The sequence below is a fragment of the Iodobacter arcticus genome (assembly GCF_042664895.1).
In the GTDB taxonomy this organism is placed as follows: Bacteria; Pseudomonadota; Gammaproteobacteria; order Burkholderiales; family Chitinibacteraceae; genus Iodobacter; species Iodobacter arcticus.
On record NZ_JBHTBQ010000035.1, the window covers coordinates 23589 to 81259 of the forward strand.

At 48.1% G+C, this 57671-nt stretch carries 45 protein-coding genes and 1 pseudogene (1 of these 46 only partly in view); 16 read left to right on the forward strand and 30 right to left on the reverse strand.

All coding sequences use genetic code 11. The features are described from left to right. From ACFQNF_RS16250 to ppsA, 9 genes are all read right to left on the reverse strand, one after another. Window positions 1-718 (reverse strand): hypothetical protein (locus ACFQNF_RS16250; RefSeq protein ID WP_380188981.1); only part of this gene is annotated, 718 nt, incomplete at its 3' end. A gap of 312 nt (window positions 719-1030) precedes the next feature. Next, entirely contained in the window at window positions 1031-2332 is a 1302-nt protein-coding gene (locus ACFQNF_RS16255) for a hypothetical protein (RefSeq protein WP_380188982.1), read from the reverse strand. 12 nt (window positions 2333-2344) lie between these two features. Continuing rightward, window positions 2345-3388 carry a hypothetical protein gene (locus ACFQNF_RS16260; protein ID WP_380188983.1) on the reverse strand — a complete coding sequence of 348 codons (1044 nt, stop codon included), beginning with the start codon at window positions 3386-3388 and terminating at the stop codon, window positions 2345-2347. Window position 3389: 1 nt separating this feature from the next. Then, window positions 3390-6260, reverse strand: a complete 2871-nt coding sequence (locus ACFQNF_RS16265) for a type VI secretion system Vgr family protein (protein ID WP_380188984.1) — start codon at window positions 6258-6260, stop codon at window positions 3390-3392. Between the two features lie 314 nt (window positions 6261-6574). Next, window positions 6575-9256 carry a response regulator gene (locus tag ACFQNF_RS16270; protein WP_380188985.1) on the reverse strand — a complete coding sequence of 894 codons (2682 nt, stop codon included), beginning with the start codon at window positions 9254-9256 and terminating at the stop codon, window positions 6575-6577. 53 nt (window positions 9257-9309) lie between these two features. Beyond that, window positions 9310-9729: a hypothetical protein gene (locus tag ACFQNF_RS16275; protein WP_380188986.1), complete on the reverse strand. Its 420-nt coding sequence runs from the start codon at window positions 9727-9729 to the stop codon at window positions 9310-9312. A gap of 9 nt (window positions 9730-9738) precedes the next feature. Beyond that, window positions 9739-10986 (reverse strand): hypothetical protein, encoded by a 1248-nt coding sequence (locus tag ACFQNF_RS16280; RefSeq protein ID WP_380188987.1) that lies wholly within the window; start codon window positions 10984-10986, stop codon window positions 9739-9741. Between the two features lie 199 nt (window positions 10987-11185). Beyond that, window positions 11186-12391, reverse strand: a complete 1206-nt coding sequence (locus ACFQNF_RS16285) for an aspartate aminotransferase family protein (protein ID WP_380188988.1) — start codon at window positions 12389-12391, stop codon at window positions 11186-11188. Between the two features lie 175 nt (window positions 12392-12566). Continuing rightward, window positions 12567-14939: a phosphoenolpyruvate synthase gene (gene ppsA, locus ACFQNF_RS16290; RefSeq protein ID WP_380188989.1), complete on the reverse strand. Its 2373-nt coding sequence runs from the start codon at window positions 14937-14939 to the stop codon at window positions 12567-12569. A gap of 314 nt (window positions 14940-15253) precedes the next feature. Between ppsA and ppsR the strand changes: the two genes are divergently transcribed. From ppsR to ACFQNF_RS16320, 6 genes are all read left to right on the forward strand, one after another. After that, entirely contained in the window at window positions 15254-16072 is an 819-nt protein-coding gene (ppsR, locus tag ACFQNF_RS16295) for a posphoenolpyruvate synthetase regulatory kinase/phosphorylase PpsR (RefSeq protein WP_046352908.1), read from the forward strand. 310 nt (window positions 16073-16382) lie between these two features. Then, window positions 16383-17096, forward strand: coding sequence for a septum site-determining protein MinC (gene minC / locus ACFQNF_RS16300; protein WP_380188990.1), 714 nt, complete (start codon window positions 16383-16385; stop codon window positions 17094-17096). A 23-nt stretch (window positions 17097-17119) separates the two neighbouring features. Beyond that, complete coding sequence (gene minD / locus ACFQNF_RS16305) at window positions 17120-17929, forward strand: septum site-determining protein MinD (protein WP_046352906.1); 810 nt, start codon at window positions 17120-17122, stop codon at window positions 17927-17929. A gap of 3 nt (window positions 17930-17932) precedes the next feature. Next, window positions 17933-18193, forward strand: a complete 261-nt coding sequence (gene minE, locus ACFQNF_RS16310; RefSeq protein WP_046352905.1) for a cell division topological specificity factor MinE — start codon at window positions 17933-17935, stop codon at window positions 18191-18193. A gap of 86 nt (window positions 18194-18279) precedes the next feature. After that, complete coding sequence (map, locus tag ACFQNF_RS16315) at window positions 18280-19083, forward strand: type I methionyl aminopeptidase (protein ID WP_380188991.1); 804 nt, start codon at window positions 18280-18282, stop codon at window positions 19081-19083. Window positions 19084-19219: 136 nt separating this feature from the next. Further along, window positions 19220-19495, forward strand: a complete 276-nt coding sequence (locus ACFQNF_RS16320; RefSeq protein WP_380188992.1) for a hypothetical protein — start codon at window positions 19220-19222, stop codon at window positions 19493-19495. 24 nt (window positions 19496-19519) lie between these two features. Here the strand turns inward: ACFQNF_RS16320 and ACFQNF_RS16325 are convergent, their stop codons facing one another. Beyond that, entirely contained in the window at window positions 19520-20020 is a 501-nt protein-coding gene (locus ACFQNF_RS16325; RefSeq protein WP_380188993.1) for a hypothetical protein, read from the reverse strand. 308 nt (window positions 20021-20328) lie between these two features. On the opposite strand from ACFQNF_RS16325, the gene ACFQNF_RS16330 reads away from it, so the two are divergent. Next, window positions 20329-20820, forward strand: coding sequence for a GNAT family N-acetyltransferase (locus tag ACFQNF_RS16330; protein WP_380188994.1), 492 nt, complete (start codon window positions 20329-20331; stop codon window positions 20818-20820). Between the two features lie 27 nt (window positions 20821-20847). Continuing rightward, window positions 20848-21480 carry a glutathione transferase gene (gene yfcF / locus ACFQNF_RS16335; protein ID WP_380188995.1) on the forward strand — a complete coding sequence of 211 codons (633 nt, stop codon included), beginning with the start codon at window positions 20848-20850 and terminating at the stop codon, window positions 21478-21480. On the opposite strand, the gene ACFQNF_RS16340 is transcribed toward yfcF, so the two are convergent. Both ACFQNF_RS16340 and ACFQNF_RS16345 read right to left on the reverse strand, forming a co-directional pair. Further along, complete coding sequence (locus tag ACFQNF_RS16340; protein ID WP_380188996.1) at window positions 21481-23664, reverse strand: sensor histidine kinase; 2184 nt, start codon at window positions 23662-23664, stop codon at window positions 21481-21483. It abuts the gene before it with no gap. Window positions 23665-23675: 11 nt separating this feature from the next. Continuing rightward, window positions 23676-24476 carry a response regulator transcription factor gene (locus ACFQNF_RS16345; RefSeq protein ID WP_380188997.1) on the reverse strand — a complete coding sequence of 267 codons (801 nt, stop codon included), beginning with the start codon at window positions 24474-24476 and terminating at the stop codon, window positions 23676-23678. A 342-nt stretch (window positions 24477-24818) separates the two neighbouring features. On the opposite strand from ACFQNF_RS16345, the gene ACFQNF_RS16350 reads away from it, so the two are divergent. The 6 genes and pseudogenes from ACFQNF_RS16350 (at window position 24819) to ACFQNF_RS16375 (ending at window position 39916) form a co-directional block, all read left to right on the forward strand. Further along, entirely contained in the window at window positions 24819-33164 is an 8346-nt protein-coding gene (locus tag ACFQNF_RS16350) for an autotransporter-associated beta strand repeat-containing protein (RefSeq protein ID WP_380188998.1), read from the forward strand. Window positions 33165-33343: 179 nt separating this feature from the next. After that, window positions 33344-34067 (forward strand): annotated as a pseudogene (locus ACFQNF_RS16355) (IS3 family transposase). A gap of 51 nt (window positions 34068-34118) precedes the next feature. Then, a complete protein-coding gene (locus tag ACFQNF_RS16360) occupies window positions 34119-35009 on the forward strand; it encodes a DUF6999 family protein (RefSeq protein WP_380188999.1) in 891 nt (296 codons plus the stop codon). A gap of 359 nt (window positions 35010-35368) precedes the next feature. After that, on the forward strand, window positions 35369-36661 hold the full coding sequence (locus ACFQNF_RS16365) for a M23 family metallopeptidase (RefSeq protein WP_380189000.1): 1293 nt from the start codon (window positions 35369-35371) through the stop codon (window positions 36659-36661). 11 nt (window positions 36662-36672) lie between these two features. Beyond that, complete coding sequence (locus tag ACFQNF_RS16370) at window positions 36673-37803, forward strand: anhydro-N-acetylmuramic acid kinase (RefSeq protein ID WP_380189001.1); 1131 nt, start codon at window positions 36673-36675, stop codon at window positions 37801-37803. A 232-nt stretch (window positions 37804-38035) separates the two neighbouring features. Further along, window positions 38036-39916 (forward strand): MFS transporter, encoded by a 1881-nt coding sequence (locus tag ACFQNF_RS16375; RefSeq protein WP_380189002.1) that lies wholly within the window; start codon window positions 38036-38038, stop codon window positions 39914-39916. Window positions 39917-39971: 55 nt separating this feature from the next. On the opposite strand, the gene ACFQNF_RS16380 is transcribed toward ACFQNF_RS16375, so the two are convergent. The 14 genes from ACFQNF_RS16380 to rpoE all read right to left on the reverse strand — a co-directional run bounded on the left by ACFQNF_RS16380 (window position 39972) and on the right by rpoE (window position 52188). Further along, a complete protein-coding gene (locus tag ACFQNF_RS16380; RefSeq protein ID WP_380189003.1) occupies window positions 39972-41678 on the reverse strand; it encodes a hypothetical protein in 1707 nt (568 codons plus the stop codon). 18 nt (window positions 41679-41696) lie between these two features. Further along, window positions 41697-42065: a SpoIIAA family protein gene (locus ACFQNF_RS16385; RefSeq protein ID WP_046349937.1), complete on the reverse strand. Its 369-nt coding sequence runs from the start codon at window positions 42063-42065 to the stop codon at window positions 41697-41699. A gap of 283 nt (window positions 42066-42348) precedes the next feature. Then, entirely contained in the window at window positions 42349-43065 is a 717-nt protein-coding gene (recO, locus tag ACFQNF_RS16390) for a DNA repair protein RecO (RefSeq protein WP_380189004.1), read from the reverse strand. A 5-nt stretch (window positions 43066-43070) separates the two neighbouring features. Beyond that, window positions 43071-43997, reverse strand: a complete 927-nt coding sequence (gene era / locus ACFQNF_RS16395) for a GTPase Era (protein ID WP_046349935.1) — start codon at window positions 43995-43997, stop codon at window positions 43071-43073. Next, entirely contained in the window at window positions 43994-44731 is a 738-nt protein-coding gene (rnc, locus tag ACFQNF_RS16400) for a ribonuclease III (RefSeq protein ID WP_380189005.1), read from the reverse strand. Before rnc ends, era begins: the two co-directional genes overlap by 4 nt. 2 nt (window positions 44732-44733) lie before the next feature. Next, a complete protein-coding gene (locus ACFQNF_RS16405) occupies window positions 44734-45108 on the reverse strand; it encodes a DUF4845 domain-containing protein (RefSeq protein WP_380189006.1) in 375 nt (124 codons plus the stop codon). A gap of 12 nt (window positions 45109-45120) precedes the next feature. Further along, window positions 45121-46080: a signal peptidase I gene (gene lepB, locus ACFQNF_RS16410; protein ID WP_380189007.1), complete on the reverse strand. Its 960-nt coding sequence runs from the start codon at window positions 46078-46080 to the stop codon at window positions 45121-45123. 24 nt (window positions 46081-46104) lie between these two features. Then, complete coding sequence (lepA, locus tag ACFQNF_RS16415; RefSeq protein ID WP_380189008.1) at window positions 46105-47898, reverse strand: translation elongation factor 4; 1794 nt, start codon at window positions 47896-47898, stop codon at window positions 46105-46107. Window positions 47899-47965: 67 nt separating this feature from the next. Beyond that, the gene (locus ACFQNF_RS16420; protein WP_380189009.1) at window positions 47966-48211 is read right to left on the reverse strand and encodes a glutaredoxin family protein; all 246 of its coding nucleotides are present in this window, start codon (window positions 48209-48211) and stop codon (window positions 47966-47968) included. Further along, on the reverse strand, window positions 48208-49611 hold the full coding sequence (locus ACFQNF_RS16425; RefSeq protein ID WP_380189010.1) for a DegQ family serine endoprotease: 1404 nt from the start codon (window positions 49609-49611) through the stop codon (window positions 48208-48210). The genes ACFQNF_RS16420 and ACFQNF_RS16425 overlap by 4 nt, the downstream gene beginning before the upstream one ends. Beyond that, complete coding sequence (locus ACFQNF_RS16430) at window positions 49608-50087, reverse strand: SoxR reducing system RseC family protein (protein WP_380189011.1); 480 nt, start codon at window positions 50085-50087, stop codon at window positions 49608-49610. Before ACFQNF_RS16430 ends, ACFQNF_RS16425 begins: the two co-directional genes overlap by 4 nt. A 6-nt stretch (window positions 50088-50093) precedes the next feature. After that, window positions 50094-51026: a MucB/RseB C-terminal domain-containing protein gene (locus ACFQNF_RS16435; protein WP_380189012.1), complete on the reverse strand. Its 933-nt coding sequence runs from the start codon at window positions 51024-51026 to the stop codon at window positions 50094-50096. A 42-nt stretch (window positions 51027-51068) separates the two neighbouring features. Then, window positions 51069-51551: a sigma-E factor negative regulatory protein gene (locus ACFQNF_RS16440; protein WP_380189013.1), complete on the reverse strand. Its 483-nt coding sequence runs from the start codon at window positions 51549-51551 to the stop codon at window positions 51069-51071. Between the two features lie 28 nt (window positions 51552-51579). Next, complete coding sequence (gene rpoE / locus ACFQNF_RS16445; protein WP_046350178.1) at window positions 51580-52188, reverse strand: RNA polymerase sigma factor RpoE; 609 nt, start codon at window positions 52186-52188, stop codon at window positions 51580-51582. A gap of 5 nt (window positions 52189-52193) precedes the next feature. Here rpoE and ACFQNF_RS16450 point away from each other — a divergent pair, with 5 nt between their 5' ends. Together ACFQNF_RS16450 and nadB are read left to right on the forward strand one after the other, a co-directional pair. Continuing rightward, a complete protein-coding gene (locus ACFQNF_RS16450; protein WP_380189014.1) occupies window positions 52194-52358 on the forward strand; it encodes a hypothetical protein in 165 nt (54 codons plus the stop codon). Next, window positions 52345-53928: an L-aspartate oxidase gene (gene nadB, locus ACFQNF_RS16455; RefSeq protein WP_380189015.1), complete on the forward strand. Its 1584-nt coding sequence runs from the start codon at window positions 52345-52347 to the stop codon at window positions 53926-53928. The genes ACFQNF_RS16450 and nadB overlap by 14 nt, the downstream gene beginning before the upstream one ends. Before the next feature lie 801 nt (window positions 53929-54729). On the opposite strand, the gene ACFQNF_RS16460 is transcribed toward nadB, so the two are convergent. From ACFQNF_RS16460 to ACFQNF_RS16475, 4 genes are all read right to left on the reverse strand, one after another. Next, complete coding sequence (locus ACFQNF_RS16460) at window positions 54730-55008, reverse strand: hypothetical protein (RefSeq protein ID WP_380189016.1); 279 nt, start codon at window positions 55006-55008, stop codon at window positions 54730-54732. Next, window positions 55005-55541, reverse strand: coding sequence for a hypothetical protein (locus tag ACFQNF_RS16465; RefSeq protein ID WP_380189017.1), 537 nt, complete (start codon window positions 55539-55541; stop codon window positions 55005-55007). The genes ACFQNF_RS16460 and ACFQNF_RS16465 overlap by 4 nt, the downstream gene beginning before the upstream one ends. Window positions 55542-55677: 136 nt before the next feature. After that, on the reverse strand, window positions 55678-57114 hold the full coding sequence (locus tag ACFQNF_RS16470; RefSeq protein ID WP_380189018.1) for an HlyD family type I secretion periplasmic adaptor subunit: 1437 nt from the start codon (window positions 57112-57114) through the stop codon (window positions 55678-55680). Between the two features lie 221 nt (window positions 57115-57335). Next, window positions 57336-57671, reverse strand: the 3' portion of a protein-coding gene (locus tag ACFQNF_RS16475) for an HmuY family protein (protein ID WP_380189019.1). The gene runs 909 nt beyond the window's last position; the window shows 336 of its 1245 coding nt (coding positions 910-1245); its start codon lies off the right edge, out of view; its stop codon occupies window positions 57336-57338.

A 57671-nucleotide genomic window follows, 5' to 3' on the forward strand; every position in this document is an offset into this window, starting at 1 on the left:
GGCGTAGGCCCGCACCAAGATCATTAGGCATAACAAAGTCATGCCTGTCACTATTGCTATGAAACCCCATTGCATCAGGATGATCAATATCCATGCCATAAAAATAATCGGCACAAATTCGCTCTAATACATCGGCTTCATAAGCACCCATTAAATTAAAGCCTCCATTGCCCACTTCAAAACCACTGTAGCAATGCTCGGGTTGCAACACATTCAGGCAGTGCTCTACAAACGCGTACCAACGCTCTTTATTTTGATTAAACCACTTACGGCGGAAAGTAAGTTTTAGGGTACTGTAACTGCTATAGCCTTCATCAACCACCCCACTAATGGCCCAGCGTGGGCTGACCATAGGGCCACTTGCATCGGTTGCTCGCATAAAATGCACCCGCCCACGGCCTTGGCTGCGGATTGCCGCAGGCCGCCAATCGTCAGGCAGGCGTTTATCCCCTGCTTTTAACCAGACTTGGGTCAGTGATTTCCATATTTTTTGCCAAGGTTCATCGATTAACAAACTGAATTCATCAAACAAAGCATGCATTTTTTCAGCCACTTGCATATATTCATTGGGCTGGTTGTAAACGTAAAACGTGATATAGGAGCAGATGCCTAATTCCCGATCATCTTCTCCAATCACAAAAAGAGAATCATCGGCCATCGTTTCTTCTATAAATTCCTGAATTTCATCCGCTTGTAAAAAAAGCTCTGTAGTGCTCATTACAATTTCCTTCCTGATTATGCCTCTTGCTCAATGGACTCTGTGTAGATGGATTTCTTGAGTGCTAGGCTTAGTTTTTGAATTTGTAGGGAGGGTAAAATCCGCGAGCAATGCTGAATAAATACGCGGGTTTCACCCGCCCTACGATATTTATAATGAGATTGAGCAAGAGGCATAATCAGGATTTCCTTTATTTCGCTGCTGCTAATCGATTCATCATTTAAAATTTAAATATGAGCATCCTTGCACTATGCGCATAGCCTTTCTGCGCAGGGTCAGTTAATTTAGAATATTTTATGAATAGCAAATAAATTAATCCTGATTCCCATCCCAATACCAAATCGTTGCGCCATAACTAGAGCCGGGGAAATTTGGCATTAGCTCTCCTTGTTTAAACAGCGCACGACTGTTTTGTTTGGCAGGGGTATACCAATAGCCTGTTTCTAGGCATGGGCTATTCGCCGGGCAGCGGCCACTTTGTAGTGAGTTGTCTACTGAAGCCGTTAATAAAGGTTGGCGAATTTCTGGGCTAGGCCAATCGCTGTTTTCATCAAATCGCCTCATCCAGCGTAAGCTGCTTTCGTAATCAAAGCGTGGATTAGGATCGTCATCCCACGGATCTAAAGTTAGTAATTGCAATTCATCGCAGCGAATGGGCTTGATCAATTCATTGGCTTTGATTAAAAGATCGGGCAGACCTTGCGCTACCGGATATAAATCTAATTCACCTAGACGTATCCAAAGTGCATTTTCTGCATTTGGATTATGAGGCCCTACAGGGTAAGGTAACGCCGTAATTTGTATGCGTGGATCATTTAAAAATTCACGCACTTCAGCTTCTGTTTTACCTAAGCGGCTGCGCCATAAAGGGGAAAGTAAAAAGCTCCAGGTGGGGGTGCGCAGACCAGCCCCCAAACGCAGATGTGATACATAACCATTTTCATTGCCATGATATTGAAACCCCATTGCATCAGGGTGATCAATGTCCATACCATAAAAGTAATCAGCACAGATTCGCTCTAATACATCGGCTTCATAAGCGCCCATTAAATTAAAGCCCCCATTGCCTACTTCAAAACCGCTATAGCAATGCTCAGGCTGTAGCACATTCAGGCAGTGCTCCACAAACGCATACCAACGCTCTTTATTCTGATTAAACCACTTATGCCGGAAAGTAAGTTTTAGTGTGCTGTAACAACGGTAGCCTTCATCAACAACCCCACTAATGCCCCAACGTGGGCTAACCATGGGGCCACTTGCATCGGTTGCCCGCATAAAATGAACCCGTCCACGCGCTTGGCTGCGGATTGCAGCGGGCCGCCAATCGTCAGGCAGGCGTTTATCCCCTGCTTTTAACCAGACTTGGGTAATGTCCTTCCATTTTTTTTGCCAAGGTTCATCGATTAACAGGCTAAATTCATCAAACAGCGCATGCATTTTTTCAGCCACTTGCATATATTCATTGGGCTGGTTGTAAACGTAAAACGTGATATAGGGGCAAATGCCAAGATCCCGGTCATCCTCGCCAAATGTGGTTAATAAATCATTTTCAAGGGTGGCCGTTATAAACCAGTCAATATCATCCTGATCCATTAATAATTCAGCAGTGCTCATGTTATTTTCCTGTTAGTGGCCTGATCGGCGGCCAGTTCTTGGGCTTTGTTTTTTAGGTTGATCACTCTGATCTTTAGGATCCTTTTTATCTTTTGAGTCATCTTTCACCGCAACATCTTCTGGATAGCGGAATAAAGACAAACGCCCACCGCTATTCACATTTTTTTTATCGAACTTAATCGGGTGGCTGGCATTTTTTATTTCTGCAGCTTTATCCAGAAGATTTCGATAGTTCTTAAACTGTTCTTCATCAATCGTATCATTTTGAAACTTAATCTCCACAATCGCAAAGATATTGCTTTTATCGCAACGTTTCTTACGATATTCAGTAATCACCAGATCAGCACTGATGCTCCCCCTGCGGTAAGGCATAGGGTAAAACGGATTGATGTCGCCATCTCGGCGTAGACGAGTAGGGCTAACTCCTGAAAGGGGATGGTCTGCATAGGCAGGCGCAGGGCCAAAGCAAACTTCACACTTTAAGGGGCTGCTCCATGCTAAAACCTCATCAATAAATTCAAACATTAAATTGCTGGCGAGTTGTTTTAGGCGCACAACAATAAAGCTTTCTAAATCGACGCCTACCAGCTCTTCAGCACTCAGTGCTAAGAGTTTTTCAAAAGCGACTCGTTTTGCTTTGGGTAAGTCTTTTAACTCAACGCCTTTTTTCTTGCGTAATTGCAACACAGGAATTTTATCCGCCTGCGTGCAAACCATACTGATAACTTGTCGAAAAGGAATCTTTTGCTGAATAGCAGCATTGATTACGGGGCTACCTGCTGCCCGCCCTTTTGCCTGTTTGGTATTTTGTCCTTGAGGGTCTGCATTGGCAGCCGTCAATAAAATGGCAACCTCTTCTTTTTCTGATATTTTTTTATCTATCTCATTCTTTAGCGTTTCTATCTGCTTTTTTAATTCTTCTTTTGCCTGGTCGATTCCTTTATTGTAATTTTTTAATCCATCGTAAAATTCATCAATCAAATCATACACTTCATAAGCGGTGATTGCGGCTGAAACAATTTCTATTATTCCTAAAATAACTAATGGAATGGCCATGTTATTTTACATCCTTAGATTTTGCTATATTTACAGCGCTGTCTAGTTTTCTTTCCCATTTTTCTGTAATCCTTTCGCTTTCACGCATCACTGATTTAAATACTTTGATAGGCTTAGCTTCATCTGTGTTTGTAAATTGCGTGCGGCCGCTGGCATCGGTTAGGCCTGAATCTAATAACTCACCATCAGCCCCACGAACTTCATAGTTGTAATCCTCAAATGGTCTATTGTCCGTTTTAAAAAGCTGATATTTAGCCGTATAAGGGCCTTTTGCCGGAGTATACGCAGGCATAACAGGCAAAGAATGATCGAATCTTGTTGGCCCACCCCAATCATGGCTGCCGCCCTTAATGCTCACTTTCCCCGGTGCATGTAGTTCGATCTTGCCGTCTTTGATGCGGATATAAGCGCCACCAGCGGTGAGCAGGATTTCTTGCTTGGCGTTGAAGAGGCCCTTGCCTTTGATCGCCGTGAACTTGGCGTTTTTATCGGCGGTGATTTCGATGTCGTCGCTTTGGGCCTGCATTTGCAGCTGGCCTTTGGCGGCAATCAGTTTCATGGTGATTTTGTCTTTAATGCCGCCGGTAAACAGGCTGATGTGTTGGCCGACGTTGTGTATCCAGCGGCGGCCGGTGCTTTGGTTGCTGTCTCTTTGGGCGACTTGGTCTAGGTTTGTGCCTGCGCTGAGGGTCTGGCTTTGCGGGGTGGTGATGGCTACACCGTCGGTCGCGTGCAGCAGGATGATTTTTTGTTGGCCTGCCTGCTCTTTGGATTTGGTTTTGCTGTCTTTATCTGTATTGCTGCCTGCTTCAAAGCTTTTGCTGGCGTGTACGTGATGGTAAAGGTGGCCGTGGCTGGCTTTGTCCCCAGCGCTGTTGTCGGGTTTGATGGTTTGATCGTCATCGCCGGTTTCGATGGTGTCGGCTAGTTGTTTAGTCGCGTATTCACCGAGGTTTTTGGCAGTGTCTAAGGCGGATTCAAGCTGGCTTTGTGCGGGGCTGCGGTCGAGTTGCTTGCCGCTCGCACCACCTTTGGCTTCGGTGCTGATGAGTAAGCCGCTGGCACGAATGGCACCTTGTTTGTCGGTGCGTAATTCAAAGCCTTCGCCGCGTGGCTCACCTTTTCCGTCGGTGCGCGGGTGAATCAGATAGCCCAAATTAAGCTGAGTTTTACCGTGTTCGCTCGATAATTTGGTACGGACTTCGCCTTTTGTATCGTCAAACAACAGCTCGCCGTATTGGCCGCCTTCATGCTCTTTGGTTTTGATGCCGGAGAGCGTTTTATTGGCAGGCAAAGCGCCTGCGCCGCTGAATGTTGGCACAGGGTGGCTACCGTTGTGGACTACGGCGGTGACGATGGGGCGGTCGATATCGCCTTCGATAAAGTCGACCAAAACTTCTTGGCCGATACGCGGAATAAACTGGTGGCCAAAGCCTGCACCGGCGGATGGCATGGAAACGCGAACCCAGCAGGAGGATTTATCGTCGAGGTTTGCGCCAAACTCGGGGTGCTCGGCGGCACGTTGCCAATGTAGCTGAATTTTTATCCGGCCAAGCTCATCCGTATGCACCTCTGCACCGGCGGGGCCAACTACCGTGGCGGTTTGCACGCCTAGGCTAGTGGGCTTGGTAAATTCTTGTTCGCCTAGATGGCTAAGCACAGGCTGGCCGCGTCTTTGGACGGTGAAGTCGGTCTTATAAGGTGGATTATCGGCAGAAGCTGCGGCTGCAAGTAAGCTCGGCGCAACGAGGCCAAGCTGCTGAGTCAGATCGGCTGGAAAATTATTGTTGGCGGTGAACTTCAGCTCAGTGATGGCGAATTCTCGCTGCTCAGCCGAATCAAAATCATGGGCTGGGTGATCTTCTAAGCGAAACCATTGCCCCGCTTGCAAGCTGCGTAAAGTACCAGAACCAGAAAATGATTTCTTTTGCCCATCTAAAGCATCTTGGCGAAGCTTGGCATCGTGATTCAGTTGGTCTAAATCGCTGGCGTAGTAATGCGCTTGTGGGTCGTAATATTCCAAGCTTGACTGAATTTGCTGCCCGCCATGGCCTTGATCAATGGCGCTATCACTTAAGCCGTGGCTGGTAAGCGTGGCTTTGTAGTCAAAGCTGGCTAGGAAAACAGAGCTGCTGCCGATTTGCCGCTGACTATTCCATTGGGTAAGAGAATCACTTTCTTCTGTTGCTGACGAACGGTGAAAGCGAGCGATGGGGTCCGAAGCTTCGGGGATGGAGAAGACATCATCAAAGACCACCAGCTGCACTTGTGGGGAATCGCCCGCCAAATGTTCAAAACGCCATGATAGGCCACACTCTTTCATTAAACGGCACAGAAAGGCGTAATCGTCTTCGCGGTATTGCAGGCAATAAGAGCGCGGCGGATATTCGCCCGATAGCTTGAAATCCAGCGTTTGCACAGCGGCAAAGACGGGATTTTTGGCCTGATGCTCGGCCAGCACCTGTTTCACAATATCGACGATGGATAAATCTTGGAAGATCCGCGAAGTACGGCGATATCTGAGTAGCGCAAACGGCGGTTCCACCGTCAGCGTGTATTTAGCGAAGCCCCCATCGGCCCCCAATAATTGCGCCTTAGAAATCACCCCACAGCGCTCAATCGCATCGCCATTGGCGTCTGCTATCGCTAAAACCACCGGCAGCCCAAGCAGGGATTTAAGTTCTAAATCGCCATTGGGGGACAGGCAGTCAATCTGATAGCGAAAAACGCGACTAATCCCTTCGCTGCCCGTTACGCGCTGAGGCAATAACTGCTCGCCCCACGCCGCCCCGTCGCCAAGTTGCAGGCTGATAAGGCGTTGATCCTGATTAAAGGCCGCGGCAAAGGAGACAAGGAGCTGATCTGGACGCATAGGATCTTTCGCGCTAAATAGTCAAACCCACAGCCTACCTACCCCCTTATTTATTGTCAAAATAGTTACAAACCCTTGGCAATAACACCAATAAAACATACGAACCGAGTAAGCATAAATACCTACCATAAGCCTTTCTCTAATTTGCAGTGGAAATACCATAGCAAATAGCTTACAAAACTTAAGAACGCTTTCTTCTTATTCGATGAGAGGCTTAATTAAAAATTTACTTTTCTCCGTGAAACGCCCTGCTCTCTGTGACCTCCGTGTTTTAAGATTTGAGTTTTACTACATAACATCAGCTATTTAGCAGGCTAAACTTTATTTTTTTCAGGTAGCCATTTTTCTATTTCAACTTGTAAAGCATCAATACTAATTGGCTTAGATAAAAAGCCGTTCATTCCTGCATCTAAACAACGCCGCATATCTTCTTTAAATGCATTTGCAGTTAGCGCCAGAATTACAATATTGCATTTATCACTAGGCAGCGCCCTAATCGAGCGAGTGGCATCAAATCCATCCATATTGGGCATTTGGCAATCCATCAGCACAAGATCATAATTTTGCTGCTCAACCGCCTGCACCGCCGCTGCACCATCTTCTACCACATCAACACGGCAGCCAATTTTTTCCAGCATCAGTACCGCTATTTTTTGATTTAATAAATTATCTTCTGCTAGCAATAAATAAGGCTTGATCACCGCTCTTTGCTCTTCAATAGCCCCCAAGGTCAGCAAGGTGCGTTCTGGTTTTTTAGCTTCGGCCAAACTAAACACCACTTCTAAGCAGCCATATAATTGGGAAGTGCGGATCGGCTTACTTAAAAAAGCAGTAAACCCTGCCTCATGCGCCATGCCTGTTTGGCCTGCTCCACCCATCGAGCTTAATAACACCAAAGGCATTGCGGCATGGGCAGGCATGGCATTAATTGATTTAGCCAGAGCAAAGCCATTCATATACGGCATTTGCCCGTCTAAAAACGCCACACTAAAATCATTACTCTCATTTAATCTTAATAAAGCCGCCACAGCCGAGCCAAACACCTCGGTAACCAGTCCCATAGATTGCAATTGCAAAGCCAGCAACTCGCGATTAGCCGCTAAATCATCCACAATTAACACTCGCTTTCCTTTTAAGCTTAAAGGCAAGGTAGGCGCTAATACATTGACTTGGGCACGATTTAAAATAATTTCAAACCAGAAAGTAGCGCCTTTATTAGGCTCGCTAATCACATCTATTTTTCCTCCCATTGCTTCAGCCAAGCGCTTGCAAATAGAAAGGCCCAATCCCGTGCCACCAAAACGCCGTGTTGTAGATGCATCTGCCTGTGAAAAAGGCTGAAATAATAGCGCCCTGACTTCCGGATCTATCCCAATACCATGATCCTCCACCTCGATATGCAATTGATATTGCTCATGATACACAGCGTGTGCCCGTACCCTGATTAACACAGGGCCTGCTGTGCTAAATTTAATTGCATTATTAAGAAGATTTAAAACAATTTGTCTAAGGCGTACAGGATCGCCGTTTAAACGCCAAGGTACCGAGGGATCAACCAGCCCTACTAGCTCTAATTTTTTCTCTATCGCTTTGGCGGCAACCAATTCAAGAGATTCTTCAATCGAGCGGCGCAAGTCAAAATCAATATATTCCAGCTCTAATTTACCCGCTTCAATTTTAGAAAAATCAAGTAAATCATTAATTTGTGAAAGCAGTGCATCACCACCGGTATTAATCGATTCTAAAAAATCTCTTTGCTGAGGGTTGAGCTCGGTATCGAGTAATAAGGCAGAAAAACCTAAAATGGCATTCAAAGGAGTACGAATCTCATGACTCATATTGGCTAAAAAGTCACTTTTTGTTTGATTAGCCCGATCAGCAGCCAGCTTTGCCTCGCGTAAAGTAATGGCTAATTGCCGTGTTGATTCTTCTACAATTTTTCGATCAGAAATATCATCCAGCAAGCCTTGCAGCATATCTTCTTCAATCGGGTTAAGTACAATACTTAACCATTTGTTTTCTTTATCTTCAAAAAAAGACACAAAAATATCTTCGCTCACCCCCCTGTTTTCTCTAAGCGACAATTCAATTAATTCGCTACACTTTGCTGCCGCCTCCCCCATATATTCTTGCAGCATTTGATTAGATTTCTGTTTAACAGAACCACCTTCTATGCCTAATACTCTGGCAAAAGCACGGTTATAAGAATGCAAACGCCCAAAACGATCAACGACAAAAATACCTGTTTCTGCATTTTCAAAAATAGCTCTGAATTTTTTTTCATCAATGCCACGTTGGATCCGTAAATTGCGTTCATCATCCAGAATCATCACTAAACGATTTAATAACGCATTCACATCATCCACCAAGCGGCCGATTTCATCGTGCTGATGGCCGCTTGGCGTATGAAGCTTTGCTCCTAATTCAGCGGATAAATGATGCAATCGATCAGAGATATTTTTAATGGGCCGGGTAATTAATTTCAATACGATCATCACTACGGCACAGGCCACTACCATCGCCTGCATCAATAATAAATAGACCAGTAGTAAAGAGCGCTCAGCCACACTCTGTTGAATCACCTGAGGATTTAAATCCAGCATAATTTTACAAACGACTTCTTGTGGATTAAAAGGCGATGTGACCTGGCGAACAATTTGCCCATCCCCCATCATTTGCAGCTCTCCTTTTACTCCCCCCTCCTGAGCAAGAATATGAGTTTCATTTCTAATCAACACTTGGCTAATAAAGTGATTTTTTAATAAGCCACGCCCTACTTCAGCGGCTAAGTTTTTATCATTTAAATAGCAGGCTATTTTGATAGTGTCTTCAACGGTACTGAGTAATTCGTTGACACGAACCCGGTGCAACTCGCGCTCTTTTTGCGCCACGACAATGTAAGTAATCCCAGAAAAAACCGCCCCTGCAAGCAAGGCAATACAAAGCACTATCGCCGCGCTGCGAAAAACCAGACTGGTGCTAAATACTTTCAGCATAGAAATCGCTTTGCGAAATGAAATGCATTCATATCGTTAAAACAAAAGCTTAATCACCGATTAAAATCAAACACAACTTTCACTTTATCAGTTACTTTTGCTTTATCACAATAGGCTATATAATTAATATTACTGGCCACCATTTTAATAGCTTCATCACTACTCTCTACCACTAGGGGTGGCGAGACTTGCCCGGAAAACTTAAGCCTAGCCCAATACGAATCAACCTCAGCTAATTCTTTGTTTAATAAGTCCCGATAAAAATGTTCTCTGCCTGACACAGGGTAAATAACATCCAGCGGTATTGCACTTTGCCCGGAGGGGAATTTCCGATAACGCCCCATAAAGATATTAATCACTTCACCTTTGCTTAGCTGAGCAACACCACTATTAGGATGCACAATCACCACCCAATCGCCCCCCCAGGCACTATGCGCAAATAAAATAAGAATAGAAAGGATAAGGGTTTTCATTGGGCCGCCCTAGAAAACAAAATCCAAGGTCAGACTATAAATGGTTGCACGGCCATCCCAGGCAGGCTGCTTATTTGCCCACTGGAGTGAATCGCGACCATCAATCCGATTGACTTGAAATTTAAGATCTAAATTGCGCATCACATCGTAGCGCAAGCCCAGAGAATAGGTCGATTGATCCATTAATGGGTAAGGCTGAACCAGCCTTGCGATTGCATTTACTTCGGCAAACGGGGGAATGTCGGGCAAGCCCATATCATGCTTAAGCACTTTTGGTCTTACTTTGGAGTACGAGGCATAAGGCGTAAAGGCCCCAAGACGATAAGCCAGCATTAAATAGCCCGCGTCATTATTAGGATAAGAAATCGTCGTAGCAAGTAATCTGCGAAGCATTAATTGCACTTGCAAAGGGCCACTATCATAGATCATGCCCGCAGAAATAAATTCAACAGTTTTGCCTTTAATCATGGCATCATCTGCAAATTGAGCCGGGCCATTACTGATCGCTTGTAATTGAGGTGATCGCAATACATTTAGCAAAAGATCGAGATCTGCCAATTCATTTTCTAATTTCAATCTTGCATAACCCACCCTGAATTGCCAATTTTGTAATTGATAATCAAAATAGCCGCCCCATAAAAGGGAGCCATTCAAATCGAGATGACCCTCTGAGTTTTGAACAGGCAGCTTTTCCTTGGCATAGCCGATTGCAAACTTAGCTCGAGCAATTCCTTCACCAATCGGATATTTTAAAACTAAATCCCCGCCGTCTAAATAGGTAATCGGCAAGCCGCCATAATAATCAACCGGTGGACGTACAGGCAGGTAGGAGTAGCCCACACTTCTTGAATCGGCCTGCATATAAACATCAAAGCCTAAGCGCCCCGTGCGAAGCTGCAGGGTTTCGCTTGGCTCATATTTGATAAATGCCCAGTTTAATTCCGGCGTAAAACGATTATCGTAGCGCCGATGGCTAATAAGCTGAGCTGAGGCTGATAATGCCGGGTTAATTCGGGCATCCAGCTGCAAGCCCAGCAGTGAATCAACCCCAAAATCCAGCCTGCGTGTATAGCCAACACCTTCTCGCTGCGAAAGATCGCGCAAAAAATCACCCTGATCCGTGCTGTTATACACCGCACCCAAGGTGGCAAAACCACTTAAAGAAAACAAATCCTGCTCAGAATACGTCTCTGCCCGTGCCCCTCCGGGCAGCAGTATCAAACACAGCAGCAGATATCGCATCAAGACACTGAACATATTGCTTTCCTATCCTAACTTTATACTGACACCCCTTGAAGATAGCCAAGAAGAAAAGAACATCAAGCCTTTCCTGCTTTGTCTGATTTTTAATAAGCGAAACAGCAGAAAAAACCCACCTTATATTGCTTTTGATAAAAGCAGAATCACCGGCCAAAAAAAACGCCTCTTCACGAGGCGTTTTTAAAATCAATGTCTTTTATGCAGCAGTAAATGCAGCCACTGCGCGTTCAAAACGCGCCATACCTTCGCTGATATCTTCATCCGCAATCACTAAAGACGGCGCAAAGCGGATCACATTCGGGCCTGCCATCAAAATCATCAGGCCTTCTTTTACCGCCAGATTTAATAAATCTTTAGCCTTACCCGCAAATGCAGGTTTAAGCTCGGCACCAATCAATAAACCCATGCCGCGCACTTCATCAAAGATCGGATATTGCGCGTTGATTTTGGCGATGCCCGCTACAAATAGCGCGCGCTTGGCTTTTACGCCATCCAGCACGGCAGGCGTATTCACTACATCGAGCAAAGCATTGCCCACTGCGCAAGCTAGAGGATTGCCACCGTAAGTTGTGCCGTGCGTGCCTACAGCCAGATGCTTAGCAATATCTGTAGTGGTCAGCATGCAGCCCAGCGGGAAGCCGCCGCCAATGCCCTTGGCACTAGTCAAAATATCTGGCAAAACGCCGTACTCTTGATAGGCATAAAGACTACCTGTACGACCAGCACCACTTTGCACTTCATCAAAAATCAAAAAAGCATGATGCTTATCACAAAGGGCACGCACGCCAGCGATAAACTCAGGCGTGGCGGGCACTACACCGCCCTCGCCCTGAATCGGTTCGAGAATCACGCAAGCGGTTTCATCGTCGATCAGCGCGCTTAAGGAATCCAGATTATTGTATTCAAAGTATTCAATACCAGCAGGCTTTGGGCCAAAGCCATCGGAATACTTAGGCTGACCACCCACGCACACGGTAAAGAAGGTACGGCCGTGAAATGAATTCAGAGCCGACAATACCTTGTGTTTTTTATCGCCAAAACGCTCAATTGCGGCGCGGCGCGCTAATTTAAGCGCCGCCTCATTGGCTTCTGCACCCGAGTTACAAAAGAACACGCGATCAGCAAATGTGGTTTCAACCAGCTTTTGTGCCAGATCAAGCGCAGGCTCATTGGTAAACGCGTTGGAAAGATGCCAAAGCTTGCTGCCCTGCTCATTCAGCGCGGCCACAAGAGCTGGGTGACAGTGGCCCAATGCGTTCACGGCAATACCGCCGGTTAAATCCACATACTCACGACCCGCCTGATCCCATACTCGGCTGCCCGCACCGCGCACCGGTACAAAGGCTGCGGGGGCGTAATTGGGAACCATATATTGGTCAAAATCGGCACGGGCATGGGACATTCTCTATTTCCTTATTTTAAATATATAAACGGCGGGTACGATTTTATATCGTAACCCGCCGCTGATGTTTAATTCAAGACTAAGGCACATTAATTGCTACAAAGCCATCGTAGGGTGGGTGCAACCCGCGAGCGATGCTTAAAAATACGCTGTTTTCACCCGCCCTACGCGATATTTACTTTGCTGCTGCGCCCGATAAATACAACCATGTTTCCACTACGGTGTCTGGGTTCAGAGAAATCGTTTCGATTCCTTCTTCTACCAGCCACTGCGCGAAATCTGGGTGATCCGATGGGCCCTGGCCGCAAATACCCACGTATTTATTGGCTTTACGACACGCTTTGATTGCCATCGACAACATGGCTTTTACTGCATCATCACGTTCATCAAACGAAGCAGAAACCGGGCCGCCTGAATCACGATCAATCCCCAGTGTTAGCTGAGTCATATCGTTAGAGCCAATCGAGAAGCCGTCAAAGAAGTTGAGGAAACGATCTGCAAGCACCGCATTAGCAGGAATTTCGCACATCATGATCACACGCAGGCCGTTTTCGCCGCGTTTCAGGCCATTGCGCTCCAGCAATTCGATCACGCATTCGGCTTCTTTCAGGGTACGCACAAAGGGAATCATCACTTCCACATTGATCAAACCCATCACATCGCGCACTTTTTTCACTGCGCGGCATTCTAGCTCGAAGCAATCACGGAAGCTCTTGTCCACATAACGCGCTGCACCACGGAAACCGATCATTGGGTTTTCTTCGTGCGGCTCGTATTCTGTACCACCGATCAAATTGGCGTATTCATTCGACTTAAAGTCAGACAAACGCACAATGACTTTCTTTGGCCAGTACGCGGCAGCCAAGGTAGAAATCCCTTCGGCCAGCTTATCCACGTAGAAATCAACGGCAGTGCGATAGCCAGCGATACGCTCTTCAACTTGCGCTTTCAGCTCAGGCTGTAAGTGCGGATAAGCCAGCAGCGCTTTCGGGTGCACGCCAATCATACGGTTAATGATGAATTCTAAACGCGCCAAACCCACGCCTTCATTCGGCAATTGGCAGAATTCAAAGGCCAGCTCCGGATTGCCGACGTTCATCATGATTTTGACTGGCGATTCAGGCATATGGCCGAGCGAGGTATCCATACGCTCAAATTTCAAAATGCCTTCGTATACATTACCGGTATCGCCTTCAGCGCAAGACACGGTAACCAGATCGCCCTCTTTTAAGACGCGTGTTGCATCGCCACAACCCACCACCGCAGGAATGCCCAGCTCACGCGCGATAATCGCAGCGTGGCAAGTACGTCCACCACGATTAGTGACGATGGCAGAAGCACGCTTCATGACCGGCTCCCAATCTGGATCAGTCATATCAGAAACCAGCACATCGCCCGCTTCAACACGATCCATTTCAGATACATCTCGAATCACGCGCACACGGCCCTGGCCAATTTTTTGCCCAACCGAGCGGCCTTCGGCTAAAACTTTACCGGTTTCCAGCATGCGGAATTTAGTCAGCTTATCGGCATTGCTTTCTTGCGATTTCACCGTTTCTGGACGAGCTTGCAAGATGTACAACTTGCCATCAATCCCATCGCGGCCCCATTCCACATCCATCGCACGGCCATAATGCTCTTCGATCGTCAGCGCGTAGCCTGCTAATTCTTCTACTTCTGCATCGCTGATCGAAAACTTACGACGCTCGCTTAACTCAACATCAACTGTTTTAACGGATTTACCTGCTACCGCTTCAAGATCGAATTCCATCTTGATGGCTTTGCCGCCTAAATGGCGACGCACAATCGCTGGGCGACCGGCGCGCAGCGTTGGCTTATGCACGTAAAACTCATCAGGATTAACCGCGCCTTGCACCACGGTTTCACCGAGGCCATAAGATGCCGTTACAAACACCACTTGATCGAAACCGGTTTCGGTGTCGATGGTAAACAACACACCAGCAGCGCCCACATCAGAGCGCACCATGCGCTGAATACCCGCAGACAAGGCAACCAGTTTATGATCAAAGCCTTTGTGTACGCGGTAGGAAATAGCGCGGTCGTTATACAGCGATGCAAAGACTTCTTTCATCGCCACTAAGACATTTTCAAAGCCACGAATATTCAAGAATGTTTCTTGCTGACCGGCAAAAGACGCATCCGGTAAATCTTCGGCAGTAGCAGAAGATCGCACAGCAACGGTTACATCGTCGCCAAGCAGTTTATAATGCTCGCTAATCTCAGCTTCCAGCTGTGCAGGAAACGGCGTTTCCAAAATCCAGGTACGGATTTGCTTACCCACGATGGCGAGTGCGCGGACATCATCCACATCCAAAGTATTCATAATCGCATCGATGCGATCTGCAAGACCTTGGTGAGCTAGAAATTGTCGGTATGCTGCTGCGGTAGTCGCAAAACCACCGGGAACACGAACGCCTTTTTCTGTAAGCTGAGAGATCATCTCACCGAGCGAGGCGTTTTTACCGCCTACCTGTTCTACATCGTGCATACGCAGATGGGCGAAATCGATCACATAGCGTTCGGACATGGTACGGGCCTTATTGAAATGTTGCGTTGCGATAAACTGAGTGCATTTTAGGCTGAGAGCGCGCTGAGAAAACTCAGGATAAACCATTACAGGAAAATCCATTACGTGCAAACAGGCGGAATTATTCCCCACTTAGCACTAAAAACGTGCATAGCGACACATTTCTTGCATTTTTAGGCGAAAAGCTTACCATCCAAGGAAAAAGCGCGTGAAACGCCGTAAAATCGAGCTTTTCCGCAGTAAAAACAAGCCTTTCTGAACGGCTTGCCCAACGCCAAATGGCAAGCTTGTGCACATATATTTGGAGATTTACGATGCGTCGAACGGCTTTTTTTGTCTCCGATCGAACTGGTATTACTGCCGAAATGCTCGGCCACTCCCTGCTTACGCAATTTGAAGATGTCACATTCCATCGCGTCACACTTCCTTACGTAGATACGCCAGAAAAAGCAGTGGAAGTCGCCCTAGAAATCCGCAAGCACTCAGTGATAGATGGCTGCAGACCGCTGGTTTTCAGTACTGTGGTCGACCCCATCATCCGAAAACTAACGCATGTGCCTGAAGCATTAGTGATCGATTTTTTTGAGATGTTTATCGGCCCACTCGAAGCAGAACTAGGACAAGATTCATCGCATACCGTTGGTAAATCACATGCCATCGTTAATTTTGAAGAATATAAAAATCGGATTGATGCGGTTAATTTCACACTCAATCACGATGATGGCGTGATGCCACGGGATTTATCCGAGGCAGATTTAATTTTAGTTGGCGTTTCACGATCAGGAAAAACACCAACCTGCCTCTATCTGGCGCTGCAATTTGGAATTAAAGCGGCCAACTACCCGCTTACACCTGAAGATTTTGGCAATCACACCATGCCCAAATTACTACTTCCCTACCGGAATAAATTATTTGGCTTAACGATTGAAGCAGACCGGCTTACCGAAATCCGCGAAGAAAGAAAACCCGACAGCAAGTACTCGTCGGTCGAAAACTGCCGCTTCGAAATCGCCGAAGCCGAGGCTCTGATGCGCCATGTGGGCGTGCCCTATCTCAACACCACTCGCATGTCGATTGAAGAACTCGCCACCACCATCATGCATCGCACAGGATTGGTGCGGCGGACATATTGATCAATGTAAACAACACTCCACACACCGTGATGCACTGCACTACTAGGTAAAGGACGCTTTTTCCTGCCCCGCACACGGCCATATAGCAAACGGCGCACTGTGCTCGTCGAGCGACTAAAATCATCCACGCCGAGCTTCGAGTGCGCCCTGCGCAATAACAGCGGGTCTAAAACAAAGCTGTGGATATGAAGCGTCAAGTTACAGCCGTAGATCATTCATTTGCGCTTACGCTATAACACAGCTTCCTTGGCGTAGCACTACACGGTAAACTCACCCCCTTCACAGATCAATGCTTACTCGGCTTACGCGCATGACAAATCCTGCTACTGATTTAGACAGCATTTTTGAATTTAAGAGCAGCAGCATTAAACTACTGTCTTTCGTCCCAGCCACGCTTGATCCTGGCCGATTAGAAGCTGCACTATTTGAAAAACTAGGCGGCCGTGAGCACTTTTTAGCGGGTGAACAACTCATTATCGATTTTAGTAGCCTGCCCGAGCTGCCTTCTGCGCTTGAGGTCGGCACTTTAATACGACTTTTACAACAGTTCAGCCTCTTACCCGTTGCTGTGCATGGCGGCAATAGCGATCAAAAGCTGGCCGCTGCGGCCGCTGGCCTTGTAGTACTACAAGACGACTCGCTCTCTGCTCCGCTTCCTGTAACCAGTAAAGCAGCGCCACCTCCTCCCGCCCTAGTGATCACCCGTCCTGTACGCACTGGCCAGCAAGTTTATGCCAAAGGCGGTGATTTAATTGTGCTGGCACTTGTGTCTGCAGGGGCCGAAGTGATTGCCGATGGCAACATTCACGTCTATGCCCCCCTGCGAGGCCGTGCACTGGCAGGCGCAAAAGGCGATAATCAAGCCAGAATTTTTACCACATGCATGGAAGCGGAGTTGGTTTCTATTGCGGGCATATACCGCTCATTACAAGAAGACCTGCCTGATTCGATACGAACCAAGCCGGCACAAATCTATCTAGATCAAGAAAAAATCGTGATCGAAGCCTTAAACGAAACTAACTAAATAAAGCACTCAGGGGATTTACAGTGGCAAAAATCATCGTTATCACATCCGGCAAGGGAGGCGTGGGTAAAACCACCACCAGCGCAAGCTTCGCCTCTGGCCTTGCTTTGCGTGGCTTTAAAACCGCCGTTATTGATTTTGATGTGGGCCTGCGCAATCTCGATTTAATTATGGGCTGCGAGCGACGCGTTGTTTACGATTTTGTAAACGTCATCAAAGGTGAAGCAACGCTTAATCAGGCGCTCATTAAAGACAAAAACTGTGACAATCTTTATATTCTGCCTGCCTCGCAAACCCGCGATAAGGACGAATTATCCAAAGAAGGCGTAGAAAAAGTTCTTAAAGAGCTTGAGCACACCGGCTTTGATTACATTATTTGCGACAGCCCGGCGGGCATTGAAACCGGCGCATTTATGGCTTTGTATTTTGCCGAAGAAGCGATTGTTGTTACCAATCCTGAAGTTTCATCCGTACGCGATTCTGATCGCATCATCGGCATTCTGGATGCTAAGTCCAAACGCGCCGAAGATGGTGGCACGGTAAAAACACATCTTTTAATTACCCGCTATAGCCCTAAGCGCGTTGATTCTGGCGAAATGTTATCGCTAGACGATGTGCAGCATTTATTGCGAATTAAATTGATCGGCGTAGTTCCAGAATCCGAAAGCGTCTTGCAAGCGTCTAACTCGGGCAGCCCAGCCATTCACCTGGCAGGCAGCGATGTTTCTGAGGCTTACAAAGATGTGGTCGCCCGTTTCTTGGGTGAAGAGCGTCCATTACGTTTTATTGAAACACCCAAGGCACCGTTCTGGAAACGGTTATTCGGGGGTTAATGCATGTCTATTCTTAGCTATTTCTTCGGTGAAAAGAAAAAAACGGCATCGGTAGCGCGCGAGCGCTTGCAAATTATTCTGGCGCATGAAAGAAACGGTAGAAATACCCCAGACTACCTGCCCCAGTTGCAAAAAGAACTGATTGCCGTCATCTCTAAATACGTAGCAATTAATCCGGAAGACATCATCGTTCAACTGGATCGCAAAGATGATTTTGAAGTTTTAGAAGTGAACATTGTGCTGCCTGAAACCAATAAGCGCTAAAGCACAAGTATTACTATTATAAAGAACACCCCGAAGAGAGGCTGGCGTTGCTCACCCTCTCTTCGTTATTTTGAGGCCAAACACCTATGTCTATTGTGATTAAAAACGCGGACGATATCGCAAAAATGCGCATCGCCGGTAAGCTTGCCAGCGAAGTCCTCGATTACATTACGCCTTTTGTACAAGTGGGCGTCACCACGGCAGAGATCGATCGCCTTTGCCACGAATATATGCGCGATGTGCAAGGCACCATCCCTGCGCCGCTCAACTACTGCCCACCTGGCTACACACCTTACCCAAAAGCCATTTGCACCTCAGTAAACCAAGTGGTTTGTCACGGCATTCCTGCTGATAAGCCACTCAAAAGCGGCGACTGCGTCAATCTGGATATCACCGTCATTAAAGATGGCTACCACGGCGACAATAGCCGTATGTATCTGGTAGGCGATGTTTCTGCACCTGCGCGCCGCTTGGCAAAAGTCACTTACAACGCCATGTGGCTCGGTATTGATCAAGTAAAACCCGGTGCTCGCTTTGGTGATATCGGTGCAGCAATTCAAAAATACGCCGAAGGCGCAGGCTACTCGGTTGTGCGTGAATTCTGTGGCCACGGCATCGGCACTAAATTTCACGAAGATCCACAAGTCCTGCACTACGGCAAAGCCGGCACTGGTCCGGAAATAAAAGAAGGCATGATCTTTACCATTGAGCCGATGATTAACGCAGGTAAGCGCGAAATCAAAGGCATGAGCGATGGCTGGACCATCGTCACCAAAGATCGCAGCCTGTCTGCACAATGGGAACATACGATTTTAGTGACCGAAACCGGTTATGAAATCTTGACCCAATCAGCAGGAACACCTGCTCGCCCGGATAGCTACGCCATTTAAAAGAGCGGTAGGGTGGACAAGCTTTTTTGCCCACCCTACCGCTACCTCATGATTCTTAGGGCGAGTGTTTACCCGCCAATTTGTAGCACGTCATAACGGCGGGCAAGCACCCGCCCTACAATTCTGGAACAAAACCGTGCTTCTTCTTACTGCACCCTGGCTGATTGGCCTGCTTGTGATTGTGTTTTCTATTGGCGTGGCGCTGTGTTTTGTTGGCCTGATGGTGTCTTTAATGACTGCACTGGGCAATAAAAACTGGTTTTGGGCGGCAGGGATGTTGGCCGTTTTTCCGCTTGCTGCAGTTTACTGCCTGCGCCGCTGGCAAATTGCCGCATGGCCAGGAAAAATGCTGTTCTCCGGCATGGGGCTACTCATCCCGCCGATCGCTTATTTTTTGCTGATGATTAAATAAGCCATTGCCCGAGCAACAACAAACTCACGGAAATAAACGCCCCTGCCGAGGGAAAGGCACGCCACTCACCTGAGGCGCGCACTTATATTGATTTGGCACAGGGATACACTCGTATCGCTGCCTCTGTTGTATCTCTAAATAATCCTGCTCTCTTTTTGCCCGATCAGCGCGGGCCTCTTCTTCCTGCTTGGCTTTTTCCAAAGCCTCTGCAAACGCACTCTTTGTCAGTTTCGAGCGTAACTCTTCGCTCTCTTGTAATTCCCTTTCCTTTTGGCTAGGCAAAATGTCAGCGTTTCTTTCCGCACGCAGAAGCTTAAACATGCGGCGGTCAATCACAACATCTCCCCGCCGATCACTCCCTCGCTGCTGGCCTAATGCCAGCGGAGTAGCCAGCTCAAGCTCATGGTGCGTGGCAAGCTCAGAGCCGAGCACATCATCAGCAGCAAAGCTTAACTGACTAAAACCCAAAACAAGCAAACCCGCCAAGCAAGCACCGCAAGTATTCTTTTCAAACGAAATAAACAAACCCTAGCCCCTATATTAAATAGAATCACGCCATATTAGATAAGCCAGCCGCCTCACCAAACTGCATTCCTAGGTAAAACAAGCGATGGCTGTGCAAATTACGCTTTTATTATGACACTCCCCCTCCTCCCCTCAAACGAGAACAATTACCAACTAGGGGGCATTATTGCGATATCAACAAACAAACAAGCAACAAAGCATCGGATGATTAAACCTTGTTAGCCCTTGTTAGCCACGAATAAATGCTGACAGCATTCACTCGCATTGATACACTGGCCTTACAAAGATATAACTAATCAGGTGGCCGCATGTACAGCATCAGGCATAGTGAAAAACAAGATATAGAACAGATTCGCCAACTGTATGCCGAGCCAAGCAACTACTCCGCCACACTGCAAGGCCCCTATCCATCGGCAGAACTTTGGGAGGCACGGCTAAACCAAAACAGCGCGGGCGCAATTAGCCTAGTTGCCGTATCGGGCGAAGAAATTCTCGGACAACTGGGTTTATATATTGAACAAAACCCACGCCGCAAACATGTGGCCGCAATTGGCATGGGCGTTAAAACCAACGCACGCAGGCAAGGCGTGGGCGATGCTTTAATGCTGGCCGCAATTGAAATTGCAGAGCAATGGCAGGCGATTAGTCGAATCGAGCTTTCCGTGTACATCGATAACCTAGCCGCCCTCGCCCTCTATGAAAAACACGGCTTTATCAAAGAAGGCCTGTGCAAAAACTATGCTTTTAAAAACGGCCAGTTTGTTGATGTTTATATGATGGCCAGATGTAAAACCGCTTAAATCCCCCTTCCACAAAGGTAAGCCAGAATGAAGCCAGCGCCCTTTACACTCTATGCAGATTCGCTGTTCACCAGCCCCTATGCGATGTCGGTCTTTGTTTCTTTACTCGAAAAAGACCTGCCTTTTGAAGTCAAAACACTCGACTTAGATGCGGGCGAGCAGCAGCAACAGGCATTCCGCCAGCAATCGCTCACCAGCCGTGTGCCTACGCTTGTGCAAGGGGATTTTTTTCTATCAGAATCATCGGCTATCAGCGAATACCTAGAAGAGCTGTTCCCAGCCCCAGAATATGTAGCGCTCTACCCAACGGAGCTGCAACAACGCGCCAAAGCAAGGCAAATCCAGGCGTGGCTACGGAGCGATCTGCTGGATTTGCGTATTGAGCGCTCAACCAATGTGGTGTTTTTTGCGCCCAGTGATCAGGCCCTATCAAGCAAAGGCCAAGCCGCCGCAGATAAGTTGATTGCCGCAGCTGATTTACTAATTAAGGAAGATCAAGCCAATCTATTTGAGCAATGGTGCATTGCCGACACCGATCTTGCGCTAATGCTTAATCGCCTGATTAAAAATGGCGACCCTGTGCCTACCAAGCTCGTGAACTACGCCAACGCACAATGGCAAAGAGCATCTGTGCAGCAGTGGCTAAAGCAGAAAGGCTGATTAAGCATGCAGCGCATCTGGCTGAATGAGCAAATCATCAGCCAGTGCCTGCAATTTTTCAAAATCCAGATACTGCAAAGCCTTTGCAATTTGCAGGCTAAACTGAGCATGTTGTGCGGAAAGCAGTGCTATTTTTTCAGCCCAGTTTTCTATTTCAGTGACCTGCCCACTGGCAATAAACAACTGTAATTGTTGTATATCATCATGCGGCAAAGCCGGACCAAGGGGTTTGGGCACCGGTAGCGTATAAACCGCAGCAGCATGTTGCAAGCGCAGGCAGAAATAAAAACGGCTCCCCAGCTGCACGGCGCTCTCCACCTTCAGCTCGCCCCCCATACTTTTAACCATTTGCGAAGCAATCGCCAATCCTAGCCCATGCCCTTCCTTGGATTCGCTCTCTTGAGCTCGCTCAAAAGGAAGAAAAACCCGGGCATGATCAGACTGATTCATCCCGACCCCGGTATCTTCTACCGCCACTTGAAGCTTGGATTGATCTGCGGAGCCAGTCTGCCACTCCAGCGTCAGTGAAATCACGCCATAGCGGGTAAATTTTGCAGAATTAGAAAGTAAGTTCTGTAATACCTGACGTAAATGCTTCCAGTCCGCATAAAGCCACTCGGGAGCCTCGCCCTTTTGCAAATAAATAAACCGATTTTGATACTGCGTGGCCAGTAGCTCAGCCTGCCCCTGAATATCATCGATAAAATCCTGAAAACACCCGGCACTTAATTGCACATGATGCTCAACCATTTCACCACGGGCATACTTTAACAATTCATCAATTAACTCTAATTGCTGACCAGCACTACGCTCAACCACCATAGAAAAATCATCAAAAGGCGCCCCTCGCCGCATGCGTTTTGCGTAGGCAATCATGGTAGAGAGTGGCGCTCTTAAATCATGGCCGATATAAGCCAGTAATTTGGTTTTTAATTGATTGGCTGACTGCGCGTCTTTAACTGCCGCTTTTAGCTCTGCAGTCCGGCTCTCCACTGCTTTTTCCAGCAAGGACTGCTGAGAATTTAAAGTATCAATTAAAGTTTTCTGGGCCGTTTCTTTTTCCTGTCTCGCCAGCATCACCCGATCCATAATCGCCAGCAAAAAAGAAAGCATAGAGAAAACAATCACAAACAACATAAAATGCTCGCCCAACACCTGCCCGCTGGATAACACTCCGAATAAATCCAGTGCCCTTAAAATATTCCCCACCATCAAAATAAACAGGCCTCCCGCAAAGTAGCGCATCGCGCTTGCTCCCTTGCGTATGACCTGTAAAAAAATGGCTAATAGTAATGGCACTGTAATTAAAATCAGCAACAAACCCATCATCGTGCCACGCTGATAATTGATGCACTGGGATATAAAAATAGCCAATAGATTCCAAGCCAGCATCAGCTTGATGACTTTATCGCCCCAAGGCAAAAACACAGGCAAATTAAGAAAGTGCCGCACAAACAATAAAAAAAACAAAGCGCAAATCTGGCCAAAAAAAGATAAAGAATGAACCGACCAGATGGTGCTTTCAGGCCAAAAATATAAAGCCCCATATCCACGCATGCACGCTTCATTCAATACAAAGAAAAAAACCGCCAAACCATGATAAAGAAATGAATGATCCCGCATCAAAATAAATAAGAGCACGCAATAAAGCCCAACAATTCCAAACGCCCCCAGCAAGACGCCTGCCCATAACGACTCTGTCACTTCATTTTCTCTAAACGAAACAGGATCATAAACTGCAGGCGCTATGGACATCGCCGTTTTGCTTTGTACCCTCAACAAAACAGCGACCCCTGTTTGGGCGGGTAGTTGCAAAGAAAAAACAGCATGCCTGGCTTTTACCGGATGCAACGATAAAGGTGTATCCAGCCCCGCACTCGCCCTACTTTGCCAGCGCCCATTTTGCTGCATATAAAGCGTGACGGATTGTAAGCGAGGCGCGCCCATATCAAGCCAACGCAATTGAGGCTGATCGGAAGGATTAGGCACAATAAGCTTTAACCAGAAAACCGAATTGGAATAGCCCAGATTATGGTGGCCGCTCATCAAAGGTGCGGCTTTTATACTGGCGCTGATTTGATCAGCAGAAAGAGACTGCGTGTCTTCAATCAGCTGATACGAAACAGTGCGATCAGCAGGCCTAGCGTCCTGGCTGGCGTATAAAAAAGATGAAAGAAAAAACAACCACAAAAACCTCACTCAAAGCCCACCGCTGCAGTTTGCCTGAACGCCGAGGGCGTCATACTGAAACGCTCTTTAAATGCCGTCGTAAAATTACAGGCATTTTGAAAACCGGATTGCTCAGCAATATCAATCACGCTCATTTGAGTTTTAGCCAGCAATTGCTGAGCGCTTAATAATTTTTGCTCGCGCATATATGCAAAAACAGTCATCCCTAATTGGGTTTTAAATAGCTTACTCAGCTTTTTTTCATGCGTACCAATCTGGCGGGCGAGTTCTGCCAAAGCAGGCGGCTGATAAAGCTGCTCGGTGATTATTTGTATTGCCGCAGCAAGCAAAACCTCATCCTGATTTAAAGGCTGGCCCTCACACGCAGGGCGCTCTTTTTGTAAGCGGCGCGCAGACAGCGACAGATGCACGGCTACTCGTGCGATGACTTCCTCGGCGACAAAAGGCTTACAAATAAAATCAACCGCACCAGTTGTAAAACCATGCAGGCGATCATTGATTGCATTTGCAGCAGATAAAAACAACACCGGAATATGCATCAACTGCCGATTAGCCTTCAATAAACGACATGTTGCATAGCCATCCACCTTCGGCATATGCACATCCATCAAAATTAAATCTGGCGGATTAGCCTGCGCCCGCTGATAGCCCTGCTGCCCGTCAAAAGCCACGCTAATCCGATAATTCTGGCTGCGCAAAGCATCCAGCAGCAGGCGTAATTCATCGACCGAATCATCAACAATCAGGATATGGGGCTTATCTGATACGGCGTTTGGGGCAGTTTGACCATCAGGCAAATGGCGCATAAGTCAGGCGTGAAAATGACAAAGGCGCAATCATAAACAGCTATACGATGGAAGCATAAATAAAAATTTTCCACATTGAATACGCCCCGCTAATGAGCGGCCCAATTCCCATCGGTTTTGTCACAATATTTATTCCATTTAGCAAAGCTTTTATCCGCTTTAGCAAAAGTGCACGCAGTAAAGCTCATTCAAACTCAAGCACTTAGCAAACGAAAAAGTGATTTCGTTTTATGCACGACCCAATATTTCATTTTTAAAACAAATCAACAAAAAAATTTGTACCTATTCAGGCGATACACGCCAGCCGATTGATTCTTTTTGACTCCTTTGCAAAGACCTCCAATGAAACGCATCGAACTCTCGCACCGCTTAACTAAATCCCAAGGCAAGTTTATCTCTGTCGCCATCTGCGCCGTGACCGGCATGCTGATTTACGGAAGCGCAGGCGCCGCGCCAAAAATGGTTATCACTTCAGACATCACTGTTGCGGCTAATAGTGATAAAGAAATAAATGGCGAAGAAGGCGGCGGTTTTTTTGTCGAATCAGGCAAGCTGACCATTTCTGATAGCACGGTTAAAAACTTCACCACTAAGGGTGGCGACGGCAGCGGCGGCGGCGCAGGTTTGGGCGGGGCTATTTTTATTAATAGTGGCGCTGAAGTGGTTTTAGAAAACGTGAATTTCTCGGGTAATGCGGCGGTGGGTGGTGATGGTGGCATTGGCTCCACAGGCGGCAGCTTAAACAGTATTAGTCGTACACAAGCCAACAAAGACGGGAAAAGTGGCGGCACTGCAAAACATGACTCCGCCTATTTTAATGGCGGAAATGGTGCCGATGGTAACAAAGGCTATGAAGCAGAATACGGCGGGAAAGGTGGCGCCGGCGGGAAAGGAGCGGACGGTTCGGCCGTCACCGCCGACACTATCAAAGGTGCTGCAGATGCCATTTTTGATATCGCCAATGCAGCCAAAGATGTCGCCGAGGCCATCATGTCAGGAGCAGGAGTCGGAGGTTCAGCACCTGCACTTGGTTTATCTGCCATTTTTGGGGCCAAAGCAACGGCAGACGGCATTTTTGCAGCTGCCAATGCCATTCATGCAGGTGCAAGTGCCGCCTATGTCATTGCTATGACCGTAACAGCACTGGAAAAAGGGGTGATTGGCCACGGAGGGGCTGGTGGTCAAGCGGGCGATGGTGGCAAGGGTGATTTTGCACTGGGCGGCGGTGAAGGCGGCGAAGGCGGCAAAGGTGGTGATGCTTATAGCCATTCCAATGCCGTGGGTGGCGAAGGCGGCGGCGGCGGCACTGGCGGCAAAGGTGGATTTGGTGCAGGCGGCGGCACAGGCGGCCGTGGCGGCGCAGATGGTAGCGATGGCAATGATGTTGCTCATGACAAGAACCCCGGCGATGGCGGCGATGGTGGTTTAGGTGGTTTTGCTGCAGGTAAAGGCGGCATGGGCGATGGTGGCAATGACGGCAGCCGCGAAGGCGGCGCTGGCGGCTCAGGCCTTGGCGGCTCGATTTTTGTTCGCGCAGGCGGCAAGCTCACCATCAAAGGCGATGCCACTTTTGATCGCGGCAATGTGAGCGGTGGTAGCGGCGACAATCATGAAGATCATTTGGGAGAAGCAGGCAAGGAAGCAGGCTCTGATCTCTTTATGATGAAAGGCTCCACGGTTGTGCTTGATGCGGGCAAGGGCAAAACCATTACCTTTAATGGCAGCATTGCCGACGACAGCGCCGCAGGTCTGGATGGTGCCAGCAACACCAGCGGCAAAGGGGCTGATCTCACCGTTAAAAGCGGCCTCGTGGTGTTTAACGAAGAAAACACTTACACCGGCCAAACCAAGATTGAAGGCGGCGCTTTGCATGCCGAAGATGGCACGGGCATTCACAAGCACAGCAACATCAATTTCACCGGCAACCATGATGGCGGCGTGCTGGAAACCAATGGCAAATTTGACCGCTACACCGGCACGGCCAAAGATCGCGTGCAATGGGCTGGTTCGGGCGGCTTTGCAGCGAGCGGTGGCGACTTAGAAGTCAGCCTGAATGGCGGCGCTCAGCGTACATGGGGCAAAGAAGGCTTTGTAGGCGGCGATAATGCGCTGATTTTTGGCTCGGACACTGCTACCGATAATGTCACCTTTAAAAACGCTATTAATATTGACGGCAAAACAGCAACGATCTTGGTCAACCCTGGCCAAACCAAAGACAAGCACGCGCAAATGGACGGCGTACTTTCTAATGGTAGCCTTGTGGTTGGTGATGCAAATCATGCGGGCGAGTTGATTCTAAATGCCGCCAATACTTACCTTGGCGGCACCACCATCAAAGCCGGAAATTTACAATTATCTGACAAGGCATCGTTAAATAAAGACGGTGCAGTGATTATTGAAAAAGACGCGCAATTTGATCTAACCAAGACGGGCGATCAAGCGATTGGCACTTTGGCAGGCGCGGGCAAAGTGGCGCTGGCAGACAACACACTAACGCTTAACCAAGGCAGTGACACCACCTTCTCTGGCGTGATCAGCGGCGAGAAAGGCCATGTAATCAAGCAAGGCACAGGTAATCTCACCCTGTCTGGCGACAACACTTACCAAGGCCAGACCCAAATCAAAGCCGGTACAGTTACGCTAGATGGCAGCTTAGCCAGCTTGGACGTTAACGTGTCTGCGGGCGCCCTGCTCAACGATAATCACAGCGGTTTGCATCAAGACGCCAAGCTCAACAACGATGGCACCATCAATCTAAATGCAGATGACACCGTTGCCAGCCTCAGCAACACCGGCACCATCAACGGCAGCCACACACTAACGGCTAAAACCTATGCACTGAACCATGGCTCGGTGATTAACGCCAACCTAGGCTCGGGCGAGCTGACCGCCAATGGCACGGTTACGCTCACCGGTACTAGCGCGGCTGAAAAAGTAAATGTAGCCAGCGGCGTGATGACACTCTCCAGCGGCGAGCGCCTGCTCGACAGCAGCGACGTGATCGTCGATGGCAAACTGGTACTGGGTGGCAATGAAACCATCGGCACACTGGCAGGCAGCAAGGCAGACGGCGTGCTTGAATTATCTGGCAGCCAACTGATCCTGCAGCAAAAAACAGACACCACTTTTGCGGGCCAGCTCAACGACGCGCAGGGTGATCAAGCCAGCGTATTAAAGCAAGGCATAGGCAACCTCACCCTGACGGGCGAGAGCCATTACCAGGGCCGCACCACCATCGAGCAAGGCGGCATTACCCTGGATGGCACACTGGAAAGCCAGAGTCTGGTTGTAGAACTAGCCGGTACGCTGACCAACAATCAAGGTGGTTTATCCGCAGGGGCCAGAGTGTACAACTGGGGGGTGATTAATCAGAACAGCGATGACACCATCGAAAAACTCTCCAACACAGGCACTATCAATGCCAGCGCAGACGGCAAGGCCACACTGACTGCACAAACCTACAAGCTGATGGATGGCTCGGTAATCCATGCCAATCTGGGCACGGGGGTCTTAACCTCCGATGACACAGTACAGCTCAATGGCAGCAGCTCCGCTGAAACAGTAAAAGTCAGAAGTGGCGTAATGACTTTAGGTTCAGCCGAGCGTTTACTGGACAGCAGCAAGGTTGTCGTAAATGGCAAGCTGGTTATGGGCGGCGATGAAACCATCGGCATGCTGACGGGCATGGACACGGGTGTTGTGGAATTATCGGGCAAGCAACTGACGCTCAAACAAAACCACGACACCATCTTTGATGGCGTGATTCAAGACAAAGACGGCGACAAAGGCAGCTTACTTAAACACGGCATAGGCGAAATCACCCTCAATGGCGACCACACCTTTAGTGGCGATACCACGGTTGATGGTGGCAAAGTACAGCTGAACGGCACACTGGTCAGCAAAACCGTGCATGTCACCACCGGCACAATGACCCTTGGCGCAGCTGATCGCCTGCTCGACACGAGTGATGTAACCGTTGACGACACCTTGATCATGGGTGGCAATGAAACCATCGGCACACTGGCAGGTACAACAGCCGATGCCATCATTGATCTAAACGGTGGCAAGCTGACCTTACTGCAAGAAAAAGACACTCGCTACGCAGGCCAAATCGATGATATCCAGGGCGACAAAGGCAGCGTACTTAAGCAAGGAAAAAGCACGCTGACCCTTGCTGGTAATAGCCATTATCTAGGTAACACCACGATTGCACAGGGTGGCATTACTTTAGATGGCACACTGGAAAGCCTGAATCTGGATGTGCAAAAAACCGGCACACTCAGCAACAACCAAGGTGGTTTGTCTGCTCTGGCTAAGCTAAACAACGACGGCATCGTGAATCAAAACCATGATGACACCATCAAAACACTGGTCAACACCGGCACCATCAACAAAAGCTTAGATGGCAAGGCCACCCTGACCGCCGATACTTATGCGCTGAACGAAGGCTCGGTAATCAACGCCAATCTGGGCACAGGTGTTGTTACATCCAATGGCAAGGTTGCGCTCAATGGCACAAGCTCGGCGCAAACCGTGAACGTTGAAAGCGGCGTGATGACTTTGGGCTCTGCTGAACGTTTGCTAAACAGCAGCGATGTAACGGTTGACGGCAAGTTGGTGATGGGCGGCAATGAAACTATCGGCACGCTGGCAGGTGCAGCAAGCGGTGTGGTGGAATTATCCGGTAGCAAGCTGACGCTAGAACAAAACCGCGACACCGTATTCGACGGCGTGATTCAAGATAAAGACGGCGACAAAGGCACGCTACTGAAACACGGCACAAGCAAAATCACCCTCAATGGCAATCACACCTTTAGTGGCGACACCACGGTAGATGGCGGCAAAGTGCAGCTGAACGGCACACTGGTCAGCAAAACCGTGCATGTCACAAAGGGCACGCTCACCCTTGGCTCAGCTGAACGTCTGCTGAATACCAGCGACGTAACGGTTGACGACACGCTGATCATGGGTGGCAATGAAACCATCGGCACGCTGGCCGGTACCACAGCCAAAGCCATTGTTGATCTGAACGGTGGCAAGCTGACTTTACTGCAAGAAACAGACACTCGCTATGCAGGCCAAATCGATGATGCAAGCGCCACCAAAGGCAGCGTACTTAAGCAAGGAAAAAGCACGCTGACGCTCGCGGGTAACAGCCATTACCTCGGCAATACCACCATTACTCAGGGCGCGATTACTTTAGATGGCACGCTAGCCAGCCTGAATCTGGATGTGCAAAAAGACGGCACGCTGACCAACAACCAAGGCGGACTTTCTGCTCTGGCTAAGCTAAACAACGACGGCATCGTCAATCAAAATAGCGATGACACGATAGCTGCCCTAGTCAACACTGGCACGATCAACGCCAGCAGCGACGGCAAAGCCACGCTCACCGCGAAAACCTATGCGCTAAACGAAGGCTCGGTCATCAATGCCCATTTAGGCACGGGCATTGTCACCACCAATGGCAAAGTGCAGCTCAATGGCACAAGCTCGGCGCAAACCGTGAATGTGGCAAGCGGCATCATGACTTTAGGCTCGGCAGAGCGTTTGCTGAATACGAGCGATGTAAGCGTCGATGGCACGCTCATCATGGGCGGCAATGAAACCATCGGCACGCTAGCAGGCACGGCAAGTGGCATGGTTGATCTGAATGCGGGCACGCTGACCTTACAACAAAACACCGACACCCTATTTGCGGGCCAGATTAATGACTCGCAAATAGATAAAGGCCGCGTTGTAAAACAAGGCATAGGCACCATCACCCTGTCTGGGGCCAACCATTACACCGGCGAGACTCGAATCGAAAATGGGGCGATCACGCTGGATGGCAGCTTAGACAGCCTCAAGCTGGATGTACAAAAAGGCAGCACTCTGACGAATAATCAAGGTGGCCTATCTAATCTGGCTCAGCTCAATAACGATGGCACTGTCAATCAAAACCATGACGACACCATTGCCGCACTGATCAACACCGGCACCATCCGTGCCAGTAGCGATGGCAAAGCCACCCTCACCGCCAAAACTTACGCGCTGAACGAAGGCTCGCTGGTCAACGCTAACTTGGGCTCGGGCAGCCTGATCGCCAATGGCAATGTAGCCCTCAATGGCACTAGCGCTGCTGAATCGGTCAAAATTGATTCCGGCATCTCCACGCTGGGCGCAGCAGACCGATTGTTAGACACGGCCAAAGTGAGCATTGCGGGCAAGCTGGTCTTGGGCGGCAATGAAACGATTGCTCAGCTAACGGGTAGCGGCGAGTTGGATTTAAACGCTGGCAAATTAACGCTTCAGCAAAACACCGACAGTCTGTTTAGCGGCAAAATCAGTGACGCCTCCAGCAAGGGCAGTTTTGTTAAACAAGGCAGCGGCATGCTGAGTATGACGGGCGAGAGCAGCTACAAGGGTGAAACGCGCATTGAGCAAGGTTCAATCACGCTCAGCGGCAAGCTCGCCAGCCAAGATATTTATATCGCTAAATCTGCCACGCTCAATGATCAAAATGGCGGCGTATCGGCGACGGCCAAGCTAAGCAACGATGGCACGCTAAAAATCGATGCCAACCAACGCATTGCCAGCCTGACTAATAGCGGCCACATCATTGGTAACGGCACCTTAAGCGCGAGCAACTACGCACTTAACGATGGCTCGGTGGTAAATGCAAACCTTGGCGATGGCACCTTAGAAACGCACGGCAAAGTCACGCTAAATGGCACAAGCGCGGCAGAAAACGTGCATATCTTTGAGCAAAGCGCGCTGACTTTAGGTGCTGCCCAGCGCCTGAACAAAAACGCCGCAGTGCAAATTGATAAAACAGGTGAAATGATTCTGGCAGGCGGCGATCAAACGATCAAAACCCTGAACGGATCAGGCACGGTGAATTCCACCACCCATAAGCTCACCGTGACCAACGGCGGCGTCTTTACCGGCCAGATTAACGCGCTTAAAACCGATTTAATCAGCACCGGTGGCAAGCTGGATATCAGCGGCGGCAGCAACACCCATACCGACAGCATCAATGTGCAAAACAATAGCCAAGTTGCCGTAAGCGACAAAGCCGTCATCACCACCGGCACAGCAACTATCGATAAAGGCGGCGTACTCTCGCTGAATAATAGCGATAGTATTAAATACGACATCCTGACTGGCGGCGGCACGGTAAGCACTAGCACAGGCAGCTTTACCAATAGCAAAAAGGTGCAAGGCTTCTTAAGCTTTAGCGGTGATTTACGCAACGAAGGCACACTGGCTCCGGGCAACTCGCCAGGCATGATCACGGTACTGGGCAACTACACCGAAGCCGCCACATTACAATCCGAGCTGCAAAACACCACCGCCGTAACGGGCTACGATCAAATCCGTGTAGCAGGCAAAATCACGATCGAGAAACAAAGCGAGCTGATTGTGCAAACCTACGGCGGCAGCGCACCACGCTTAGGCGAGGTCTACCAGATCATGGCTGATCTGGATGGCAAGGCCAAAAAAGTAAACGGCCACTTTGCCAGCGTGAAGTTTGATCTGGATGGCTTAGCAGGCAGCGGCGCAGCCGTCGTGAATGCAGCAGCCGTATTTGATGTGGCCACAGGCCAGGTGCTGACCACAGGGCTGAACCTGCCACAAAGCACCTTTGCTGATTTGGGCAGCAATCCTAGCCAGCGTGCAGCAGCAGCGGCACTGATGAATATCGCCACAACCGATGTCAGCATCAACCAAATTGATACCTCGCTCGCCAACAGCGTGGGTAAAAATGCGGGTGAATTCCTGACCGCCAATGGTGCAACGGTGTCAGCTAACGTGGAACGCCTCACGCCAGAATATTACGGCGCGATCGGCGATTACGCCCTACTGCAAAAACGCGCCATGCTGGGTCTGCTGCAAACTCGCGGTAATCAGGAGCAAAATTCAGCCTACGCAGGCTATATGCGCAGTGGCGGCCAATCGGCTGGCAACTCGCATATCAGCCGCAATGATTACTACTTGGGTGCAGAATTTAGCCTGAGCGAGTCGCTCAAATTAGGTAGCGTATTGGCCGTCAACAACGGCAAGCTGGAAGCCCGCTTTGGCTCAGGCAAGGTTAATGGTCATAGCTTCACCGCCTATCTTGCCTATCAGCCCTTAAGTGATCTGAACATCCTCGCCAGCGTGGCTTACGCCAAGTATTCCTACGATTTAGATCGTAGCGGCGTAACAGGCCAGATCACCGGCTCCACCTCGGCTCGTGGCATTGATACCAGCTTAGCGGCCAGCTACAAGGCCTATGCAGATCAAGACTTTACCGTACTGGCGCGCAGCAGCCTCAGCTACGGCAAGGTCATGAGCGACGCATTTAACGAGCAAGGCTCCAGCCACCGCCTGCAACTAGGTAGCGTGGATGCCAGCCAGTTCACTGGGCAGTTGGGTGCATCGTTGATTTGGGGCGCTAAAGATCAGCCTTTAAAACTGGGCGCAGATCTGGGCATTGAGCGCCACTTCAGCGATAAGAGCGACGATATGCAAAGCAAATTAACGATTGATCAGCGCGTTGCTGCGCCAATTCAATTTGTTAAGGACCGAGATGTCACCGCCAATATCGGCTTTAATGCCAGCTATAAACTCAGCAAAGACGTTACGCTGTTTGGAAAAGTGGAATACTTGAGCAACCCTGAAAACACTTACAGCGGACAAACCGGGCTGAACTTTAGCTTTTAATCCACTCAAGGCCGGCTAACGCCGGCCTGAGGGCTCTTTTACACAGGCTGCTCGCAGCCTGTTTTTACGTCAAGGCTTCGCTTAGCTTGGGTTTTACTACACTAAACACCGCTATCTGTAGTGGTCTAATCCCAGTAGACACCTCGATAGGGCATTATTCATCCTATCGAGGAAACAACATGACTTCTAAACGTACTGAGTATGATGCCAGCTTTAAGCTGGACGTGGCCCGCATGGTCGTTAATCAAGGCTTGACCGTCGCCCAAGTCGTTAAAGATATGCAGATCGGGCAAACTTCAGTTGATCGCTGGGTGGCGCAATATTCGGCTGAGAAAAATAGCTCGCCTGGCATTGGTAAGCCGCTCACTGCTGAGTAGCAACGCATCCGCCAGCTTGAGTCTGAAAATCTACCTCTTACTCTACTTCGCAGCGACGAAGGCTGCTTGTATTTGGCGGTGCTACTGGAATTATTCTCGCGCAAAATCATTGGCTGGACGATGTCCGCGACGATGCCCGCAGATTTGGTTTGCCGCGCGTTGAGGATGGCGATTGGCGCGAGAAAACCCGCTGCGGGGCTGATTGTGCACTCCGATCGTGGTAGCCAATATGCCATAAGAATATCAAGTGCTACTCAAGCAGCACGGTATGGTGTGCAGTATGAGTCGCAAAGGCAATTACTGGGATAACGCGGTGATGGAGCGTTTCTTCTTGCGTTTGAAAATGGAACGCGTTTGGCGGCGGGATTACGCCAATCATTGGGAAGCCGAAAAAAACCTCACCGAGTACATCGTAGGTTTCTATAACTGCATGCGATTACACTTAGCCCGAGGCAATTTGCCACCGATGATTTACGAACAAGAAATGGCAGCAAAAAAACCAATCTTGGTGTCTGAAAATACTTGACTATTACACAGCCCCATACTTGAATTTCCACCCCAAAACCGGAAACCGCCCATGCCTAAAGACGATTTCTTACATGCAGCTCACGATCCACTCGATCCTAACCCCTGGCTTGCAATGTATCTGGATCAAAGCACCCCGCTGCCCGATCATGTAAAACGCGCCTGGCTAAGCGAGCTGGCTTCGCCTTCGCGACAGTATCTGCTGCCCTTTGTGCGGCCTATTGCCCGGCTTTGTATGATTCTGATTCAAATTTTAAAAGTCATTCTGCCCAAGCGCTGGTCTGCATCTAAAACGCTGCACCGTATTCTGGTCTGGGGGCTAAAGGGCTTTGTATCGCCAGAAGCCAACTGGCTCATCTTGCGGCACTTTCATTTAGGCGCACAGATTATCGAATTTATCGAGCGCAACGCCCCCATCAGCGTGCCGCTTTCATCGCTACGCCCGCTGACCATTGATGATCTGGCCGATGAGTTGTTTCTGAAACATGATTTAAACCTGTTTAACTTTATCATCCGGCTAGGGCAGGGTTTGCGTAGCGAAGGCAAAATGCTTACCGCAGTTGAAAACGTTGATTTCAGTATGATGAGCGAGCCACCACTGGCGCTCACATCCATGCCGCAAGGGCGCTTAAACTGGATTGATGTGCAAACCGCGATTGAAATATTCACGCCGGTTTACCAGCTTTTTCTCACCGATAATGATTTCTGGCGTGCGGCTAACTCGCTGCAAATGGATGAAACCATGGGTGTTTATGTGGCTACCTTGCTCAATACTCCGCAACATCTGCTGCTTCTCAATAATAAACACCCGCTGGTTCCGCTCTCTACCCTGCATGCAGGCCATCGGCTGGTATTGCATGGACTATCCACCGAAATGCTGCATTGCTTGCTTAGCCAGATGAAACAAGCTCAGTCCACTACCCCAAAAAGTCATTCTTCATAAATAATTTCAACCGCATCGAGATAAGGCGATTAAGCCCCTTGGATTCAGCAATACCGCAGAGTTCCGCCGCTACAGCGTAACTATTTCGCTAAGCCAATGTTAAATAAGGGAGTTTGACGAAAAAAAACTATCTGTTAATCTAGCGCTCGCTCGAACTTCAGACTGTTCCGTCGTAAAAATCAGATGAGGCCTGCATGGCCCGCTTTTTCGTCAAAACAGCGATTCGCATTAATAAACGCATGAAATCGGGATTAAACCGACATTTCTCCCTGCAAACGGAAGCTTAGGCCCCCACAGCGGCCAGCTCACTCCACTCGGTTATCCTTATGCCACGTATTTTTCAAAAATTGATAAAAAGAATGAGTAATCATTCTGTTAGCACCCCTCCGCATTTTATTTCCCGCAGCTGGCTGATTGTGCTGCTGCCCTCTTTTTTTACCCTCACCGCCTATGGTGTAGCCGAATTTGGGCCAAAGGAAGAGCTCACTCTCAATACTCAAACCGAATCTATCGCCACGCCCCCATTAATATTTGCCACGGACAACAGCCCAATCTGGCATGAAAATATTATCCGAGCAGGGGATACACTCTCTGCCGTGCTAAGCCGACTGAATGTCGATGACAAGCAAGCCAGTCAATTTATTCGCAGTGATCCTAAAGCTAAAATGCTGTTTGAGCTGCACCCCGGCCGCAGCCTGAGGGCAAAAACAGATCGCTCCGGCATGCTGCTGGAGCTGCATTATTTAAATAACAAAAACCAAGAACTAAAGCTTATCCGTGAAGGCAATGAGTTTGTTTCTGTCATCGAAGAAGCCACTACCCAGCAACATACGGTTGTAAAATCAGGCACGATTAATAGCTCGTTTTACGCCAGCACCGATCAGCTGGATATTCCTGATGATGTAACAAAACAACTGATCGATATTTTTTCTGGCCAGATCGATTTTCACCGTGGCTTAAAAAAAGGCGATCGCTTTAGCGTGGTTTACGAAAGCTTTACTCACGAAGGTTTGGAAATTAAAACCGGCAAAGTGCTTGCCGCCGAGTTCAGCGATAAAGATAAAACACTGCAAGCCATGTGGTATACCCCGCCCGGCAGTGATGAAGGTGCTTATTACACCCCCAATGGCGACAGCTTAAAACAATCTTTCTTAAAAAACCCTGTTGAATTCTCCCGCGTGAGCTCAGGCTTTCAGATGCGCTTTCATCCCGTGCTAAAATCATGGCGGCAACATAAGGGCATCGACTTTGCGGCCTCCACCGGCACCAAGATTATGTCCACCGCCGATGGCATAATCAGCAAAATCACTGAAGACAATAGCGGCTACGGCAAGCATATTGAAATCAGCCATGATGGCAAATACAGCACGCTTTACGCGCATATGTCAGCCTTTACTGCAGGCTTAAAACAAGGCTCCAGAATTAAGCAAGGCGATGTCATTGGTCTTGTTGGCGCAACGGGACGTGTCACTGGCCCGCATTTGCATTACGAATTTAAAGTAAACGGCCTGCAGGTCGATCCAATCGTGCTCAACCTACCAACGGCCAAACCGATTGAAAGCCGTTATTTGGCACACTTCAAGCCGTTTGCCGAGCAGACTAAAAACCAGCTGGCATTCTTGCAAGGAATCGAGCAGGCACGCGCGCAATAAGCAGATTCAGTATGGATTTGAGATACACCAACAGAAGAGATCATCAATTGAACGGGCAACGGCTATTTTTAGGTTTAATGACAGGCACCAGCCTGGATGGCATTGACGCCGCCCTGGTGGATTTTTCCAGCACGCCACCTCGCTTGATTGCGGCCCAAGGCACCCCATTAAGTGACGATCTGCGCGGCCAGTTGCTCGCCCTGCAGTCTCCTCAACCCAACGAGCTGCATCTGGCCCAATTGGCCGCCAACGCGCACTCTGATGCCTGCGCCGATGCCATCCATGCCTTGTTGGCACAGGCGGGCTATGCTGCCTGCGATATTGAAGCCATCGGCAATCACGGCCAGACTATTCGCCACCGGCCAGAATGCGGCTATACCCTGCAAATTGGCAATCACGCCCGCCTTGCCGAAAAAACCGGCATTAGCGTGGTCGGTGATTTCAGATCACGCGATGTGGCTGCAGGCGGGCAAGGCGCGCCGCTGGTGCCTGCGTTTCATCAGGCGCTGTTTGCCAGCCCTGAGCAAAGACGCGCTCTGGTCAATATCGGTGGTATTGCCAATATCTCGCTGCTTATCCCTCATCAAGCTACCTGCGGCTTTGATACGGGACCGGGCAATGTGCTGATGGATTTATGGGTCAGCCAACATCAGGGTCTGCGTTACGATAAAGACGGTGCATGGGCCGCAACCGGGCATGTCTTGCCGGATTTATTAGCCCAATTTTTACAAGTCCCCTACTTCGCTCTTAAAGCCCCTAAAAGCACCGGCCGTGATTTATTTCATCAAGACTGGCTGAACACCCAGCTGGCTAATCGCAATGACGCGCCTGCCGATGTGCAAGCCACACTCTGCGCCCTGAGTGCCCGCAGCATTGCCGATACACTACGGGATCAACAGATCGATACGCTTTATGTTTGTGGTGGTGGTGCACACAACCAACGTTTAATGCGCATGCTCGCACTAGAGTTACCGCAGACCAAAACCACCACCACCGAGGCGCTGGGTGTTGCACCAGACTGGATGGAAACTTACGCCTTTGCTTGGCTGGCAAAGTGCTGCATTGATCGCAAACCCGCCAATCTACCGGAAGTAACGGGTGCAGAGGGGCAACGTATCCTTGGGGCAATTTGGCCCGCATAAAAACCAAGGGGCAGCTTCAATAAGAAGCCTCCAAAAAGACTTACAGAAATAGAAAAACAAGCCCTGCTATTTCTCGCCAAGTAAAACAACCCTCTCTCTAAATAAATACCCGCACGGCTCTAGCCCAAGAACCCCGACGAAACATAATATTCAAACAAAGCGCGCAAAAAGCCGTTCTATAACACCCCCTTCTCAGTTAGACTTGGGCGCAATTCCCTGCGGATAAGATTTTATGCACCAAACAAACCAGTTCGACCTCCTTAAATCCCGTCGTTTCTTGCCCCTGTTTATTACGCAGTCGCTCGGGGCATTTAATGATAATTTATTTAAAAATGCCTTATTGGTGATGATCACCTTTCACGGCCTGTCTGCTGCGGGGCTCAGCGCCAGCGCACTCGTGAATGCCGCAGCGGGTATTTTTATTCTGCCTTTTTTCTTGTTTTCATCTTTTGCGGGGCAATTAGCGGAGAAATACGATAAAGCCCGCGTCGCCCAATGGGTGAAAATGATGGAAATCGGCATTATGCTGGCTGCAGGTATTGGCTTCTGGCTAAAAGACGCAACCATTTTAATGAGCTGCTTATTTATGATGGGCGTGCATTCAGCCCTTTTTGGCCCATTAAAATACTCCATTTTGCCGCAATATTTAAAAGACAAAGAACTACTGGGCGGCAATGGCCTGATTGAAATGGGCACTTTTGTTGCCATTCTTTTAGGGCAAATTGCCGGCACCATGATTATCCAGCATCAACCGCATGGAGAATCTTTAATTATCTGGGCCTGCTTGGGTGTGGCTGTTTTAGGCTGGCTGAGCAGCCGCAGCATGCCCGCTGCTCCTGCCCCCGTTAAAGACCTTAAAATAAACTGGAATGTATTTGTTGAAACATGGCAAATTATTAAACATGTAAAACAAAATAAAACCGTATTTAACAGCTTATTAGGTATTTCATGGTTCTGGTTTTTTGGTGCGGTGTATTTAACCCAATTACCCAGCTTATCCAAGAATACTCTAGGAGGCGATGCTTCAGTTTATACCCTGCTGGTTGCGCTTTTTTCAATTGGCGTAGGCCTAGGCTCGGTGCTTTGTGAGCAACTCTCTGGCCGTAAAATTGAATTAGGCTTGGTACCTTTTGGCTCTCTAGGCCTCTCTTTCTTTGGCATTGATCTCTTCTTTGCCATTGGCCAACCAACAAATACTCATTACACACTCACCGAATTTATTAGTCTGGCATCCCATTGGCGCATCATGGCTGATATTGGCCTGATGGGCGTATTTGGTGGTTTATTTATTGTGCCACTATATGCCCTCGTGCAAATTCGTACTGAAAAAGAATTTACCTCACGCGCAATTGCAGCCAATAATATTATAAATTCGCTATTTATGGTCATAGCGGCGGGGATGAGTATTGCGCTATTAAGCAGCGGTGTATCTATCCGCGGCTTATTATTGATTGTCGCGTTGATGAATATCGGGGTGTCTGTTTACATCTACACTTTAATTCCAGAGTTTATGATGCGCTTTTTAGTGTGGATTATGACCCACACGCTCTATCGGGTACGCCATCAAGGTCTGGATAATATCCCCGATGAAGGCCCTTGCGTGTTGGTCTGCAATCATGTGAGCTTTATGGATGCCATGATTATTGCAGGCGCTGTACGCCGCCCTGTGCGCTTTGTGATGGATCACCGCATTTTTAAAATCCCCATTCTCAATTTTATTTTCCGCACGGCCGGCACTATCCCAATTGCCCCAATGCGCGAAGACCCGAATATGAAAGGCCAAGCCTTTGATAAAGTAGCTCAATATTTAAATGACGGTGAAATCATTTGTATTTTCCCTGAAGGGAAAATCACGCATACCGGTGAAATTAATACATTTAAACCCGGTATTGATGAAATCATCAAACGCACCCCTGTGCCAGTTATCCCCATTGCCTTGCAAGGCCTATGGGGCAGTTTCTTTAGCCGTAAAGACGGTGCAGCCATGATGAAAATGCCGAGTAGTATCTGGGCAAAAATTGGCTTTATTGTGGGCGAGCCTGTGCCGGCAGAATTGGCAAGCCGCCAATATCTGGAGCAGCAAGTGAGAATATTGCGAGCCGACCGGCAATAAAAAACCAGCCAGAGCATCACTCTGGCTGGTTTTTTATTAAAGAGACGGGTTAGCCCTATTCTTGGCTAATCACAAATACGGTAACCCAAACCCAATCCACCCCCTTTTCTATGACCGAGCCTAATCGCACCATAAATACACGTTCACGTGCCTGCACCCGGTATATTTTATCCGTGCCATAGTCAGCAGAATGCAAAATCAGGGTATTTACATTTTTGCCTTCTATTTGATGCGGCAAATAGAGCGCCGTGCGAATATTGGGTAAATCTGCCACACCTAAAGTAGAATCTTCTGCAAGAGAAATTTGCTCTTTACGCTCTTCTTTTTCCATATATAAACTAACCGCAATGGGAGAGAGTGCCAGCGACTGAATCCCAACATAAACCTCGTCATCGCCAAGGCGATTTAAACGCCGGATCACGCCTAAATGCCAGTTTTCCTGCCGCCCAAGCCGGTTTGCCACTAAAAGCCCGGGCCTGACCCATTCATTTTCGGAAAGGTGAACAACAGCGCCATAGCCGCCCACGCTTTCATTCTCAATGTTCCAGACATGCCAATCTTTTTGTTTATTTTCAACTACTTTATTAGGCGGGGGTTTTTCTTTGGTTCGTGTTGAAACAAAACCATAAAGGCGCATATCCATGATTTCATCATAATCAACCTGCCCGCGCCCATCTGCCGAAGCTTTTCTGACATTTTTATCATTATCAAAGCGCACGTGGCCAATAATCGAATCTAAGCCGCTGATAATATCGGCAATTTTAGCGACTTTCTTGCGCTCACTTCTTTGCACTACGCTATTACGAATGCTCATTAACCAAAAAATATCAAGATGCTTTAATAGCTCAACAGCCAAGGGTGCCGGGCATTCTTTGCCCATACCTAAATCGCGCGGCGTTGCGCCATTTTCTAAACGACGTAAAGTCTCTTCTAATTCATGCATCAAATCATGCAAGCCCCAATACCGAAACGGCTCGCCTTCACTTTCAGCCTGAATTTTTTGCACGCCCTCAGGCGCTTGCAAATTCACACATAAGTGGTAGCGGCCTTCCTGAAACTTGCGTGACATTTGAATTAATTTAGACCATTGATTCAGCCATTGATCGACCCAATCAATCTGCCGTACAGATAAATTATTATTGGATAAAGACCCCAGCATCAGCATTTGAATATATTCATCTGCGCAAGATGTCACCTCTTGAGCATGAGATGTATAAAGGGGGAAAGGATTACTATCACAGCCTTCTATTTCAGAAAGGCGATAGAGCTGATGAGATAATGTCCATAATTTAGACGGCACTTTTTCAAAGCGAAAATAATGCCATTTAGCTTGAATTGATAAATAGTGCAGACTACGCGCCAATACTTTTGGCATAAGCAATGCAAACTCAGCTTTTTTGCCACTTTCCGTTTCAGACTGCACAAACAGCTGATAAACTCCAGCCATATCCACAGCAAAACTAGTGATTTGTTTCCATAAGCGGCTTTCAATTTCTTTTGACATGCGTGGATTAGCAATATATTGATAACACACGGCTTCATACGATGGCTGAGCTGCATCATCAATCAATAGCAGAGCAGAAAGGCTATCCAAAGTAGTCGGCCTTTCCTCGCTCACAAAAGCAGTTACGGCAGCATGAATTTTTAAATGCTGGGATTGCATATCAATTTCTTGCAGACGTTTGCACCATGATGTAGCTGCTTTCGCATTTACAAATGGCGATTTATCCTTAGAAAAAATGGCAGTCAGAAAATTACGCATAAAATCGCCTATCAGGCATTAGTTCGACCCATCAGGGGCAGATTCTTGAGCAAGCCAGGTTTTAGCATCATCAGCATCCGTAAACATGCCGATTTCTGCATCTGTAAATAGACGACTAATCCATGCAGACCAAGTCACCCATTGATCAGAACTCACGACGGCCACACGCTGGAATATTTTTCCGTGTGCACGGACAAACTTAATTTCTTCTAAAGCCATGTCAAGCGTATAGCTCAGCATTTCGTGTAAATCAAATAGCAATGCCACAGGACCATGAAACTCAGACTGATAAAGAACAGCCTGTTCAAATTCACGATAATCCTGCAAGGTAAATTCACCAAAAACTGCAGTCTGGATATAATCATTTTCATGTGAAATGCTAATCATCACGAACTCCCTTCTAGGTAAACTTACGAATACAGAGCAAGCCTAAAACAATTCTTCCTCTTAGTTTACTGAGCTTTCACCTACCCCGACAAGGATTACATCTATTTTAATAATTTATACCATCTATTTGCATACATGCTTGCGCTTCACATTTATTTTCATACATAAACACGCTAATTTCCGGATCACGTGATTAAATTGTCATACACTAAATTAAGTTCGTTTTAGTATAGGCAATTTAAGATGTTCATTATCAGAATTCGACAATGCGCTTTAATCCTATTTATAGCTTTTGCAAATCAATCAGTAACTGGCGGGTATGCAAAGGGCTATCACCTAAAATAGCAGCAAACGCTTGTCTCATCAGTAGCTTTCCTTGCACAGCCACACTGGCGTAATCCCCTTCTGCAAACGCAAGTAAGGCTTTGCCATCGTATTGAGGCAAATGTGCTTGCACAGGGATAACGCCCATCGTCGGATCAAAACTATAACGCTGCGCTGCTTCTACAGGCCGATCCGCACAATACCGCCAATCTGCGCCATAGCCCATTTCATCCAGCAAAATACGCTCAAACTCACGCAAGACAGGCTCTACACCTGCACCATCGGCAGGCAAGCGCGATAACGCTCTGATTGCCTCAAAATAACTGGCAAAAAGCATGGCATGCGGTTCATCACGGGGTAAAAGACGCAGGAGCAGCTCATTAAGATAAAAGCCGCAAAGCAGAGGCAAACCAGTGAGCTGTGGAACTCCTCCCTGCCAATCTGCAGAGTGCAGGGTTTTGAGTTCCCCCACACCGAACCAGGATAAAAGCACAGGCTGAAAGCTTAGTAAAATACTACGGAGCTGCGAGCCGGGGCGTTGGGCACCCCGGGCCACCATCATGACTCGGCCATGATCCCGGCTAAACACATCAAGCAGGCGGCTGGTTTCTTTGTAAGGATACTGATGCAGTACAAAGGCCGCCTGAATATCAATGCGTTGCTTAGGTCTTGCCACGGATTTTATTCGTAGCCGTACTGGCGAACGAGGCGAGTATCATCCGCCCAGCCGCTTTTTACTTTAACCCAAACTTCTAGAAACACTTTGGCGTCAAAGAGTTTTTCCATATCCTGCCGTGCTTCGGTAGCGATACGTTTTAGCTTTTCACCATTCTGGCCGATCAGCATGGCTTTTTGCCCATCCCTATCCACCAATACAGCGGCATGAATGCGGCGCAGCTCGCGGCCATCTCTGGTTTCGCCATCTTCGAACTTCTCGATTTCTACCGTCATCGAATAAGGCAACTCTTCACCCATCAGGCGGAAAATCTTTTCGCGAATGATTTCGGCCGCCAAAAAGCGCTCGTTGCGATCGGTCACTTGATCTACATCGTATAAAGGCACAGATTTTGGCAAAAGTGGCTCTACCACTTTCAGCAGAACATCAACGCTAAGGTTTTTTTGTGCGGAAATCGGCACGATAGCGTGAAATTTAAAACGCTCATTCATCGCTTCGATAAAGGGGAACATTTCATTTTTATCTTTTAGCTCGTCAATTTTATTGAGCACTAACAGCACAGGGCGATTATCCGGCAGCAGTTTTAAGACTTCCTCGTCTGCCGCGCTAAAATAACCTGCTTCAATCACGTATAAAATCACATCCACATCAGCCAGCGTGCTGGTTACGCTGCGGTTCATCGCTTGATTTAAAGCATTCTGATACTTGGTTTGAAAGCCGGGGGTATCTACAAATACAAATTGCGCAGTTTCAGAACTATGCACACCGGTAATGCGGTGGCGTGTCGTCTGTGCTTTACGCGATGTAATGCTGATCTTTTGCCCGATCAGTTGATTCAGCAACGTTGATTTACCCACATTCGGGCGGCCTACAATAGCCACAAAGCCACAACGAAAATCGTTTGCTTCGTTTTGAAGTTCTATCTCGCTCATGAGCGTTTACCTTTAGCTGCTAATAGTGCAGCGTGTTTACTTTTTAGCGGGAATTTATCCTGCAAAATGGTGAGGGCTGATTCAGCAGCTAATTGCTCAGCAGCGCGGCGGCTTGTGCCAACGCCTTTGGTGAGTAATTTAACTTCTACAATGCAGCAGCTCACTTCAAAAATTTGATCGGGTGATTCGCCATCCTGCCTAAGAATAGTGTACGCCGGCAGCGTATAGCGACGGGCTTGCAACCACTCTTGCAAGCTGGTCTTGGCATCTTTTGCACCAAGCAGCGGATCAATGGCAGCTATTCTGGAGGCGAATAGAGCTTCAACCACAGCAGCCACTGCATCAAAACCACCATCTAACCAGATAGCACCCAAAATAGCCTCTAGTGCGTCAGCTAAAATAGAGGGGCGACGATGCCCCCCGCTTTTAAGCTCACCCTCACCCAGCCAGATAAAGTCACCTAAATTAAGCTCTGTGGCAATACTGGCCAAAGCCTCTTGCCGCACTAAGCTGGCCCTTAAGCGTGATAAATCGCCTTCGGGTAATTTAGGAAAAGTTTGATACAAAGCACGTGCAATCAGCGAATTTAAAATGCCATCGCCAATAAACTCTAAACGCTCATTATGTGTAGATGAAAAACTACGATGCGTTAAAGCCTGCTTAAAGAGTTTGGGCTCTTTAAAAGAATAAGAGAGCAACCTTAAAAGGCGCTCTGGGGGAAGAACTACACTCACGACTAATTACCCGCAGCTTGCTGCGTATTCGATTTTTGGATATCAAAAGCGAACAACAGACTCATATTTCCCACAACCGGAACAACCCGCTCGTAGCTTAAACTGATCGTTGTACCACTGCTTACTTGAGTCACTTGCAATTCAGAAGCACTGATATCACGAATATTATCAACCGACGCCTGCCGCATAAAACCTTCTTTAATTGCAGCAGGTGGCTGCGCGCCATACTCTTTCACAGTGCGCTCAATTGCCTTTTTAACAGTAAAGTATTCCACATAAGTAGGAACGACTTTAAGCACTGTAATGGCACCAACCACTAAAACAATAGAGAGCATTAAAAACGTGCCGAAAGACAAACCACGCTGACGATGAAGCATTATTGATTTCCTTTAGCGAATAGAGGTGCCAACGCGCCCCAAATCCTTAAAATTAAGCCATACAAGAAAAGCTTTACCCACTACGTATTTGTCGGGAACAAAGCCCCAGTAACGCCCATCAGCACTATGATCACGATTATCGCCCATCATAAAGAAATGGCCTTCTGGCACTTTGCAACTAAAGCCTTCTTCATCATAGCGGCAATTTTCTCTATATGGAAAATCGCGTACTTCACCCAAATTAACCGAAGGCACATCGGCCATCGCTAAGGTTGAATAATCGTGTTTGCCCAACTTTTCATTGTATTGCTTATTGTTAACCAGGTAGGTGCCCTGCTCAACGTATTCATGATCTGGCATATCAGTCGTGGGTACAGCCTGGCCATTCACGGTTAATTTCTTATTACGATATTCAACCGTATCGCCTGGCAAACCAATCACCCGTTTAATATAATTAAGCGATGGGTTTTCAGGATAATTAAACACCATCACATCGCCGTGCTCTGGCTTGCCCACGGGAATCATCACATTATTAATGACGGGCGTGCGCAAACCATAAGCAAATTTATTCACCAGAATAAAATCACCCACCACTAAACCTGGGCGCATTGAACTAGATGGAATTTGAAATGGCTCTACAAGGAATGAGCGCAATACAAAAACGGCCAGCAAAACAGGAAAGAAGCCACGGCCATATTCAACCCAATCGGAAACCGGCTTATCGCCGCGCTTCTTTCCCCAGACAAACCGATCCAAGCCCCAGATCACTCCCGTCACCAATACAAAGATCAGCATTGCCGCAGAGATAGAGCAATATTGCACCAACACAATAAATAGCCCCATCACCACACAAAGATAGCCGTACTGCACTAAAGAAGGTGGCTCACTGCCTTTACGCTCATGCTTGGCTCCAATTGCCACCAGCACCGGCCCTAAAATGACGAAAACAATTCCGAGAAACAACCAGTTCATCCGTTTTCCTTTTTAAAATACGTATTACTTATCGCTCACTTGCAAAATCGCAAGGAAGGCTTCTTGTGGGATTTCAACGTTACCGACTTGCTTCATGCGCTTCTTACCCGCTTTTTGCTTGTCGAGCAGTTTACGCTTACGCGAAACGTCACCACCATAACATTTTGCCAATACATCTTTACGCGTGGCTTTTACCGTTTCACGCGCCACAATCTGGCTACCAATAGCGGCTTGAATGGCCACGTCATACATTTGACGCGGAATCAGCTCGCGCATTTTAGCGACCAGCTCACGGCCGCGATACTGGCTGCTGCTGCGGTGAATAATCAAACTTAAAGCATCCACGCGCTCGCTATTGACCAAGACATCGAGCTTAATCAAATCAGCCACTTGGAATTCTTTAAAATCGTAATCCAAGGACGCATAACCACGGCTGACGGACTTCAGACGATCAAAGAAATCCATCACCACTTCAGCCATCGGTAAATCGTAGCTCAACATGACCTGACGGCCCATGTATTGCATATTGCGTTGATTGCCGCGTTTTTGATTACACAGCGTCATCACCGCGCCCACATAATCATGTGGCACTAAGATGGTGGCAGTAATAATCGGCTCACGAATTTCTTCGTATTTTGAAGGATCCGGCAGCTTAGATGGGTTTTCTACATGCACCACTTCGCCTGATTTGAGCAGCAACTCATACACCACCGTCGGCGCGGTGGTAATCAGATCCATATCAAATTCGCGCTCTAAACGCTCTTGCACGATTTCTAAGTGCAATAGGCCCAAGAAGCCACAACGAAAACCAAAACCCAGCGCCTGCGAAACTTCAGGCTCGTAATGCAAAGACGCATCGTTCAGCTTAAGTTTTTCTAAAGCATCACGTAGTTTTTCATAATCATGGCCTTCGATCGGGTACAAACCCGCGAACACCTGTGATTTTACTTCTTTAAACCCTGGCAAAGGCTCAGTAGCTGGTTCTTTAGCCGTGGTGATCGTGTCCCCTACCTTTGCATTGGAGATTTCTTTAATCCCCGCAATGATAAAGCCCACTTCACCCGCTTTCAGCACCGTTCTTTGCACGGTTTTAGGCGTGAATACACCGACTTGTTCGCAAAGATGCTGCGACTTATTCGACATAAACATGATTTTTTCTTTCGGGCTAATCTGGCCATCAACCACACGCACCAACATCACCACGCCCACGTAGTTATCAAACCACGAGTCAATGATCAGGGCTTTTAGCGGCCCCGTTGGATTACCCTTAGGCGCAGGCACCTTGATAATCAAAGATTCAAGAATATCTTCGATACCAATGCCGCTTTTGGCAGAAGCATGCACTGCATCGGTCGCTTCGATGCCGATGATGTCTTCAATTTCTTGAATTACACGCTCAGGATCGGCTGCAGGTAAGTCGATTTTATTTAAAACCGCCACCACTTCAACGCCCTGCTCTAGCGCGGTGTAGCAATTAGCCACAGTTTGCGCCTCAACACCTTGTGAGGCGTCAACCACCAGCAGCGCACCTTCGCAGGCGGCCAAGGAGCGGCTGACTTCATACGAGAAGTCAACGTGTCCGGGGGTGTCGATCAGATTAAGATTATAAATCTCACCATTACGGGCTTTGTAGCTTAGCGCAGCTGTCTGCGCCTTAATCGTGATACCACGCTCTTTTTCAATATCCATTGAGTCCAGCACTTGCGCGCTCATCTCGCGCAGCTCTAAGCCGCCGCAGAATTGGATAAAGCGATCAGCCAGCGTGCTTTTGCCGTGATCGATGTGAGCGATGATCGAGAAATTACGAATATGATCCATTGGCCTGCCAGATATTTCACGAAAAAGGGGTACGCGATCGTACCCCAAATATTAATTTGAACTGATTTTAACGGAAATTAGCAATATAGGCATCAAGAGCCGCTTGATCGAGGTGATAATGGCAAATTTCTACCCCGTCCGAGCCAGCTAAAACAGGCACCCATTCACCATATTTTTCTTCTAATTGCTCGATATCGTCGATATCAATCCACACCAATTCAAAGCCTGCGGCCTGTGCTTGTTGCTGCAAAGCATCTCGCATCACCAAGCACAGGCCGCAGTATTCCCGCCCATAAAGCTTTAGTCGAATCATTTAGCAGGCGCACGCAAAGTAAGGAACATCGAGGCATCCCCTCGAATCACGCGCAAAGCCGTTGCTTCATTGGGCTTTAATGAGGTCAGCGCTTGCTTAAGCTGATTTAAGTTGGTGAGTTCCTGATTGGCCACACCCACAATCAAATCACCGCCTTGTAAACCTGCTTTAGCAGCCGAGCCACGCGCCGCCTGCACCAGCACAGCAAATTTCAAGCCCATCGCTTTCAGTTGTGCGGCATCGACCGCCTGCAAGGATAAACCGAAGCGGCCCCCTTCATCATTTTGATTGCCACGATACTCACGCTCTGCTGTAGTGCGATCAGATTGCTCAAGTATGCCGATTGTTACACTCACATCACGCAAAGCTTTATCACGCCAGATTTGCACGGGGACTTTAGTGCCTGGGCGCACTGATGCCACAAACTTAGGTAAATCGCTGGCTGTACTAATGGCCTGACCATTAAATTTAAGAATCACATCACCCGGCTTCAGACCCGCTTTATCTGCGGGGCCATCTTTCTCTACACTGGCCAGCAAGGTGCCATTAATTTTGCTCAGGCCAAAGCTCTTGGCCAGATCGTCATTTAACTCTTGAATCGCCACACCAATACGACCCCGTGTGACTTTACCAGTGGCTTTTAGCTCATCTGCAACCTTCATCACCACATCAACCGGTATCGAGAACGATAAGCCCATAAAACCACCCGAGCGGCTATAAATTTGCGAGTTAATCCCTACCACTTCACCCGCCATATTAAACAATGGGCCGCCTGAGTTACCGGGGTTAATCGCTACGTCGGTTTGAATAAAGGGCACAAAGGTTTCATCAGGCAGACTGCGGCCCTTTGCTGAAACAATCCCGGCAGTCACCGTATTTTCAAAGCCAAAAGGCGAGCCAATCGCCACCACCCACTCACCCACTTTCAGCTTATTCGCATCCCCCAGCGCAACTTTAGGCAGGCCAGTGGCTTCAATTTTGAGTAAGGCCACATCCGTGCGGGCATCTACACCGATCACTTTGGCCTTAAAGGTGCGCTTATCCGTTAACTTAACGGTAATCTCATCTGCCTGAGCAATCACATGCGCATTGGTCAAGATATAGCCATCCGATGCCATGATAAAGCCTGAACCGAGCGACTGCGCCTGGCGCTCTCGCGGCTGCTGGCCGTTACGTGGCAACATCCGTGGCACAGGAAAACCAAAGCGGCGAAAAATATCCATGCCGTCTTCGTCGCCCATTTGCTGCGGCTGCTCTTTGATGGTGGAGGTGGTAGAAATATTCACTACCGCCCGGCCTTCTTTTTCGACCAGCTGAGTAAAATCAGGCAAATTTGAAGCGGCCGAAACCGAGGCAGAAACAAAGCCCAAAGTTAAACATATTAGTAATTTTTTCATCATGATTTACGTTTCATCTGGCAAGGACTAAGAAACGGCGAGTCTTTAGAAGCAGAAGCCTGACTCGCCACAATGACTGGTTCGGCAGATGCCGCCAGCTGATGCTGCTGTTTCAGCAACACAAAACCCATTACAAAACCTAAAAAACCGCCCAATACGGAATACTCAGCATTTTGTGGTGCAAACCACTGGCCCAAAGCAGCCCCTGCAATCAGTAAAAGGAGCGGCACACCATAAGCCCACACCGCACTTTTTAACAGCATATGCTCTTCCACAGCGACGGTAACCCAGTCCCCAACCTGAGAGGACAAAGGACTTTGAACCCGAAACCCTTCTTGCGCCTGTGCAAATAAGCGGCTGACTGCCGCCGCCTTGCAACCTGTTTCAGGATCACACTGGCCGCAAGGCGTATGGGGTTTGATTTTTACCCATGCGTGTTTACCATCCAGCTGCACAACCTGAGCTTGAGTTTCAATCATTTGGGATCACGAACGGGGATTAAAAGCGTAGGCAAACTTTTTAACTGTTTCGGCAGGTACTTCACCTAAAACCGTCACCATTTTGGCTTGAACTTGCCGCACATACATATGCATCGCACCTTGATGAGACGCGCCCTCTTTGGACTCGGCCACGGAAGGCTCTAAAAAGACCGATACCGTCACTAGGCCATCGCTATAAAGGTGCTGCACCACCGGCATTTCTTTGCCGATCAAGGTGCGCTGCACGCTCTTCATAAAGCGAAAGCCACGCGGCAAATGCTCAATTTTCCATGCAGGCTCAATCGGAGCGCTTGCTACTCCCTGATTAGATTCAATCACCACAGCGCGCAGCGGATTAACCGGCGCTAACAAAGTCCGCTCAACCTTACCAAAGACCAGCGCAGAAAACACAAACAGTTCGCCCGGCAATGAAGATGGCCCAAGGCGCTCAGACTTCAATATTAAGCCACTGTCTGTATGCATCCATAAGCGCAAAGGAAAGCGATAGACGTCTCTGGGCTCTAGCTCATACATCTGTGCGTTTAAACCCGCAACCCGCTCCATCCCTACTTTTTTAAGCTTGTAATTAAGGAGTACCGAATCCGCGTTTTCCGGCAAATGCTGCGGAAATAATTTAGAGCTGAAGCGCCGGTCTAAAGAGATGGGACGCTTAGAAGGCAGGTAAATACTAACTTGAGCGCCTTTGCGAAAATACTCACGACGAGGGCCGTCCAACGATTCGCGGCGCTCAATTTCTACGGCTTCACTCCCCACATGCACAATCCGGAATGTTTCCGTTGAATCGCCATGCTGGTGAGTAAATAAACCCTGAAAATCATTCTGTTTTGCCGCTGCCGACATCCGGTTCAACACAATAGCGGCGTCGGCGTTGTTCATCTCTGATGCCGCCAAGGCGCCTACCGGCAAAAGCAAACTCATGCACAGCACAAAAGACTTTAATCTATCCCGCAAGTCGCCCATTTAGCGCGTATTCTCCGTGGCAAAATCTGCATAGACAATATCGCGCTCAGCCAGAACATTGCCAGATTCCTGGCTATGCGCAGCCAAATAAGCACGTACAGCCGGTGGCTTATCAAGCGACTTCACGTTTTGCACCGCAACCATGGCGGGTGCAGCATTAAAAGTTGTATTAGATTGCCATGCTGCCACGCCCACAAAGGCAATTGATGCGGCCGCAGTCAAAGGAATCAGCAGTTTTTTCATGACTGAGCTACGTTTAAGACGCTGTGGGGCCACCACCGTAGGCTCCGCCGCCAGCCGTGCAGAAAAACGCTGCATAAACTGAGGGGACAACAGGGGATGCTCTTGCAAGTGATCACTCACCTGATGCCAATCGTACCAATCATTATTGAGTGCAGGCACTCGTTTCATTTCAGCAAGCAAGGCATCAACATCAGCCACATCAAGCTCGCCATCCATGAAGGCGGAAAGTTTTTCTTTCATCACATTACCCTCTCATATCCTTTGAAGCTTACCAGCGCTTATCTTTTCCAACGACATCTAATATGGGCCTGAGCTTGTTTGCAATGGCCTCACGAGCGCGGAAAATCCGAGAACGCACCGTACCTATTGGGCAATTCATCACTGCGGCAATATCTTCATAACTTAAACCATCCATTTCACGCAGCGTAATCGCTGTCCGTAATTCGGAGGGCAGCTCATCAACCACTGCATTCACTGTAGAGACAATCTGGCGGTTAGAGAGTTCAGTTTCAGGCGTGTGGTAATCCGGTATTTGTGCAGCCGCATCCAGCGACTCGCCTTCTTCGTCTTCATAAATGCTGGCAAGCTGAGGACGGCGACCCAAAGTTGCTAGGTGGTTTTTAGCCGTATTAATCGCAATGCGATAAAGCCAAGTATAAAAAGCACTTTCGCCACGAAAAGATGGCAAGGCACGATAAGCCTTGATAAACGACTCTTGAGACACGTCCTCGATCTCGGACTGATCGCGAATCAGCCGCGACAAAAGACGTGCGACACGCCGCTGGTATTTTACCACCAACAGTTCAAAGGCTCGCTTATCTCCCGCCTGAGCCCGTAGAACAAGCTCCTGATCGATATCACGATCGCTTCGCTGAATCAAAGATGTCTCCAAAAGATATTTACCCTTACATGGGGTTGCCCATGATTTTTATCAAGTCAGCCCATACAAAAGCTGACAGATTTGGCTTTATACACGGCGAAGACGCTCTGGCGTCTGTTAATATTCCATTTTTCTGGGAATGGAACACCGGCAATGCGGGAATTTGATGCACTAATCATTGGCAGTGGCCTTGGCGGAATGACCATGGCCTTACACTTAGCTGACCATATCCAAGTGGGCCTCATTACCAAACGCGAGCTGCGGGACGGCGGCAGCGGCTGGGCACAGGGCGGCATTGCCGCAGTACTGGATGGCACCGATAGTGTAGAACTGCATATTCGTGACACCCATGTTGCAGGTGCTGGCCTGTGCGATCACGACAGCACGCGCTTTATTGTAGAGCACTCCAAAGAAGCCATCGACTGGCTGATTCAAATGGGCGTGCCTTTCACTAAAGACACCGAAGGCGACAGCGCCTATCAAGGCTACCATCTCACCCGCGAAGGCGGACACAGCCACCGGCGAATTATCCATGCTGCCGATGCCACCGGCGCAGCGGTAATCGACACGCTGGCGCATAAAGTAGCAGCCCACCCCAATATCACCGTGCTTGAATCGCATATTGCCATTGATTTAATCACCGACCAGAAGCTGGGCCGCTCCGGCCGCCATTGCTACGGCGCCTATGTTTACGATAAAGAAACCGACCGCGTAGAAACCATCGTAGCCAAATCCACCGTGCTCGCCAGTGGCGGTGCAGGCAAGGTGTATCTTTACACCACCAACCCCGATGTAGCCACCGGCGACGGCATTGCTATGGGCTGGCGTGCAGGTTGCCGCGTGGCCAATATGGAATTCATCCAATTCCACCCCACCTGCCTTTATCACCCGCACGCCAAATCATTTTTAATTACCGAAGCCGTGCGCGGCGAAGGCGGCATACTCAGACTACCTGACGGCACCCGCTTTATGCCCCTACACGATGAACGCGCCGAGCTGGCCCCGCGCGATATCGTGGCCCGCGCCATCGATTTTGAAATGAAAAAAGGCGGCTTTGACTGCGTTTATCTGGATATTTCCTATAAACCCGCCGCCTTTATTAAAGAGCACTTCCCCAACATCTACCTGCGCTGCCTAGAGCTGGGCATCGACATCACCAAAGAGCCCATCCCCGTTGTACCGGCTGCACACTACACCTGCGGCGGCGTAGTCAGCGATATGGCCGGGCGTACCGACGTTACCAGTCTCTATGCCGTAGGCGAAGTCGCCTGCACCGGCCTGCACGGCGCCAACCGGCTGGCATCCAACTCCTTGCTGGAATGCATGGTGCTCGGCAAAGCCGCCGCCACCGACATCTTAAAAGCCACCGCCACCGAGCGCCCAAATATCCCCGAATGGGACGAAAGCCAAGTCACCGATCCCGACGAAGAAGTGGTGATTTCGCATAATTGGGATGAATTACGCCGCTTTATGTGGGATTACGTCGGCATCGTACGCACCAACAAACGCCTAGAGCGCGCCCTGCACCGCATCGAATTGCTGCAACATGAAATCGACGACTACTACAGCAACTTCCGCGTTTCTAACGACTTAATCGAGCTGCGCAATCTAGTGCAATCTGCCGAACTCATCGTGCGCTGCGCCATGGATAGAAAAGAAAGCCGTGGCCTGCACTACAGCCGCGATTATCCCGGTATGTTAAGCGAGGCGAAGAGCACCATCCTTAGCCCCGATTAAAAGCACTAATTTAAAAAACACAAAAACCCCGCAAGCTGCGGGGTTTTTGTATTTTTAGCGAGTAGATCTATTGATCTTAAATAAATGACAAACAACTACTTTTTTGAGCGCTCCACTCTACTCCATCACCCAACCTGCATCGCATACAATCGCGCATAATAGCCATCCGGCTTTTGCAATAACTCGTGATGCGGCCCCTCCTCTACAATCTACCCTCTGTCCATAGCCACAATCCGATGTGCATCCCGCCGCCCCACACACAAAACCATCTGCATCTATAAGCTTTGTTATTGCCCCATGAGCACCAGTCATTCCCTCAATATATCCAGCCCACTTAACAACTCAAGGATACCCATAACAAGCTCTAAATTAAAAATTAATTATTAATTATTAAAAATATAAAAACACAAAACAAAGCCCTAAACCAACTAAGAATTAAATATCTAGAAAATGGCAGTTGACGCAATCTAACCATAACTAAAAAAACCAACAAAGGAGAAAACAACAACAACACCATAGCCTTACCTACATCTAACGACTCTCTCAGTGGAAATATATTGCTAGAGCTCCAAACATCAATAAAACATAAGAAAGAAAAAATACAAGTTAACAGCCACGCACAGCCGTCAGCGGAGCGCAGAGTCTCTTTTAAAACTTTGCATAAATTATTCTTTATATTCATTAAAATTTCACAAATTCATCAAAATATTTATAGCTTACCAACAAAAAAAATAGTAATACAACTGATATTTTAGAAAAAACTATAGGGTCAGATCTTACATTTGACATGAAGCAATCAATTCAATCTGCTTTGCAAACCACTATACATTTTATCTGATGTAAAATGTAAGACCTGACCCCCCAGTTTTTTTTACAAACGGTGACATCAAAACTAGAATTCGGACTACTAACTTGTGTAACGACGCTAAAATGATCGCCGATATATTTGGCAAGCATGGGGGTCATGCGAAGGCTGAGTTTATCAGCCAATACTTTACCTGTATCATTTGAACTAAGTTTACTTACGTAAGCGGCATCGGCCAATAGTGCATTGATATATGCATCATGAATAATAGTCATTTCTGTTCTCCGATTTGTTTAATTGGCGGTTCTATGTAATGAATCCCTAACTCTTTAAATGCTTCAACTGAAGATGGATGCTCTTTAGGTCTACATGTTGATTCAAATGTCACAGGCCCATCACTAGGAGGAACACCCAGCATCCGTTGTAAAATCCCCCCATCTGCACGCAGAGTGTTGTAGCTAACAACTAGCTCTTTTGTATTTTCTTCTATAAATCGCCACTGGTGAATAGCAATAGGTATCGACGTCCCTTGTATTATAATTTCTGGCTTTGAATCTAAATACACAGTTTTCCCAACCGCTTTTTCCCGATCAATATTAATGAATTCATTTTCCTTGCAAAGCCGTTCAAACTGTTTTTTTGCAATAATTTCATCAACCAATGGAAGGGGAAGTATTGTTAAAAACAACAGTATTAAAATAACATTACGCCACCATTCTTCTGAAAGCCAATTAGCAATATAAAAACTAACTTTTATGGCTATATAAGCCCAAAAAAATAGAATAAGAAGTACAATAAGGGCACTCATACCATCCCCCTAAAGAAAGCACCCATATAAAAATAATTCATTCATCACTCCTTATTGTTAAATTTATAGTATTTGGAATTTAAATTAATATTAATTAATCTACAACATTATCCTTCAATAGAGCTACCAAATAGAATCACCTCTCCCTCACACTCTCCGAAACATGCGCCATTAGTGGCGACAGGAAGTACTCAATAATTCTGCGCTGCCCCGTTTTAATTTCTACCGTTACCGCCATTCCCGGTGCCAGCTTTAGCCATTTACCGTCGATATTCATTTTATTTTTTTGTAATTTAATTCTGGCCTGATAAATAAGCCCTAATTTTTCATCAGGTACTGCATCAAAAGAGACGTTTCTCACTAATCCTTCAATTAAGCCGTATTTGGTGTAATTAAAGGTTTCAATTTTAATAGCGGCGGCCTGCCCGGCATTCACAAAGCCGATGTCTTTATTTTCCAGCACCACTTCGGCCTCAACGGCTTCATCCCTTGGCACAATCACCAGCAGGGCTTGCGCGGGGGTGACGACGCCGCCCACGGTGTGTACGGCCAGTTGCTGCACGATCCCGGCTACGGGCGCGGTTAAACGGGTTTGTTTTTGTAGCTGCCCAGTTTTAACCACGTCCTGGGTAAACGAGCGGGCTTGCTCACTGGCTTGGGTGAGCAGATCGTGCTGGGTGCGGCGAAACTCTGCCTGAATGGCGATTCTTTGCTGGGCATTGCCGCGAATGGCGGCATCCAGCTCTGATTTTTTATGCCGCTGGTTGGCTAAATCTTGCTCGGTTTCTATTCTGGCCTGCTGCTTTTCCAGTACGCCGTGTTTGGAAACAAAGTTTTGCAGGGCAAGATCCTGAAAATCTTTTTCGCGCTGCTTAATAATTGGTAAGGTTTGCTCAAACTTGGCGATTTGATCTTGCACCCCAGCCCGCTCTGCCTGCTTACGTGAAGTATCACTATCCAGGGTAGATAGCCTAGCTTGTAATTCCTGCCACTGGCTGAGCGCCAGGCGGCTGGCTTCCAGCGATTGCAGCTCCTTACCTGCTGCCACATTATTGACAACAGGCGCTTGCCCGCTATCTAAAGCGGCGAGCAAAGCTTTAGCGCGCAGGGCATTTAATTCTGCATCGTGCAGATTGGTTTGCTGCTTGGTGTTTTCTGCGCCAGAGACGGTGCCATCCAGCTCGATCAGCAATTGCCCCGCTTGCACCGTTTGCCCGTCTTGCACATGAATCGATTTCACCACCCCTGCCTCTAAGGGCTGAATGGTTTTACTGCGATCAGACACAATCAACCTGCCCGGTGCCACGGCCACAATATCAATCTTGCCAAGACAGGCCCATAACAGGGCGATCAGGATAAAAGCGAGCAAGGCCCAAAGGGTGATGCGGGCGGCGGGGTGAGGGGGATTTTCTTGTAGCTCGAGGGCGGCGGGTAAAAAGGCAAGCTCATTACTATTTCTGGCGATGGGATCTAGCTCATGACGTATAGCCCAAACCCCCGAAAAAACAGTAAGGTATTTTGTAAGTAACTCTTTGAAAACAGGGGTAAACATAGAAGCCAGGAACAGAATCATGAGGGGCAACCATCTTATATGGTGATTCTGCAATAATTAATGATAAATGATAAATGATTATTCGCCAGATAAAAGGCCATACAAATAAAAAAAGTCTATGCAATAACACCGGAATAGCCGCACGCAAATCACCTTTACATCTTTTTTTACATACCTAATTACCCTAACCTTAAACTAAAAAACCCCGCATTAGCGGGGTTTTTATCCAATACTCAGCAAACTTAAGATTTCGGTTGAATATCAAATTCAAACTTCAATGTTTTCTTGCTGCTGGCATTTTTTGGATCGGCGTATTGAACTTCTTTTAAATGCATGCGAGCAAAGCTGTTGCCTTCTGCGGAGCGAATCATGGTTGCAGCATCTGGGTTGGCTTTTAACATATGTGCTGCCGCCAAGCCGGCTTTAGTGGCCTCAGCATCACTGCCGTAATAGGTATACCAGCCATAATCTAAAACAGGGTAATTGCCTTTAGCGGCCGGGCTAAGGGGGGATGCATTTTTATCGCTCAGCCATTTTGGTTTTGCTGGTAATAAATCTGTTGCCGTTAATAGTGCTCG

Excerpts from the sequence above, each read along its gene's own strand:
- ACFQNF_RS16255 (WP_380188982.1), bottom strand. The coding sequence starts at position 2,332 with ATGAGCACTGCTGAATTATTAATGGATCAGGATGATATTGACTGGTTT.
- ACFQNF_RS16260 (WP_380188983.1), bottom strand. The coding sequence starts at position 3,388 with ATGGCCATTCCATTAGTTATTTTAGGAATAATAGAAATTGTTTCAGCC.
- ACFQNF_RS16265 (WP_380188984.1), bottom strand. The coding sequence starts at position 6,260 with ATGCGTCCAGATCAGCTCCTTGTCTCCTTTGCCGCGGCCTTTAATCAG.
- ACFQNF_RS16270 (WP_380188985.1), bottom strand. The coding sequence starts at position 9,256 with ATGCTGAAAGTATTTAGCACCAGTCTGGTTTTTCGCAGCGCGGCGATA.
- ACFQNF_RS16275 (WP_380188986.1), bottom strand. The coding sequence starts at position 9,729 with ATGAAAACCCTTATCCTTTCTATTCTTATTTTATTTGCGCATAGTGCC.
- ACFQNF_RS16280 (WP_380188987.1), bottom strand. The coding sequence starts at position 10,986 with ATGTTCAGTGTCTTGATGCGATATCTGCTGCTGTGTTTGATACTGCTG.
- ACFQNF_RS16285 (WP_380188988.1), bottom strand. The coding sequence starts at position 12,391 with ATGTCCCATGCCCGTGCCGATTTTGACCAATATATGGTTCCCAATTAC.
- ppsA (WP_380188989.1), bottom strand. The coding sequence starts at position 14,939 with ATGTCCGAACGCTATGTGATCGATTTCGCCCATCTGCGTATGCACGAT.
- ppsR (WP_046352908.1), top strand. The coding sequence starts at position 15,254 with ATGCGTCGAACGGCTTTTTTTGTCTCCGATCGAACTGGTATTACTGCC.
- minC (WP_380188990.1), top strand. The coding sequence starts at position 16,383 with ATGACAAATCCTGCTACTGATTTAGACAGCATTTTTGAATTTAAGAGC.
- minE (WP_046352905.1), top strand. The coding sequence starts at position 17,933 with ATGTCTATTCTTAGCTATTTCTTCGGTGAAAAGAAAAAAACGGCATCG.
- map (WP_380188991.1), top strand. The coding sequence starts at position 18,280 with ATGTCTATTGTGATTAAAAACGCGGACGATATCGCAAAAATGCGCATC.
- ACFQNF_RS16330 (WP_380188994.1), top strand. The coding sequence starts at position 20,329 with ATGTACAGCATCAGGCATAGTGAAAAACAAGATATAGAACAGATTCGC.
- yfcF (WP_380188995.1), top strand. The coding sequence starts at position 20,848 with ATGAAGCCAGCGCCCTTTACACTCTATGCAGATTCGCTGTTCACCAGC.
- ACFQNF_RS16345 (WP_380188997.1), bottom strand. The coding sequence starts at position 24,476 with ATGCGCCATTTGCCTGATGGTCAAACTGCCCCAAACGCCGTATCAGAT.
- ACFQNF_RS16350 (WP_380188998.1), top strand. The coding sequence starts at position 24,819 with ATGAAACGCATCGAACTCTCGCACCGCTTAACTAAATCCCAAGGCAAG.
- ACFQNF_RS16360 (WP_380188999.1), top strand. The coding sequence starts at position 34,119 with ATGCCTAAAGACGATTTCTTACATGCAGCTCACGATCCACTCGATCCT.
- ACFQNF_RS16365 (WP_380189000.1), top strand. The coding sequence starts at position 35,369 with ATGAGTAATCATTCTGTTAGCACCCCTCCGCATTTTATTTCCCGCAGC.
- ACFQNF_RS16370 (WP_380189001.1), top strand. The coding sequence starts at position 36,673 with ATGGATTTGAGATACACCAACAGAAGAGATCATCAATTGAACGGGCAA.
- ACFQNF_RS16375 (WP_380189002.1), top strand. The coding sequence starts at position 38,036 with ATGCACCAAACAAACCAGTTCGACCTCCTTAAATCCCGTCGTTTCTTG.
- ACFQNF_RS16380 (WP_380189003.1), bottom strand. The coding sequence starts at position 41,678 with ATGCGTAATTTTCTGACTGCCATTTTTTCTAAGGATAAATCGCCATTT.
- ACFQNF_RS16385 (WP_046349937.1), bottom strand. The coding sequence starts at position 42,065 with ATGATTAGCATTTCACATGAAAATGATTATATCCAGACTGCAGTTTTT.
- era (WP_046349935.1), bottom strand. The coding sequence starts at position 43,997 with ATGAGCGAGATAGAACTTCAAAACGAAGCAAACGATTTTCGTTGTGGC.
- ACFQNF_RS16405 (WP_380189006.1), bottom strand. The coding sequence starts at position 45,108 with ATGCTTCATCGTCAGCGTGGTTTGTCTTTCGGCACGTTTTTAATGCTC.
- lepB (WP_380189007.1), bottom strand. The coding sequence starts at position 46,080 with ATGAACTGGTTGTTTCTCGGAATTGTTTTCGTCATTTTAGGGCCGGTG.
- lepA (WP_380189008.1), bottom strand. The coding sequence starts at position 47,898 with ATGGATCATATTCGTAATTTCTCGATCATCGCTCACATCGATCACGGC.
- ACFQNF_RS16420 (WP_380189009.1), bottom strand. The coding sequence starts at position 48,211 with ATGATTCGACTAAAGCTTTATGGGCGGGAATACTGCGGCCTGTGCTTG.
- ACFQNF_RS16425 (WP_380189010.1), bottom strand. The coding sequence starts at position 49,611 with ATGATGAAAAAATTACTAATATGTTTAACTTTGGGCTTTGTTTCTGCC.
- ACFQNF_RS16430 (WP_380189011.1), bottom strand. The coding sequence starts at position 50,087 with ATGATTGAAACTCAAGCTCAGGTTGTGCAGCTGGATGGTAAACACGCA.
- ACFQNF_RS16435 (WP_380189012.1), bottom strand. The coding sequence starts at position 51,026 with ATGAGTTTGCTTTTGCCGGTAGGCGCCTTGGCGGCATCAGAGATGAAC.
- ACFQNF_RS16440 (WP_380189013.1), bottom strand. The coding sequence starts at position 51,551 with ATGAAAGAAAAACTTTCCGCCTTCATGGATGGCGAGCTTGATGTGGCT.
- ACFQNF_RS16450 (WP_380189014.1), top strand. The coding sequence starts at position 52,194 with ATGTCTCCAAAAGATATTTACCCTTACATGGGGTTGCCCATGATTTTT.
- nadB (WP_380189015.1), top strand. The coding sequence starts at position 52,345 with ATGCGGGAATTTGATGCACTAATCATTGGCAGTGGCCTTGGCGGAATG.
- ACFQNF_RS16460 (WP_380189016.1), bottom strand. The coding sequence starts at position 55,008 with ATGACTATTATTCATGATGCATATATCAATGCACTATTGGCCGATGCC.
- ACFQNF_RS16465 (WP_380189017.1), bottom strand. The coding sequence starts at position 55,541 with ATGAGTGCCCTTATTGTACTTCTTATTCTATTTTTTTGGGCTTATATA.
- ACFQNF_RS16470 (WP_380189018.1), bottom strand. The coding sequence starts at position 57,114 with ATGATTCTGTTCCTGGCTTCTATGTTTACCCCTGTTTTCAAAGAGTTA.